The following is a 56,560-nucleotide window of genomic DNA, read 5'->3' on the forward strand; positions in this document are numbered from 1 at the left end:
TCTCCCTTCAAAAGTGAGACAAGCTTTTCGTCATTAAACAACTCGCGCATGGCGTGGGCGATGAAGATCAATCGGTTTCGGGTGGCGTCGGCCTTCCGGATCAGGAGACGTTTTCGGTCAGTGTCTTCACGGTAGGCTCGAACGAGAGACCGGGAGGAAAGCTTTTGTGCCGTTTTAGAGGAGCCGGTCTCGAACTTTCTACCTCGGCGACGCCGACTTTCGACGATCCGCCTGACAATCATCAGTTTGCGACCGCGTAACAGATTGCTCTCATAAGCATTATGCAAGGCCTCTTGCACACCCACATCGTCGGCCTCGGCGATCTCGACTGCGACGCTGACCGGAATATGGCCCGCTTCCATTGCGCGTAAGAGGCGTTGTTCCCCTTGCGCCAGTAATCGGCCGACACCGCGAACGTATTCCTGAGACAGTCCCGTCTTTTTTGCGATTTCAGCGTCGGAATATCCTCGCTGCTTCATCCCACCGATGTCGTGGAGCAAGTCGATGGCACGATGCTGTCGCCGCGCACAGTTTTCGACCAAGCTCTTGACCATGCAATCCTCGGGATCTGCTTGGATAATGAGCGCTGGAATTTCGGTTTCGCCAAGCTCCATGTACGCTTCCAGTCGACCTTGCCCACAAACAAGGTCATAAGACGAACCGTCGGGCTCTTCCCGACGTGTGACCGTGATCGGCTTTTTGAGGCCCAATGCCGCGATGTTTTCGACGAGCTCTCTGAAGGTTTTTTTGTTGCGGATTCTGGGGTTGACGACGGTGATCCGAGAAACTGTTATCAAATGAACAAAGTTAGCGTCATCGAGCTGCTTCATGCGACCTCCGAGAGTGATACGCGCTCCGCCATTTCAAAGAGCGGGTCTAGAGAATCAAAAAGATAGGCATCGAGCGAAAGTCCGTTATGTTCGCCGAGGCGTAAGACCTGCCTGTCCATGTCGAAGCTTGGTAAAATCAGATAGTCACGGGCAACAATGTTGGAGCGGTCCATACGCACCGCAACCGTGAGATCCGGGAACAAGCCCCGATCCAGACGGACAGACCAGCGCAGCGACCCGCCACGGGTCTCCAAGCAACGGACGACCACGACGGAGACCGAGAACTCTTCGTTAACAGTCAAAAGATCGTTTTCGGGATTGCGTATAACGTGGGCACCGGCACGCTCAATGCCTGTGACCACATCGGAAACGATCTCCGGATAAAGACGCCGCAAGCCTTGGTTGATTTCGACGTACCGATAGTCTCGTTCCGGGGTATATCCCACGAGTTCGTATGCCCGGAGAAGATTGCCGAATCGACCCTGATAAGCGCTGCTAGAAGGGCAGTTTTCGGCTTCGTCGATGATCAGTCCGGAGAGCGATCCTGAATGCGCCAACAATCTTCGAAGGGCTTCCAACATCTCTTCGTCCGTCAAACGCAGTGATCTTGCGCGTATGATCTCTGCTGCAGCTTCAAAAAGCGCTCGGTCGACGACGGCCTCAAACACACCGTCTGCGCGTACCCATAGTGCAGGTTCGTTTTGCACACGGCGCCGCTTTAACTTGAAGGACCGCCTGTTCCAGACGTTGTTGCCGATGTATTTCTCGTTGATGAGGAGCTGATGGACCGTGCCTTTGGTCCAGGAATGTCCGAGGTCGGTGAAAATTCCCTGCTCGTTGAGCCCTGCCGCAATCTCGGACTCGGTGCGCCCATCAGCGACGAAGCTATGGTAGACGCTCCTGACAATATCGGTTTCCGCTTCTGGCCCCGGCACGAGAACGACACGGTCGGTTTGAATACTCTTATGTTGTTTGCGGTGCAGTTCGCCTTTGGAGTTGCCACTTTCATCCATCAACTGCCGACGTAAGCCGAAGCCCGGCGGACCGCCTTGACGGAAACCCTTTCTGATCAGGTTGCATTGGCCTGCGTGCACCTTAATTGACAGGTCGCGGCTGTACTCAGCAGCCATCCGCCTTTTAACAACCTTCTGGACGTCGGATCCGATACTTCCGTCGTTCTCGAACTGCTCAGCACAGTAAGCGACGTGGACACCGGCCGCCCGGCATCGATACTCGTATGAAGCAGCCTCATCTGAATCTTGAAAACGCCCCCAGCGGCTAATGTCGTAGACAACGACGACTGAGAAGTCGGCGCTCCCGCCTTCCACATCGGCCAGCAAGGACTGCAAACCTACGCGACCTTCAATATTCAGCCCGCTACGCCCCTCGTCGGCATAAGTGCGAACGATCGTTAATCCACGTTGGCTCGCATAATGCCTGATCGTTTCTGATTGGAGATCCGTGGAATACTTCTGATGCTCGGTAGACATCCGAACATATTCGGCAGCGCGTACGAGCGCCATTGGCGGACCCTGCCGGCCGGGATCGGTCGCGTGATTCTTTACGGGATCGCTCTGTCTCAAGGGATTTCCCAACCATTTTCACCGAAAGGTTTCGTTGGCCGAAAGTTATTTGCCGTCAATCTTCCGCTCTCCGCATCTAATTGGAAGGGATGGGCAGAATGTTGCCTAAAAGGGGCAGAATTTTCCGCAATGGCAGCGGCGAAAACACGCCACGTCTCGTTTACGCGAGGGCAATCCGACAAGCACTGAGAAGCGAGCTCGGGCCAACACATCAAGCCAACAAAAGGGTGCGGCAGTGGACCGGCGCGAGCGAACGAACGATCAAGAATTGGCTAAACGGATCGTCCGGCCCTCGGGGCGAGCACCTGCTCTTGCTGGCCTGTCATTCCGAGAATGTTTTTGACGTGATTCTTACCTTGACCGAGCGCGACAATGCTGTTTCAGGCGTAAAATTGCATAAGATTTGCGATGAAATGTCGCGATCACTTCGAAAATTTAAAGAGCTGATGGAAGATAAACGGTGAAAGAGATTGCGTAAAATATTGCCTCGTTTGTCAGATCGCTGTCTCTACGCGATGTCACATGCTGTTTTCCCATCGCTGTGAACACTCGGTCAAACCTGCTATCCGGTCAGCTCAGATAGCCGGCTGACGAGGCAGCGTATCTAAGCTGAAGGTTGGATGTTCGGATCTGATTGCGATCAGCCTGATTGGAGCTATCCGCTTCGCTCATACGGTAAGCACTGAAATGTCTGGCCTGGCATGCATTTAGGTAAGAGACCCCTAACAGCAACGATGCCGGAATTTTACTCGCCACCATGAAACGCGTTTTTATAGTACGCCGTATGTATTCGATCGACTTTCGCTGCGTTATTTGTCGGAGAATTGAGAAGTCGAACCCATGGGTCGACTTCCCTGAAGAGCATTGAGATCTGATTGAAATGCTTCGGCCGTCATCAGACCGTAAGCGAGCCGATCGCACGAAATTGCGCGACCTGCTGCCGCCACCACGCACGGCGCGCTGGCGATAGATCGAGCAGCGGCCCCGCGATGGTAATGACGTCGGCATCTAGTCCAGCTCGAGGGGGCACGATCACGGCGGGCTCGGTAGGCACGTCATTCCATTCGTAGCGGACCTCGATCTCAGTCACGCCTCGATCATTGTATAGCAGAGCCTCGAGCAGAGTGCGCCAGATGAGATCGGGCAACTGAGCACGCACGAGGTTTACACCCGACCAATCATCCCCGGTGAGATCCAGTTCTAGAAGCGTGTTCGGAGAATCCGTGACGATCTCTTCGATCAATCGCGCGAGGCCAGTGCTCAGCGTTGCACAATGAAAGCGCTTTAACTGACCGATCCAGGCGGCCAGACTGCCGAGATTCTGGCGAGCGAGATTATCGCGATGGACAAGATCATCTTGCCAGATCGCTTCGTCTTCCAGGCCAATACCACCTGCCATCATGGAAATGACGTCAGCACGGGCTGTGACAGGTGCTCGCCTGATATCGATCGGACAGACGTCGTTGCGGCGACCCCGAAGTCCGTCCACCAGCTTGGCGAACTCGATCTGGTCGTCCTGAGATTTAGTTCGCTGCTCTGGATCGCCATCTGCAACTCGGGCCCGCTGGCTGAGTACGTAGCTGCGACGTTCACGTCCCTTCCAATCGGTTGCCTGGACACGCAGAATGGCCACGGTCTGAAGCGCCCACAGCAAAGCGCCCTCTGGATCAAAGTCTGGATTCGGGTGAGCAAGCCATGAACGAATCTCTTTGAGCACGCGTCGGCGAATTGCAATCCGACTATCACTTGTCCAAAGGCTATAAAGTTCGCGCCCACTTTTCGATATCGTGCTGACTGTTGTCGGCTCCGCCGGATAAGCGATGACTGCCTGTCTGTTGGCTCTTGGCAACGCCAAGATAGCCCGTGGACCAACCAATAGTTTTCCATGGCTGCAAAGCACGGTCGGGGCGATTTTCGGTTTACCTTTAGCGAACTTTCCGACGATTGGCGCGAGAGCGCTGACAACGGGATTCTTGAAGACGAGGTCCAAACCGTACTGATCGTGGCATTTATGAATGGCGTCGGCTATGGCCTCAGCAAAGGACGCGTTTACCAAGAACGCGTCCCAAGCCAACTGGCTTGCGGGCGAACGCTTGGGCGCCTTGCCGCCCTTGAAGGTCGGAGGCTCTAGCTCGGCGACATAACCGTCTCGAACAAATTTTTCGGTTTGAAGCGAACTGTAGACCACCATGCGCCCGTGCAAACTTGCCGGATGCACGGCCTCAGGCCGCCACAATGGCTGACCTGGAAAGGCGTCACGCACCTGTCCCAACAGTCTGTCGGGAAACGTTTCGAATCGGCTGGGATCGTAGAAAACCGAGTGGACGTAGTTCACGTCGCCGGGGCGCGCCTCGGGAGGCTCCTGCAGTTCCGGGGGGATTTCCCTTTCGTCATATGTATCAATCTCGTCCGAAATACTGGCGGCTTTACGCAGCGAAGACAGCGGCATTGCGATGATTAATCCCGGTATGATTGCGAGGATCTCGAAGGTCGAAGAATTGCCGCGAAGGCGACCTCCTCCCTATGGACCAGACAAATTCAGATAGCGTGAAATCGATCTGTCAAATTATCGCTATTCGTCAAAGCTGTCCGCCGATCACGATTTTAATGTATTACACGCGTCCATTCGCCGGTTTTCATCATGCTTCATGCGATAAGTAGCACAGTGTCCGACACCGAATTTGCAATGCATCTTGTTTTATTGAATGTCATTGTTCGGAAGCGTTAAGCCGATCGCACAACACGGCATTCCGCCCTGCTGATAACCGAAAGGCCACGACATGCCCGTGCACCCCGCGATCATGGCAGTCTCCCACTCGCTCGAAGATGAGCTCCAGCGCATGGCAATGCCGTGCAAAACGCCCAACGCCATGCAGGTGGACTGGGCCCGGCAGTTCGCGACCAAGGTCACGATGGACGCGTTCGACGACAACATCCCGCACGACTTCGGTGCGACCCACGTCACTCCCGAAGAGTTGGCAATCCTGCTGACGGAGTTCGAGGGCGCCTTGAAGATCGTGACGGCCTTGAGGCTGGCCGGCGTGATTTATCCGCCGCGCACGCTCTTCGAGCGGATCGCAGTGGCCTTCCAGACCACGAAGGTCGGTTAACAAACAGCAGGTCGGACTAAGGCCCGACCTGCCTTCAATTGCACCTCAGATGTTTCCGGAGAGCTGGTAATAGACGTAGCGTTCCTTCTCGCCGTAAATCAGTCGCGCTGGGGCGGGTGTTCGGTTCTGTTGTGATCGAGGACGAAGGCGCGGATTTCCGAAGATAGATTACTGGAGGTGCGACGGGCGTCGATTTGAGCTATCAAGACCCTGATGGATAAGCCTTTGACCGCTGCAATCTCATCGAGACAATCCCGAGAATTCATTCTCGAGGACAACACCTGTCCTGTGGTCGCTAACAGCAACCGAACGCTTTTTTACAGCAGATTTCATATCGAATTCCGCTTATCACATTCCATAACGTCGGCGTATCGACAGACCGACGGCTGATTGGCCTTATCGTCGGCGCTCCAGTCCGCTCGGTGCTGTTTGGCCAGCCCATCTCCGCATGCCACATTCCAGATTGTCAACGCAAGTCCCGTAGGGGGGCGGCCCGCGCATGCGCTTCCACACGGATCGAGTGCGACTGACGGCAGGTCCGTTCCGGTCAAGACCGACTTCGGCTGTGCGGTCGAATGAGCTTTCCCGCGTCGGTTCCGCTTGGGTGAGTTCTCGGATGATGGACGGTATCGCCGACAGGTCGGGCTTTGCCCTCGATCGTATCCCTGCAACGGCGGCGCTCGACCTTTTTCCCCGCCGCGCTTTGCTTGGCTCCTCGCGCGAGACAAAAAGGTCAGCTTCCGCCATCCTCCGCGTTGCTTCGGCCTCAAGGTGCAGGTCGATCGCCTGTCGTCGTCAGGGCCGTCATCGAGAACGCAATTAGGCGGCACTCGAAAACGAACGGGAAATCGATCATGACGACCATCGGCACCTTTACGAAGACCAATAACCGCTTCATCGGCAACCTCAAGACGCTGTCGCTGTCGATCGGTGCAGAATTTTTGGCCCTGCCACGCACCGACAAAGGACCCGACTTCCGCATCCTCAGTGGAGACATCGAGCTTGGTGCAGCCTGGAAGAAGGCCCGCAAGGACGGGCGCGAATATTTCTTTGTCCGCCTCGATGATCCGACTTTTGCAAACCCGATCTTCGCCAGCCTCGTTGAAGGCCGAGACGGTGAACATGCACTGATCTGGTCACGCCGCAACGCTGACTAAGAGCTTCGGCGCGGCCATCTCGGCCGCGCCATTTCTTTGCTCTGAGCGCTGTGCGGATAAAGTCGACGGGATCAAGACCGGCGATCAAATTTGCATTGCATTTTTCAGGCCTGCCATTCCGCGCTTCGCCGCGTTAAGAGCTTCGACATGCATCGGATGTCCACAAATAACATGCGGATTGACGATCGCTAGTACGAGGCCGCGCAGCATCGGAGCGCGAAGCGAAGGGATGCTGCAGATGTGGAGTTTAGAATGTTTCGCATGATATGGAATTTGGGCGTTGTCGTCCTGACTGTGTTGAGTATCATCCTCTTCGGATATCCATTGGCCATGATGGCTCAACATGGTGCCGACCCGGCAGCGTGGCCGCCGAGCGCCATTCAGCCCAGGATCTGGATCGACCATGTCTTGACGTTCAAAGTCGGCGAGGTGGTTTCGCCATACTGGTCGATGCTTACCAGGCGATCCGAGGACTTCGCAGGCGGCGGTCTTCTCTATCTCGGTGTCACAGTGGGCGCATTTTGCGTTCTCGCTTTGCTGATGATCCGGACCAAGAAGTCCGCACTCAAGCGCGATCCGATCGGCATCCATGGGGCGGCGCGATGGGCGACGCCGGCTGAGGTCGGCAAGATGACCACCGGCCTAGAATTGGGCATCAGCAAGACCAGTGGTCACGCCGTGCGCGTCTCGATCGAAGGCAATCTGCTGACGATCGCGCCACCGCGAAAGGGCAAATCGTCGGGGCTGTTGATCCCGAACCTGGCCTACCCAGAAATCGAGGCATGGCTCGGACCGGCAGTTGTGATCGATCCTAAAGGCGACGCCTATCGCGCAGTGGCAGAGCGCCGGCGGAAACTGGGACGCACTGTGCGGTGCCTCGATCCGCTGGGACTTGTGGGTGGCACAGATAGCTGGAACCCGCTCGCCCATGTCGACCCGAAGGACGTCCTCTACTTGCAGCATATCGCGAGAATTCTTCTGCCCGAACTCACCGGCGGCGGTGATGCTGCCGCTACCTATTTCAACAATCGCGCTGTCGATCTCATTGTCGGCGTCATGATTGTCGCCCTGCATTCGAAGTCGCCAAATGTCCCGGAAGTGTTGCGGTTGTTGAACGCGCACGAAGATCTGCTCGATGGCCTCAAGCAACACAAGGCGATGCCCGCAGCACAAGCCGCTCTGATGATCATGGAGAGCGAACCCAAGGGGCGCGACACCATCGTCTCGACGGCTGCACAGGCATTTTCGTGGCTGAACGATGAACGGCCCGCCAAAATGGTCACGAGCAATTCGTTCGAACTGTCCGATCTCGCGCGCGGCGATATCGATCTGTTCGTGGCTATCCCCAGCCGGGACAATGTGGCGCTGGCCCCCTTCGTACGCTGGCTGCTCGGAGATATCTTCGATACGGTCCGTGAACATCATCCCGCGGAGCGCATAGTGATCTTCATCGACGAGGCCAGCACTCTCGGCCGTTTCGATGCGATCCTCAAAGCCAGTGGCGAACTCCCCGGGCATGGTGCCAGCCTGTGGACGATCTGGCAGGACCGCGCACAGATGGTCACAACTTACGGCGAATCCGGCGCGCGCACGCTCATGAGCACCGCCGACATCGTCGTCCTGTTCGACGTGCCCGCCACCGATCCCGAGGAAAGTGATCGCTGGTCGCGAGCACTGGGGAGTTTTTCGGCGCTCGTTGAGTCCAAATCAATGGGGGTGGGCCAAAACGGTGCAGCGACGACGTCGACTGCCACGCAAGAAGCCCGGCTGATGACGAAGGAAGAGCTTACGACGCTCGACACCAAGGAGCTCATCGTCTTCCCGAACAGTCCGTTCTACGCCCGCCATCCCGTGCGGCTTTGGAAAACCGTGGCCCATAATGACCCGCGCTTCGAGAACTTGATCATCAAAGTCCCGCCCGTGGGGCGGATCTAAAGGCATAGCGCATGGTAAGTTAAGACAAGGGCGGTCGACGCCCTTGTCAGGACACGTGCGATCAAAATTCGAATACGGTACATCCGTAGAATGTCCAAGGCCGGCGTCATCAGCCAGCGGCCATCTGCCTAGATTTGCAGCGGCCTTTGCGCGACTGAACAATCCGCTGGCGCTCGCGACCGGTAGTACTGTCGCGGACGACCAGTTCGCCGGTCCTGCTACCGGCTTGCCCGAACCCTCGGCGATTTCGTCATAGAGGCTCGCCCGGTCGTGGCCGGGGCGTGGCAAAGCGGTCTTGCTGGACATCGGGGATCTCCGCGACGGGCGCCGGAGGCCTCTGTCCAGCTTTCAACCCGTCACGGAAACCCGGTCCGCACTCTCTCTAGGGGGGCGTTGCGGGGATCTCCCCGCAGAAGGGGGTGTGTCGGCGACGCCGGCGTCGACCAGGGGGGAAAGCTTTCCCCTCCAGGGCTTCCAGATCGCGGTCCATAACTTCCAATTAGCGGACCATTGACTCCCAATCAGCCGCCTCCGATAGTTCCAATCTTCCGGATTCGGAGATGGCATGTTCGGACGGTTTGTGGAGCGACGGGCAGAGGAAGCCCTTTCTGATACGCCGGTGGTCCTGATCGTGGGCCCGCGCCGTGCCGGCAAGACCACGCTCGTCCGCAAAATGGGAGAAGCCGGGCGGACCTATATCACACTCGATGATCAAACGGTCCTTGAGGCCGCCCAGTCCGATCCCGCCGGCTTCATCCGCGGCCTCGATCGGGCCATTATCGACGAAATCCAGCGCGCGCCCGACCTGCTGTTGGCAATCAAGAAGACGGTTGATGAGGACTATCGGCCGGGTCGCTTCCTGCTCACTGGCTCGGCGAATGTCCTAACTTTGCCGCGGGTCGCCGACAGCCTGGCCGGCCGGATGGAGACCATACAGATGCTGCCGCTCGCAAGGGCGGAGATCGAAGGCCGGACGCCGACTTTCCTAGAGCACCTCTTCGCAGGAAATCTCCGGAGCCAGCGGGACGCAATCCTGGGCGACGACCTTGTCCAGCTTGTCCTGCTTGGCGGTTTCCCCGAAGCGATCAGTCGCGACAGCGAGCGCCGGCGGCAGGATTGGTCGAGATCCTATCTCACATCGGTGCTGACGCGCGATCTGCGGGATATCGCTGACGTCGAGAAGCTGACGGAACTTCCGAAATTCGTGAGGCTGCTGGCCGAGCACTCCGGCCAGTTGGTCAACTATTCGCAGTTCGGCGCTGGCATCAACGTCAGCCACAAGACGGGGCAGCGTTATGTAGGGCTGCTTGAGCAGGTCTTCCTGATCGCGACAGTGCAGCCGTGGTTCACCAATGCGCTCAAGCGGATCGTGAAGACACCAAAGCTGCACTTTCTCGATTCCGGTCTACTGGCGACCGTGCGGGGGCTCTCCTTCGACAGGGTCAAGGCGGATCGCAGCACGTTCGGCGCGTTGCTGGAGAGCTTCGTATTCTCCGAAGTGCTGAAGCTGATGACGGCCTCAGACCTGCGGTTGACGGCGCACCATTTCCGGGATCGGGACATGCGGGAGGTCGACATCGTGCTGGAGCGCGATGACGGGATGATCGCAGGCATCGAGGTCAAGGCGAGCGCGACGGTCAAAGCCGGTGATTTCAGCGGACTGCGGGCCTTGGCCGAGGCGTGCGGAGATCGCTTCGCCTTCGGCGTCGTCCTTTACGACAGCGCGAACATCGTGCCGTTCGGCGACAAGTTGGCGGCGGTGCCGTTGTCGAGCCTCTGGGATGGAAAGGCCCCGACGAACAAGGCAGGCAAGGGAGCGTCGCGTGGGGCTATATAAAAAGTGGTGCGAAGCCACGAAAGAAAAGGACAAGCGGAAGCGCTATTGGACGTATGTCGAAAAGGACGGCGGTCGCGATGAGATTCGCGATGACCTCGCCGCGACCATCCGATCGCATTACGACCGACTCGAACGCATTGCCGAAGACGTGGACCGGCTCGGATACAAGGTCGCAGCCGCGATTCTCAGTGAAGCGATGCCGCAAACCACCAAAGGACGGTCCGGCGATCTCGGCGAGATTCTCGCGACGGAGCTAGTCGAGGAAGAGATCGGTCTGCACGTCCCCGTGCGCCGTCTCCGCTATAAGGACGGCCGCAACATGGCCATGCGCGGCGATGACTTCATCGGCGCCGGCTACGATGGGGCCGGCGAGAAGCTCTGGCTTCTGAAAGGCGAAGCCAAGAGCAACAAGGCACTCGGCAAAGCCACTGTCACGAGCGCTCGCAAGGTGCTGAACCGCGACAGCGGCCGTTGCACGCCCGACTCCCTGCTGTTCGTCGCCAACCGCCTCTTGGAGAGCGCCGATCCGGACGACAACGCGCTGGGCCGCAGCCTCCGTGACGAGGTGGGCCTGAAATCCCTTCGCGCCGATCGCATCGACCACATGCTCTTCACCGTGTCGGGCAACGGCCCCCACGCTTCACTGAAGGAGGACCTCGACGGCACGGGGACCAATCGGGACCACTACGTCGTGAACATCCACGTTGAGGATCACCAGGACTTCATCGCGGCCATGTACCAGGAGGCGGAAGACCTTGGAGACGATTGACGAACTGACTGCATTTCTGGCGACTGCGACCGTCGACGGTATCCTTGGGCGCCTCCTCTATCGCGGCGCGGCTTGGTCGCTGATGCGCGAGGAGGGCGTCCTGCCGCCGAATGCGCCGCCTCTCGGCGCGACAATCGAAACCGATCTCGCCGAACATGGCTTCGCCCTACTGCGGGGCGCGATGGCCCTGCGTGCTCAAGCTGGCGCTTCGGATCTGACCAGCAAGGCGTTCGAGCGCGCTGCTAACGCCTTCGAAGCCCTGGTGCGCAATGGTGATCCAGAATCGCCTGATCGCGGCTTCCGTCGTACCATCGCTGCCGCCGCCTATCACCTCGCCGGCTTCTCGGCCGTCGCCTATTCGCTCTTCAACGAGACTGCGGACGACCTCAATGCCTCGCCGGGCGAAGCGGCGATTCGACACCTGATCCTGCGCGATCTCGGCCAGTTGCGTGGCTTCGTTCGCGATTGGTTGGACGATGGGGCTCATGGTGATGAGCAGGTCGCCGAGGCGCTAAGGGGCGAAGAACCAGACATCGACGAGGTGCTATCGACCATCCTCAACACGACGATCTGCCGGGCCCTGGCGCATTTTGACTTCGCGCTCGAGACAGGCGAGCCCGAGCCGATCGATAGCGCACGCGCGCTGCTCACCACAGCGGTCAGCCTGGCGGACAATGCGGAGAATGTACCGCTGTGGTGGATGTCGAATCTCTGCCGGCACCTGATCGACGACCTCTGGCAGCATTCGCTGCACCAGACCCTGCCGACGGAGCCGCCAGGGGGGGCAGAGGAAAAATACCCGGACCTGCGCCGGCTCTTCATCTCGTCGCTCTACACGCGAAAAACTTCCGAGGTGGAGCTATGGCCATCGCAGCGCGAAGCGGCCCAACGTTCCACGGACGTCACTGACGATCTGGTCGTCGCTTTGCCGACCAGCGCGGGCAAGACGCGGGTGGCCGAGATCGCCGCGCTGATGACGCTGTCGTCGGAGCGCAGGGTGCTGATTGTGACGCCGCTGCGCGCGCTGTCGGCCCAGACCGAGCGGTCCTTCAGAAAGACCTTCGCGCCCCTCGGATTCAGCGTCTCGTCCCTTTACGGCGCCAGCGGTCTTTCAGCTGGCGACGAAGACGCCTTGCGCACCCGCGAGATCATCATCGCGACACCCGAGAAGCTCGACTTCGCGCTGCGAAGCGATCCGTCGCTGATCGATGATGTCGGCCTGATCGTCCTCGACGAAGGCCACATGATCGGCCCGAGCGAGCGCGAAATCCGTTACGAGACGCTCGTGCAGCGCCTACTTCGGCGCCCCGACGCGAGCGAACGCCGCATCGTCTGCCTCTCCGCCATCCTGCCGAGCGGCGATGAGCTGGATGATCTCACCGCCTGGATACGGTCTGACGAACCGGGCGAGCCGGTGCGCTCCGACTGGCGCCCGACACGGCAGCGGTTCGGCGCGCTCTCCTGGCGAGGCAAGGACGCATTGCTCCGGCTCGACCTCGACGACGACGGGCCCTTCCTCGACAAATTCGTCGTGCAGAAACCAGCGCGCGGGAAGGAAAAGAAGCCCTATCCGCGCAAGAACTCGCACCTCGCCTTGTTCGCGGCGTGGGAATTCGCAGGCCAGGGCAAGCGGACCCTGATCTTCTCCACCCAGGCGAATTGGGTCGAGAGCTACGGCAAGCAGGTCGTGGACCTCTGCAAGCGTGGCTATCTGGATTCGCTGCTGGAAGACGAGGCGTCGATCGCGCGCGCCATGGAGGTGGGCAAGGAATGGTTGGGCGAGGACCATCCCGCTGTCGCTTGCCTGAAGGCGGGCGTCGCCATCCACCATGGCCGGCTGCCAAACCCGTTCTTGCGAGAACTGGAAGCCCTTCTGTCCGACGGTGTCTTGAAGGTCATCGTCGCATCGCCGACGCTGTCTCAGGGCCTCAATCTCAACGCCGCCGTCCTGTTGGTGCCAGCGCTGTATCGGGCGTCCGAGAAGATCAAAGGCGAGGAGTTCGCGAACGTCGCTGGCCGCGCCGGCCGCGCCTTCGTGGACGTCGAAGGCCTCATCGTCCATGTCATGTTCGATAAGATCGATTGGCGAAAGAAGGAATGGCGAAAGCTGGTAGCCTCCGCCAAGGCCCGCACACTAAAGAGTGGCCTTATCCAGATCGTCGCCGTGATCCTTGAGCGCCTGTCCCGCGAAGGTGTCCTGGATCGCGATGATGCCTGGGAATATCTCGCCAATGCTCGTGAAGCCTGGAGATCTCCCGAGGAGGAAGCCGAGGTCGCCGAGCGCCTGACGGCAGGCGCGGAATACGACACCGATGGCGATGACGATGGAGACGGCGGCGACGATGAGGAAGAGACCATTGACGAGGAGCCGCTTTCGCAAATCGTCGAGCGTCTCGATGCGACCGTGTTCGGCCTGATCGAAGCACTCGACTCTGATCGCGCCGAGCTACCGAAGCTCTTGGACGAGGCGCTCAAGGGATCGCTCTGGGCCCGCCAGATCGCCCGCGAAGACGCGGACGTCGCCCCGTTGCATAAGAAAGTGTTTGAGGCGCGCGCCGATCTCATCTGGAAGACCACCACGGCGCAGGCGCGGCGCGGACATTTCGCCATGGGCGTCGGGCTTGAAGCTGGCCTCACCATCGACGCCATGGCCGACGAGCTGGCCGAACTCCTCGACCGGGCTGACGGAGCGGCGCTGAGCGGAGATATCGACAAACTCGTCGATGCACTTGGCAGCCTCGGGGAGCGCCTGCTGTTTATGCGGCCCTTCATCCCCGACAAGGCGAACACGCTGCCGGCGAATTGGAAAGCCATTCTGCGCAGTTGGGTCTCGGGCGAGGACGTCGCCAAGATCGGGCCGCAGAACATGCGGGCGGTTGAAGACGCCTTCACCTATCGTTTGGTCTGGGCGTTGGAAGCTGTCCGTACACGCCGCATGTCCCTCGGCTGGTCGCCGCAGATGGTGGCGGGCGGCGCCGCAGCGGCGGTCGAAACCGGCGTCCCGCAATTCATGATGTCAATGCTGATCCGTGCGGGCCTTCCGTCGCGGCGGGCGGCCATGGCGGCGATCGAAGATGCCAAGCCTGTTTTCGTCACGCCCGCTGAGATGCGGGCCTGGCTCGAATCCGACGAGATCACGGCCTACACCGACGCTGGCGACTGGCCCACACCCGACACTGCCGCACTATGGGCTCGCTTCCGCACCGAAGCCCTCAGCGGCGGCATCCAGAAGTGGTCGGTCGAACACTATAAGCGCCTGCTCGACATCGCGGCCGACCCGCCTGCCGGCCTCTATCGAATCGTCACCGACGAAGGTGACGGGCGGACCTGGCTGGCGACGCCCGACTACCAGCGGGTCGCCGCATTCAAGAAGTCGGCTGTCGATCCCAAGCCCAGCCTCTTCTCGGGTAGATTGGCCGGCAACACCAGGCTGGTGGAAGCCTTGCGCGTCGGCCGCGGAAAGCTGCGCTGGCCGCAGGCTGATGCGTAACGGAGAGCGGTAGCCATGCTCTATACTCAGCTTGTTGCAAGCCTAGGCCGCGTTGGTCTCAACTCGATGGCAGCGATTATAGGACTTTGGACGCGGTTTCGCCTCGCTTGGCTTTCGTATTGGTTTTGACCATCGCAAGTATGCTATTTATGCGAACGGGGTGACAGATCCTTCTGTGCCGACGCGCGTAACATCTCATCGCAATCCGTTAGGTGTTGAGGAGGCCCGTCACGAATAGGTCTTGGATTAACAGACGACGATCGGTCAGTCCCCATTTCGTGATGGTAGCGCAGGCGCTATGCTCATCAGGCCCGCGCATTTTCAGTTGCTCTTGGCTCTTAGCCGGCCGGCGTCCGAACGACCTCTCGATAACCGTTGGGCCAGCGCGCGGATCAAATCCGCAGAGAGTCCTCCGAAAGGATCGATAGTACCTGACGATCAGAGCGCCTGTTTGACGATCGAAGCCGGTATGCCGAATTCCTGATATCCGGCTGGCGGCACCCAGCTTCGGATAATCGCCTGATCCCCCTCAGTGCGGATGAGCGACCACGGAATGCCAGGGTCCAAGAAACCTAAAACCCATCCGCGGTCGGGGTACCATAACGACACTTGAACCGTCTTCGTCACCGTCACCTTTGTCGGTGTACGGGACCAGACAAAGGCCGCGTATGCGGTGGTCATAACAACCAATGCAATCATTGCCGGCGAAATAAGGAAGCGGAAATTTAGACGGCGCCCCCACCGTCTGAGCTTCGACAAAACCGGCTGATGGATTTTCGGTGTCGTCGCCGTGCGCAACGACTGCGTCAACGCCAATACGTCGGCAGGCGTCAGCAGAGGGTCCTGCAGATGGTCGAACCTTTCTTGACGCGATAGAGCGAGGAGCGCCGACAGCTTCTTCTTGCTGGCCTGCGCGACGGCCTCGGCCGAGGCTGTCGCTACCGCCTCGGCCTTCTCATAGCTCGCATTCAGCATCTTCGAGGGCTTTGCCATTTGAGTCACCCCACCAGCCACTCAGCCGCGGGTTTGACCGCGCGCATCGCTTCCAGCCGGAACTTTGCGAGATCACGCCGAATGCGAAGACCAGGCCCGATCCCGTGCGCTTCGCGCAGTTTATTCGGGTTCAGCTGATCCACGATCGCGAGTCCGCCAGCCTGGAGATAGCCCTCCGCGCCGGCCTCCAGCGACTGGGCCTCCAGCGAACTCACGGTGGCGTCGCCCGCCTTGGCCTTGAGCCATTTTGGGTCGACATTGCCATGAAGCCGGTTCTCCACAACGAACCGCGCCGCAGTCCAGGGCTTCGCAAGAGCGAGGAGTCGGGGCGTCTCGACCATAGCACCGGGCTCATTGGTCACGACCACGCACACCGCTAATTCGGCGGCGAGTTCGGGCGCGACATCGGCCAACATCGTGAACAACGAGACCGAGGTATTGGCGCCCACATCCACGATCGTCGGCAGCGTCGCTTTCGACAGAGCCTCAAGCACGGCATCGAACTCGGCACGGGCGGCACGGCCGCCGGTTCGCTCGATTGCCTCGCGGTCGGCACGCATCTGAAAGAAGCTGACCCGCGCCTCGAGTTCGAGAAGCCGGTGGCTGGCATCGATTTCAATGATGGGCGCGCCCTCGACTGCTTCGGCGAGTGCGCGGACGATGAGGGTCTTGCCGACTCCGCCCTTCTCCTGGCTGCTAAAAAGGATACGCGGCATGGTACTAGTCTTTCTCTGTCATCCGTTGAACGCGCTCAAAGGCAAGACGCCGGATCTCGTCTTCGCTCTGAGACGGCCGCTCATCGGCCGCACGCGTATCTGCCTTCAAATCGGGTGACAGGGATAGATGCCTAATTTGCAATGCATTTTTGCGTGGCCGTGCCATCGAGCCCTTCTTGTTCAATTGCTTGGCTTGCCGTTTCTCAGCCTGATGTTCGATCTGACGAACAAGCGCCGTCAGCCGGTTCGTGGTCAGCGGAGTCCGGTCCTTGCCCTGGACGACGCCTTGGGCAGCCAAGGCAGCCGCGATGACGGACCACTCAGTTTTTTGATCGCGCAGCTTGTAGATTTCCGGAAGAGCAGCGCGTATCGCCTTGGTGGTCCCGGTCGTCTCGCGCATGGATACGCGCGTCGATTGCGTGGTCTGTAATTTTGCGGCGTCGGCACGAAGCCGCTTGAGATCCAAGGTCATGACGCAAGACCTAGGCATCAAAACCCGAACTAGCCAGAACTAGAGTAACTAGTGGTTACTAGTCAGCTTACTATTAAAATACTAGTATAATTTGGGGCACACCTGTGCATCTGACCGAGAGATACAGAAATATTTGTGAAAGGGGCGACACAGCAACGGCACGCATTGGTAGGCGAGATGACGGCCGCGAACGCGAAAGCGACCGCCTAGCAACGTTGGAATCATGAGCGCTATCTGCATATCGCGGCATGTCTTTTCAAAATGCACCAGAGCTAATTGCGTGTGCACACGACACAGCCGCCATGTCGCAAGATAATCGGGAAGCAAGCGTTACGGGCGATTTCGAAAGCGGTTCACGCACACAAAGAAGACGCTCCTTCGGATTCGACCATTATGGAGGGATGAACGGTATGGCGCGTTCTAGAATGCTATTAGATGTGAGGGGAAAAAGCTTTCGATGATGCCACGCAGCTTCAAAGTTGGGCCAGGCTCGACCGCGTCCAGTCAAACGGCGGATTTCGCGGACGAGCGTCGCCGGTTCCGGAATGTTTTCTTTACGTGGCTTGAGCAGCAAGTCGGCGGCGATGCGACCGATGCCGCGATGCTTGGTCTTGCGCATGATGCGTGCTGTTTACCCCAGCCGAAGATGCACTCGATCATCGCCCGGCGTGATTGCGACACGCCAAATCCCGGGAGTCGTGTGGTGCGATCGTCAATGGCGATGTTGCGGGTCCTGCCGTTTTTGGTGATGGCATCGTATTGCGTCACCTACGGCGTAACGTCGATGACGCGGAGCTTGGCCACATCATCGGCGGTGTCCGAGGCCTTGTCCTCACCGGCCGTGATGCGGCGGCGGGCCGCCTTGTGCGTGGCCTTCAACATGATCTCTGAATCACGGCGCTCGGCCGACCGTCGGCGTGCCGGCGAACGCAAGATCATGTCGGTTCTCCATGGTCGCATGGCCCATAGCAAAGCCTGGCCTTTCGCCCGGCCGCCTTGCGATAAAGGCTGCTGGCGGGTCGCTGGTGCTGGCGTGGGTGTCGTTCTTGCGCTTCTGGCTATGGGAATTCGCGCCACCGTCATCGTCGCCACCGCCGTCCTTGGGACGAGAGCCGTTCTGCGAAGCCCAGGCTTCGATCAGCGTTCCATTTGAAACGTCGGTTGAGAAGGGGGCGGGCTCTGGCAAGCCACGACGCCCGCGAGGCAAGCCACCTGCGCTGGATTGACGTTGTCCCGATCACCACGGCGTGCGGCATAGGCCGCAATCACAAGCGATTGATTGAGCATTGCTGCATGTCGCTTGACATACGCAGATACATCGCTGCGCTAAGGTTCAAAGGCGTGCCCATGCGCCAGTTAAGCGCGCGAGGGATGACCGGTACGTTTGGCGTTCGCGCCGATTGCGACTCAAAGATGGGGCAGGTTTTTGATCAATTGGAAACATTTAGGGAGCTTTGTGGCGGGTAATGCGAAAGCAGAACGGGATTCGCCTGCAATCCTTTGGTTGGCGTTAAATTAAACTTTTGCGCTGGGCTGTGAGACAGCAAAATCCATAACGATCGAAAGAGAGAGAATCTATTTTGTGTATTTGTGTTCACAAAGCACAGCCAAAGGTGTCCGTACAGCGCGTGCGCCATCGTAGATTGTTTGGGGAGATAACGACACTAAAGCTGCTGGATTTTGGTCTACACACTCCCGGGCCCATGCCATTATGGCATGGGCCCGCTTTCGGTCGAAAGTTCGACGCTACGTCGCGTCGATCTGGCCACCTCATTCCAATGGACTGAAAAGTAGCCTTGCCGCTCAACTTTCCATAGAGAAGGGTTTGCTGAGTTCGAGCACGCGCTCCGCAGCGTCGTACCAGCCCTGCGGAGCGTAGCTGTCGTCATGCAGATAGCAGCGCACGCGAACTAGATTGCTTCCGACCGTGAAGGTAAAATGCCGGCTCATCGGCGGGCAGGTGACGAAGGAATGATACTTCGACAGTTGCGCACAGTTGACGAAGCTCGCGCCCCATTTGCGCTCGACGTGGCTGCGCCCGCCCTTCAGGTCGTCAGGATAGGTGTGCGTGTGCCCCCCCAACCAGACGTCCACCGCCGACGGATGCTCCGACAGATATTCCTCGAATTTCTGGGCCTTCGGCTGATCGTCGACGAAGTAGAGATACGAGGCGCCTTCCGGCACACCGTCCACGCCGTGATAGCGGCCGTGACGGTAAGAGCCATCAGGATATTTCGAGACGCCCTCGAAATCGCCGGATGCAACAGTCGTCTCGCGCAGCATGTGATGGTGGCAACTCACCACGATCTCGTCCTTCGCCTCCTCGACATGCTTCTTCCACCACGCCCAGGTCTCACTGGTAACAGCTCCAGCCGGCGAACCGCCACCGGTCTCGCGGCGGCCGACGGGAAAAGGAAGATCGTTGCGGTCGCTCATCATCAGAAAGCGAATGTTTCCGACCTTGAAGGAGTAGCGCTCCCAAGTGCCCTCGATCGGATATGGACGCCGCAATGCATCGACACCGGACGTTACCGTATTTTCACCAACCGGATCGACCCATTTGCGAAACCACCAGTTTGCCGGCTTCCCCGCGCTCGAAGCCGAATCGCCGGGCGACGCATCGTGGTTTCCGGCGAGCGAATAGATGCTTTCGCGCTGATGCTTTTTCAGCGCGCCGAACTGACGCGCGACTTCCTGACCCTGCTCGTCGTCCGGCATATCCCACAAGCCAGCATTGTCGCCAAGATCGAGCGCAATGTCCCAACGAAAGGCGGGACCACCAAGATCGCCACCTTCTTCCGATTGGCGCAAGGCGCTGGCGAGACTCTCCGGGTAACCGGCGGGCGGCATGAAAGCCAGCCCATTACGGATCGCCGCGGAGACGGCCTTGTCCGTCGCAAGATGTGCATCGGAAAAAACCCAGAGATGAAATGTTTCCGCTTGAGCGGGCGGCGATGTGGTCTTGGTCATGTCGATCCTTTGCAGATGTCTTTCGCTGAGGGCCGCACTTTGAAAGCGCACCACGCGCGGCAAAAGTAAAAAGCGACCGCGCGGTATAACTAGTTGCCTTCATTCCGATCGGGCGGCGTACCGCGTTGCGTCTGCTTCGAATAGTCACTTGGCCTATAAAAAAATATGCTCACGGAATGATCAAGTGCGCCTCTCTTGTGGGCGCGGCCTGCATTAAAACAATGCGCGCAATTTCTGCTGATTGCGTAATTGCAATTTATTGTCGTCGCTTACAAGATATCGCTTGCTGGCAATGTGACGCAATGAAAGCGTTAGGCATTCCACTTGCGAGCGGTCCAACATGCAAACGGCGCCTCATGAAATTCTCCATTCTCGAACCACGGTCGCCACACAACCGGCGCACACGCTGCCGGCTCGAATCGCAGGCGACGGACGCATCGAGGCGCGCGATCTCTCGATGCGCTTTGCTACGAAGAGCGGCGAAAACATAGCCCTCGACAATCTCGACCTCGACGTCAAGCCCGGCGAATTTCTTGCTTTGCTCGGACCCTCCGGCTGCGGAAAATCGACGCTGCTCAATGTGATTGCCGGCATTCTGAAGCCGAGCAGCGGATCGCTTCTAATTGATGACGCTCCGGTTAAGGGACCAAACTCGGGCTGCGGGATCGTCTTCCAGCAACACTCGCTATTCCCATGGATGTCGGTCTTGGAAAATGTCGCGTTTGGCCCGCGCATGCTAGGTCGCGCCGATCCTGTCGGCACGGCGCGGGCATTTCTTGCGCTGGTCGGACTTGAGAAACACGCCTCAGCGTGGCCGTCTAGCCTATCGGGCGGCATGCAACAGCGTGTCGGTATCGCGCGCGCGCTCGCAACCTATCCGCCCGTCCTCTTAATGGACGAGCCGTTTGGTGCGCTCGACGCACAGACGCGGTCGATTATGCAGGAAGAGCTTCTGAAGCTGTGGGCGCAGTTCAAGCCTACGGTTGTTTTCGTAACGCACGATATCGAAGAGGCGATCTTCCTCGCCGATCGTGTCGTCGTCATGAAGACGCTGCCAGGTGGCATCAAACGCGACGTTGCTATTGATCTACCGCGCCCGCGCGATCCCGGTCTAATCAAGTCGGAAGCGTTCAACGCCTATCGTGGCGAGATACTCGAACTCATTCGCGAGGAGACGTTGAAGGTCTTCAACCGATCCAACAGCGAGCATTGAGAAATGACCGGATTCATGATGCGATTTGATTCCGGGGTGACCCGCGCCGGGTGGTCGGTTGCGGGAGTCGCGCTGTTTCTTGCAATCTGGACGATCGCATCGCGCTATCTCGGCAACTCCGTGCTGCTGCCCGATCCTTTTTCCGTGCTTTTAGGTTTCTTCGAGTTGCTCCGTGATGGCAGCCTGCTCGGCGACGTTGCCGCGAGCATGAAACGCGTAATTGGCGGGTTTCTGATCGCATCTGCATTAGCGGTGCCGCTTGCCCTGCTGATGTCTTTCTACAGGCCGATCGATCTGCTCTTGTCGCCCATCGTGACGTTCCTTCGGCCGATCCCCCCGATCGCCTGGATTCCAATTGCAATCCTTTGGTTCGGCATCGGTGATCCGCCAAGCTTCTTCATCACCGCGCTCGCGGCTTTCTTTCCGATCTTCATTAACAGTTACGCGGGGGGCAAGGCGGTTCGTCCTGAGCATATCCACGCGGCGCGCTCGTTGGGCGCGGGACCATCAGCGCTGTTCCTCCGCATCTATCTTCCGTCTGCGATGCCCATGATCGCGGCGGGGCTGCGCATCGGTCTCGGACAATCCTGGATGGCCGTCGTCACAGCCGAACTCGTCGCTGCGCGTTCAGGGCTTGGCTACATGATTCAGGCCAATCGTCTCGCACTGGAGACGGCTCTTGTCCTCGTCGGGATGTGCGTGATCGGTCTGCTCGGCGCCGCAATGTCGTCGGTCCTAGTCTATATTGAGCGCCACGTCCTCGTCCCTTGGAAGTAATTTGTCCATCAGACTTCAGTTGGAGATTATCATGTTAAGGAATTTAGTTCGTCGCGCACTGGTGTCGCGCGCTGCTTTGATTGCCGCAGTGTGTATTGGCACGATTGCGCCGGCGGCCGCACAAATGGTTCCCGTTCGCATCGCGTTTCCTAGCGGCATGAACGGTCAAGTTGTGGTCATTATGGAGAAGGCTGGAATCGCTCAAAAAGTCGGCATGAAGGCCGAGTATTCGTCTTTTCAGTACGGTCCGCCGATGATGGAAGCACTGGCGGCCGGATCAATCGATGCCGTTGTGACGAGTCTGATGCCGGTGACCTCCTACGCGTCAAAACTGCCGGGCGATGTGAAAATTGTGTCCCTTATCGGAAACTCCAGCCATTCGTTGATGGTGGCCAAAGACAGCCTGACTCAAAATCCTGACGAGCTGGCCGGAAAGACCATCGGCGTTTCCTACGGTTCCGACTCGCATCTCGATACGCTTAGCTGGCTGAAAAGCTCTGGCCTGTCGGAGAAGGTTCTTCTGACCAACATTGATCCGGGCGAATTGGTCACGGCGCTATCGAACAAATCGGTCGATGCAATAGTCATTCGGCAACCGCAGGTGCAGCGCTTGCAGCAGCAATCTGGAGCGCGCATCCTGCATACGTGGCCATTCCACTTCGTTTCGATCATGAAATCGAAATTTATCGCGGAGCATCCCGCCGAGGCCAGGAAATTCATTGAAGCGCTTCGGCAGTCGGTATTCTTTATCTCGCAAAATCAGGATCAGGCAGCGATCTGGTTTGGGGCTTATCTGAAGATGAGCCCGCAGCTCGTCAAAGACGCGTCGAAGATCGATCCGAATTACAACGTCTCGGACATTAATCAGATCGATCTTTCCGTTACGCCTGCATCGCGCGAGTTTATTAAGAACTGGGTCGATCGTGCCTTCAAGGAAAAAATTATTAAGCAAAAGGTCGATTTGTCGCTCCTCGTTCCTTGAGCGGATGCGGCGCAAGACTCCGACTCGCGTCGGAAAGCGAACGGAACGGTCGCGGATCGGCCTTCTTTCGTGGCATAGAACTTGCTCCAATTCGATGTCCTCTCGAAGGAGTAATCTGTCATGTTCCAGTCTAATGCGAACCACGATGCCCGATCGCCCGTTCTGATCCTGTCAGGCTTGGAAAGATTGGGCAGACACCGGCCGCTGGTCTTCGATCGTCTGAACAAATCTGAACATGACCTCGTCATGAAAAGCTGCACGCCGCAGCTGGCCACACGACACTCCCGGATATTTCGGCAGGGTGAGATCCAGCGCGGCATCTACTTCATTCAGTCTGGAGGCGTGCGAGTGTTCTACACTGCGCCCTCGGGCCGCGAGATCACGCGCGCCTACTGGTTCGCGAGCAATTTCATCGGTGGCCCCGATGTATTCGGCGAGTCGCCGAATATGTGGTCGGCAATCGCGGTGCGCGACACGCGCCTTCTGATGCTGCCGAGCTCTGCGCTTCTCGCACTTTGCAATAAAATCCCCAATCTTGCGGTAGGGCTCATCGAGGCCATGGCCTTCAAGGGCCGTTGTTATTCGGCAATGGCGCAGATGCTCGGCACGCGATCGGCCGGCCAACGCATGAATCAGGTGATTCTTCACCTCATTGAAATGTACGGGGAGGAGTGCAATGGGGACATCGTGATCAAGGCGCCGATCACCCATGTGGAGATTGCGCACATGGTCGGTGCCAGCCGCCAATGGGTCACCATCGGTCTGCGCCGTCTACAGACAAAAGGAATTCTTGATGTCAGTCGCGGCAAATTGGTGATTCATGACGTCGCCTCGCTGTCAAAGGCGGCATGATCCCTGCTGGCGTTTCGTTGTGAATCCGATCTGTTGATCGGTTTCTGGAGCCAGGTGTTCAGTCCCGAGGTCAAGTGTACTGGATCGAGTCTGAAGCGATCTGGCTCGTTCGCCCTTGCTTTACAGATGGGTTCGTAGGGAGTGAGCCCGCGTAGAGTCTTCAGCCGTCTAGAAGTTATAGCCGTCAAGAACCGCGGAGAGGTGATCTTCGAGTTGGCGGTGGGTCTCGTAGTGATATCACCGTACGGTCGCTTCCTTCAAAGTTCGGTTCATCCTTTCGATCTGACCGTTGGTCCAGGGATGGTTGGGCTTGGTGAGGCGATGCTCGATGCAGTGGCTTCAGCAGATTCGGTCGAAGGGATGGCCGCGCCACATGGCGGTGGACCCGGCCCGGTTCTTGGGCAAATCAGCAAATTGGATGCCGTTGTCGATAAGCACGGTGCGAATTTTGTAGAAGACGGCTTCGACCAGTTCGTCTAGGAGGCCCTGGCGGTGGCGTTGGTTGCCCTCTTCATCAGTCTAGCGAACGTGTACTTCTCGATTCGGTCCACGGCTAAGAAGAGGTAGAGCTTGCCCTCTTCGGTCTGAACCTCGGCGATGTCGATATGGAAGTATCCGATGGGGCATGCCTTGAACGGCTGTTTGCTGGCTTGTCGCCGGCGACGTTGGGCAGGCGGCTGTTTCGTGTCGCTGTAGGCAACGGTGCAAGGATGACTGCGCCAGGCGCGGTATTGTCGCCTGCAAGGCATAAAGGCAGTCATGAAGCGGCAAAAGTAAGCACCTGCGGAAGACGACGACCGTCGCCTCCTGCTCGCCCGTCTATACCATCGAGCGAACGGGCTTCGGGCCCATCGGCGCGTAATGGACAAATGTCCGCTTGCGCCACTTGGCAACTGTGTTCTGGTTCAGGCCGTGCTGCGCGGCTAATTCTTTGAGCGGAGCCTTCGATCGGTGTATCGCCGCTCGGATGGCATGCGTGGTTGTGGCGCTGCCATGGATTATCTGTCCCATAAATCCCTCCCGGAATGGAGGGTCAGTTTAACTGATTCCCCCACACTGAGGGACCAGACACCCAACCCATCGCAAGGATGCGTAGTCGAACGGACGATCGCCGCGGCATTCCACCCAGCTCCCATCAAAGCCCCGCTTGCGCTTGCTCAGTACGTAAGCAGCCCGGTTTTCTCGGCAAACGAATTGCCGCAATTGAAGCGAGTTCGATTTCAAGCCGGCCCTTTTGCGTTAAAAATGCAAGTGCAACGGCGGCTCATCCAACAGGTGATCGCCTCACGTTCGCAGCTTGTGATTGCGCGCCGCAAAGCGCCGCACGCGCACCTGAACCGACGAAGAGACGCGAAACGCGTCACAGCTTGGAGTACAAAATGGCTAAAACACCGAACATCCTCTTCTTCCACGTCGACAACCTCGGCATGGGCGAACTCGGTTGCTACGGCGGCGGTAAACTGCGCGGCGCGGACACCAAGCGCATGGACACGTTCGCCAAGGAAGGCGCAAAGCTGACGCACTACGTTGTCGAGCCGCAGTGCACGCCGACGCGGTCGGCGCTCATGACCGGCCGGTTCCCCATTCGCTCGGGCAACCACACGATTGCGCTCGGAGGCAACGGCGGCGGCCTCGTGCAATGGGAGCGGACGATCGCGTCCATCCTGGCCGAGGCCGGATACACCTCGTCGATCTACGGCAAATGGCATATCGGCGCCGAGGACGGCCGCTTCCCGACCGACCACGGCTTCGATGAGTGGTATGGACCGCTCCGCACCTACGACGAATGCATGTGGCTGGAAGACCCGCACTACGTTCCGGAACGCGACGGCTTTTCGCATATGCATGAAGGAGTGAAGGGCAAGGGTGCATGGCCCGTGCTGGACCAGCAACTCACCATGGAAACTAAGAAAACGTGCGATCTAGAATACCAAAACCGCGCGCTTAAATTCATGGAGAAGGCGGTCAAGGACGATAAGCCATTCTACTGCTACTTCAACCACTCGCTGATGCACTTTCCGATGAGCCCACGCGACGAATTCGTCGGTAAGAGCGACAATGGCGAATGGGGGGACTGCCTGCTGATGCTCGATCATGACTTCGGCGTTCTGCTCGACAAGCTCGACGAGCTTGGCGTGCGCGACAACACGATCGTTGTGATGTGCGGCGACAACGGCGCCGAGGATCATCTCGCCGGCCGCGGCACCGGCGGCTTTTTCGACGGCTCTTACTTCAGTTCGGCCGAAGGTGGCATCCGCACGCCACTGCTGATCCGCTGGCCGGGTCACATCGCAGCAGGTACCGAGAGCAACGAAATGGTGCATGTCACCGACATGTTCACGACGCTGCTGAAGTTCGTCGGCTGCGAACCGCCGAAAGACCGTCTGATCGATGGCGTCGATCAAACGCCGTTCTTCCTGGGCAAGCAGGAGACCTCTAATCGCGAGTCCTGCATCGTCTGGCTCAAGGACGAACTGCATGCGGTGAAGTGGAAGGACTTCAAGATCAACTTCAAGCGTCAGCAGCACTTTCACGACCCCGAGCTGCCGCTCGGCTTCGCCCGCATCACGCATTTGAAGGAAGACCCGAAGGAACGTGAAGCAGTCAACCAGCGCTATGTGCGCTGGTGGGTGATGCAGCATGCGCATCGCATCGTCCGCGCTTTTGATGACAGCGTGAAGAAGGAAGAGTTAATTCCGCCGGGGTCCGATCTCGACTTCGTGCCGAAGCAATACCACACGATCTGAAAAGAGAGACGACCATGACGAACGCCGACATCGCCTGCTGCGCGAAACCTTCATCTGCGCGTGCAGACGGCCGGGTGGCGGCGGTTCGCCCAATGCAAGACCACCGGGACGGCATGGCCTGGATTCCCGGTGGCGTTTTTCTAATGGGATCGGAAGCGTTCTATCGCGAAGAGCGGCCGGTGCATTCCGAAGCCGTCGAAGCGTTCTGGATGGATACCTCGCCCGTTACCAATGCAGCGTTTCTTCGTTTCGTCGATGCGACGGGCTACGTCACGTTTTCCGAACGGCCGCCGTCGCCTGAAATGTATCCCGATGCAGCCGCCGAATGCCTGGTCCCGGGCTCGCTGGTTTTCGTCAAGCCGCAACGCCCGGTGAGCCTGCGCGACAATCGCGTGTGGTGGGAGTATCGGCCTGGCGCGAACTGGCGGCAACCTTCCGGTCCCGGCAGTTCCATTGAGGGCAAAGCCTCGCATCCCGTCGTGCACGTAACCTATGAAGACGCCCGCGCCTACGCGACTTGGGCCAAAAAGGATTTGCCGACCGAAGCCGAGTGGGAATTCGCCGCGCGCGGCGGCCTCGACGGGGCAACCTATCCGTGGGGCAACGAGTCAAATCCCGGCGGAATGTTCATGGCGAACACCTGGCAGGGGCACTTCCCCTATGACGATTCAGCAGAAGACGGCTATGAGGGCACTTCGCCCGTCAGCTCGTTCCCTGCCAATGGATACGGCCTTTACGATGTCGTTGGGAACGTCTGGGAGTGGACCGCTTCTCCCTACGCCGCGAGGCGCGATGCTGAAATATCGTGCTGCCATCGCAACGACCCCGAGCCGCAGGGCGTGCCGCGCGTTGTGAAAGGCGGTTCGCATCTGTGTGCGCCGAATTATTGCCTGCGCTTTCGACCCGCCGCGCGACAGGGCGAAACCGCTGACACGTCCACCTGCCACATCGGATTTCGTTGCGTGGTGCGCGCACCTCGCGATGCAGCCTGACATGACGACCGCAACCCACGCATCCGTCCAAGTAGCACTGGAAGACTCACCCTCGCTGACATCCGTGCTGCGTTCGCCTCAACAGGCGGCACGCGAAACGCTTGCCGGCGTCGTCACCGCTCTGGCGCTAATTCCGGAGGTGATCTCGTTTTCTTTCATTTCGGGCGTCGATCCGAAAGCCGCGCTCATCGCGTCGATCGTGCTGGGCCTTGTGATGTCCGTGATCGGCGGACGGCCGGGCATGGTGACGGCCGCGGCGGGGTCGATTGCGCTCGTCATCGGACCGATGGTGAAACTGCACGGCGTCGGCTACATCCTTCCGACGGTTCTGCTCGCAGGAATGGTCCAAATCGCCTTCGGGGCCTTCGGGCTCGCGCGGCTGACCCGCTTCATTCCACGGTCGGTCATGATCGGCTTCGTCAATGCGCTCGGCATCCTGATTTTTTTCGCGCAGGTACCGCATATCATCAACGTACCATGGATGGTTTATCCACTATTCGCGGCGACGGTCGCGATCGTTCTTCTGTTCCCAAGAATTAACACAAGGATCACCACCACGATTCCCTCCGCGCTGGTGGCGATCGTAGTGGTTACCACCATCGTCATTGTAGGGCATCTTGCGGTGCCGACGGTCGCTGGCCAAGGCGCGATGGCGCCGGGCCTGCCGGGATTGACGCAATTCCTGGTGCCGCTCAATTTTGCAACGCTGGACATCATCTGGCCGACCGCGCTGAGCGTCGCATTCGTCGGTCTGCTCGAAACGTTGCTGACAGCGAAACTCGCCGATGGTCTGACCGATACGCGCTCCGACAAGAGCCGTGAATCCTGGGCGCTTGGCATCGCCAATATCGCAGCGGGATTCTATGGCGGCATCGCCGGTTGCGCGATGATCGGGCAGACCGTCGTCAACGTCAGGATCGGTGGCGGCAGAACGCGGCTGTCTACTGCGGCTGCTGCCGTCGTGCTGCTTTTGCTGGTGACGATTCTAAGCGATCTGATGGCGCAGATTCCGATGGTCGCTCTTGCGGCCGTCATGATGATCGTCGCCGTCAAGACGTTCGACTGGCGCAGCATGAGCCTGCCCACGTTGAAGCGGATGCCGCTCCCGGAGACGATGGTCCTGCTGCTCACGGTGATCATCACCGTCGCGACCGGAAATCTCGCGCTGGGCGTCGCCGGCGGCGTATTGCTTGCGATGGCGTTGTTTGCCCGCCGCATCGCCTACGTCATTCGCATCGAGCGCACACCGAGCAAGGATGGCACCGCGGTTTGTTACGATGTCCGCGGCCCGCTGTTCTTCGGCAGCAGCCACGATCTCGTCGAACAGTTTTCCTATGCGAGCGATCCTGAAACGATCGTCGTCGATCTCACGCATTCCCAAATTTGGGACGCGTCGAGCGTCGCCGCACTGGATGCAATCGAGACGAAATACAGGACGCATGGCCGCGCGATCACGCTGCGCGGGCTCGATGATCGCAGCGAAGCCTTCCACCGCAATCTGACCGGCAAGTTGTAGAGGGGCGACGCGTTGGCTCCCATCTCAGACCTGTCGAATCTGGCCGGACGTATCCGTGGGTTTGTTCGTGGACATGAAATTTTCCTGTTACCGCTCGCGCTGGTGATCGGATGCGCCGGCGGCGTGCTGGTGTCGGCGATGAGCTGGGCCGCGCAGCTCGCCCATGTGGTCATCTACGGCATTCCGATCGATGTGCGGCTAAGCGCGCATTCGGCCGTCAGTCCCGTTGCCGCGATCGCGGCGCCGGTGGCTGGCGGCTTGCTGCTGGCCGCGATGGAATGGTCGCGGCGTCGGTGGAAGCTGTCCAATGCCGCCGATCCTGTGGAGGCCAATGCCCTGCGCGGCGGTCATCTCTCATTGCGCGACAGTTTCGTCGTGAGCTGCCAAACTCTCATATCGAATGGATCTGGCGCGTCTGTCGGCCTTGAGGCCGGCTACACGCAGATCGGCGCAGGCGTCGCATCCTGGATCGGGCGGGCTTTCAAGCTGCGCCGCAACGACATGCGCACAATGGTGGGATGCGGCGCCGCTGCCGCGATTGCAGCGGCGTTCAATGCGCCGTTGACTGGTGTGTTCTATGCGTGCGAGCTTGTCGTAGGGTCCTATTCCGTCAGCAACGCGGCGCCTTTCCTCATTGCCGCCCTTTCGGGGGCACTGGTGTCCGGCCAATTCGGACAGCATCCTTACTCGTTCGATCTCGTCGCGGCCGGCACAGGAGACTTCGGCCAATCGACCGGGCTGGCTGTTCTGGGGTTGATCTGCGGCGTGGCCGGCATCGGCGTGATGTATGCAGCCGCATATGCCGAGCGACTGTTCAACCAGAAATGGATTCCCTTTTGGCTGAAGCCCGCGCTTGGCGGGGTTTGTGTCGGCGCGATGGCGATCTACACACCGCAGGTTCTCGCCGCTGGGCATGGCGCGATGGCGCTCGATCTCGACGCGCGCATGACGATGCTGACGATCGCGACGATTGCCGGCCTAAAGATCCTGGCCTGCGTGATTTCACTCGCGTCCGGCTTTCGCGGTGGCCTGTTCTTCGCTTCGCTTTTTGTCGGCTGTCTGATCGGGAAATTCTACCAACTGGCACTGGCCTCATTCGGGTTCGGCATCAGTCTCGATCCAATCACCAGCGCCTTGACCGGAATGGCGACGCTTGGCGTCGCCATCGTCGGCGGGCCGTTGACGATGGCGTTTCTTGTTTTGGAGATGACACGAAATTTTGAGTTAACGGCTGCGGTGCTGCTGGCCTGTATCGTCAGCAGCGTCCTGGTGCGCAGCACGTTCGGCCATTCATTTTCAACATGGCGGCTGCATCTGCGGGGCGAGACCATCCGCGGTGCGGACGATATCGGCTGGCATCGCGGCCTGACGGTGAAATCTATGATGCGGACCGACGTTCCCACGATGCCGGCTACGGCCACCATCGCGGTGTGCAGACTTGAGTTTCGTTTAGGGTCGCATCAAGCCATCTTTGTCTCGAACGCCTCGGGAAAATACGTCGGAACGGCCATGCTTTCCGACATTTTTGCGGGTGATATCGACGCCGCTGCCGGCCACCAGACCGTCGGCACGCTGATGCATAATTCCGAAACCGTGCTGTTGCCCGATATGAACATCAAGGACGCGCTCCACGCATTTGAACAGGCGGAGGCGGACGTTCTGCCGGTCTTGAAGGCTTATACAAACCGGGAAATCATCGGTTTTCTGAGCGAAAGCTACGCGTATCGCAGATACATTCAGGAATCAGAACTTGCTGCCGGACATCGGACTCCGCGCGCTGTTTAAGCGGCCAACCGCTTCCAAATGTTTACTGTTCAACCGGCGGATGTTGGTGGTGCCGCCGTCGGGCTTCTTCCGCAGCAACTCCTTGAAGTCGACGGGCTTGGACGCGCTGTTTGACCGCAGCCACATCACATTCGATACCGACGTATTCATCCGCATCAGCTGGTTCGTGCCTGTGATCTATTCGAGTCCCTGCAACTTATATTACATCAGCCAGTTATGAGAAAAAATCATATAATTATTTCAATAACATACGAGTTCGTAGTTTTGTTCTGAATGGCGCACCATTTGCGCTTCGGCGCCATACCTCTCAGTCGCAACAGTCAGTCGCAGCCTTGGTGCCTCACGCGGCCGTGGCTGGCATTTCCAGATCGGCCCAGATCGCGGCGAAATAGGCCTGGAAGGCAGCGTCGGTGCGCAGCGCCACAGGATCGCGGCCTGCCTTGGGCAGATCGATGACGTGGAGCGCGCGCACGGTCGCCGGACGGGCGCTGAGCACCAGAACCCGGTCGGCCATGGCGATGGCTTCGCCGATGTCATGGGTCACCAGAATGGCGCTCTTGCCGTTTTCGGCGATGATGCGTGACACGTCGGCCTGCAGCAGCAACCGGGTCTGGAAGTCCAGCGCCGAGAACGGCTCATCCAGCAGGATGACCTGCGGATCGAACGCCAGCGTGCGCATGATTGCCACGCGCTGCCGCATGCCGCCTGACAAGGTTGCGGGCTTGGCGTTCTCGAAACCGGCGAGGCCGTAGGCGCGGATCAGTTTCATGGCGATCTCGCGCGAGGTCTGTCGCGGGGCCCCGCGCACCTCCAGCCCGAGCATCACATTGTCGATGACGGAACGCCACGGCAGCAGCAGGTCCTTCTGAAGCATGTAGCCGACATGTCCTGCGGCATCGTCGACGCGGATGCCTGCGACCTCCACATGGCCGCGCGTCGGCTTCAGCAAGCCGGCAATGACATTGAACAATGTGGACTTGCCGCAGCCGGACGGGCCGACAATGGCGAGCGTTTCGCCCTGCCGGAGTTCGAAGCTGACGTTGCGGATGGCCTCGACAAACTGCTTGCCGCTTCCGAACGATGCGCCGACCTGCTCGGCCTTGAGTACAGCGGACGTGGACGACGACGTTGCGATTTGCGTCATGACGTTCATGCATCCACCTCGCTGCAGAAGCCGAGCAGCATGTTGTTGAAAACATCGGGGGTTACGGCGGTGAAGGCATGGGCGCCCCATTCCACCTCGCGAACACGTGCGCCGGGAATGGCGGCAGCCAGTTGTTGTGTCAGATAGGCCGGCACCAGGCTGTCGTCCCGCGACGAGGCCAGCAGTGTGGGTGTTGCAATGGTCGCGAGAGCGTCGCCGGGGTCGAAGGCGAGAAACATATCGATGCGCGCATTCATCGTGGCCGCCGCCGGGAAGTGCGCGAGGATGCGCTCTTCTTCCGCGTCGAGCTGCGCGGCGTTTTCTGAAATCCATTGCGGCGGATAGAGAAACAGCGGCTGCGCCCGCACATAGGCTTTCGGACCCGACTGATTCAGGATCTGCTTGCGGACCTCGAAGCAGCGCCGCAGGAACGGATCGGCGCGGCCCCAGCCGTTCACCACCACCAGGCTGCGCAGGCGCGCGGGATCGCGCAGCGCAAGCTCAATTCCGACGATGCCGCCGATGGCATGGCCCACCACATGCGCATTGCTGACACCGGCGTGGTCGAGCACATGCACGATGTCATCGGCCATGCCGGCGATCGATCGCGGTGGTGCGTTGCTACTCGCGCTGCGACCGGTACCGACATGGTCGTAGAGAATGACCTGGTGGTGCTGCGCGAGCGCTGCGACCTGCGGCGTCCAGAACGACCCGCTGCCGCCCATGCCCGCCGACATGAGGATCGCCGTTCCGTGTCCATGAGTTTCGTAAAAGATGTCGGCGTCACCGCCGCTTGCATAGGGCATGGCTTGTCTTGCAGGTTCGAGCGATGAAAAGTCAGAAGCGCAGTCGGCGTTCGAGAAGGTCGATCGCGCCGTACATCAGCAGCGCCACAGCCATGAGCGCGGCGATGCCGACCCAGACGGCGTTCAAATCGTAGAGCACGCCGGCGTAGTAGATCATGTAGCCGAGGCCCTCTTTCGAGGCGATGTATTCGCCGACCACCGCACCGATCAGCGCGAAGCCGACATTGAGACGGAAGGCGGACACGATCCACGGCATGGCGCCCGGAATGACGACGGTTCGCCATGTCTTCCAGCGGCTGGCGCCGAGCGAGCGCATCAATTTAATCAGGTCGCTATCGACCTCCTTGGCGCCCTGCTGTGCGGTGATCACGGCGACGATGAAGGTGATGATGGCGGCGATGGCGATCTTCGACGAGATGCCGATTCCGAACCACACGATAATCAAGGGAGCGAGTGCAATCTTCGGCAAGCCGTTGAGCGCGATGAGATAGGGACGCAGCACCGCTGCGCTGGTCGGAAACAGCCAGAGCAACAGGCCAACTGCACTGCCGGCGATGGTGCCGATCAGGAAGCCGGCGATGGCTTCCCAGGCGGTCAGTGCGGCGTCGCGCAGGAGCTCTCCGTTGGCGATCAGAATCGAAGCCTTGGCGAAGATTCCGCTGGGCCGTCCGTAGAGATAGACGGCGATCCATTTGAAGCTGATCGCAATTTCCCAGGCTGCAAGCAGTACGGCCAGCAGTGCCACTTGCAGGAGTGCGATCCGCAGCACCGGCGGCATCAGCCGCCGCTCGACATTGGCCGGGGTGGCTTCGATGGTCGTCACATCAAGCTCGCTTGTGCGCGATCGACGCGATCTCGACGAGGCAATCCGGCTTTACCAATCCGCACTGGATGCAGTAGCGGGCCGGCTTCTCGCCGGGGAAGTATTCGGCATAGACCTTGTTGACGGCGCCGTAATTGGCCCAGTCGGTCACGAAGATGGAGTTGAAGGTGATGTCGGCCATCGTCGCGCCGGCTGCGGTCAGCACGCTCTTGATGGTCTCGAGGATGTGCCGGGTCTGCGCTGCCGCATCGCCGACATGAACGACGTCGTTATTCTTGTCGAAGGCCAGCGTGCCGGACACATAGATCACGCCATCGGCCATCATGCCGGGCGAGTAAGGTGCGAGCGGCGGATGAGTGCCGGGCGGAATGATCGCGCGATCTGTCATGGGATCCTCAGGCTTTGGTGGAGGGTTCAGTCTGCGCAAATGCGCGGCGGAAATCGGCGGTGCTCGACACCCAGCCGAAAAAGGTTTCGATATTGAAGACGGTAGCTTTCTGGACGTAGTCAGGCCCCGCCTGATGCGTGGCGTCTTCGAGCATCACGCCGAAATATTCGAGATGGAAGCCGTCGCGCAGTGTCGACTCAACGCAGACATTGGTGGCGATGCCGCAGAACACCAGATTGCGGATGCCCCGCGCGCGCAGGATGCTGTCGAACTGGCTGTTGAAGAAGCCGCTATAGCGCGGCTTCGGCACAACGATGTCGCCCGGCCGCGGTTTGAGGTCGTCGACCAGCGCATAATCCCAACCACCCTTGGCAAGCAGGCTGCCGTGCAATTCCGGGCGTGCGCGCATGGTCTTGAGTGCGTTCGACTTGTGCCAGTTCGGGGATCCCGGACCGCCGGCTTCGACATAGTCCGCGTCCCAGCCGTTCTGGAAGTAGATCACGGTGACGCCGGCCTCGCGTGCGACGTCCACTGTGTCCTTGATTGCGACAATCGCTGCCTTGGCGCCGGAAATATCGAAGCCGGCCAGATCGAGATAGCCGTTCGGTGATGCGTAGGCGTTCTGCATGTCGACCACGACGACTGCAGTCTCCTCGACCGCGAGCCGCAACGGTTCGGGGCGTGCGGGCAAGGTGACGTAGCGTCGTTCCGGCGGAAAGCTGGTGGAGACCGACATCACGCGAGTCCGAATTCCTTGGTCGCTTTCTCGGCGAAGCGATTGTCGACCATCTGCGTATAGGGCAACGTCGTAGAGACGGCGCCGCCGCCCTGTTCGAGCAACATCGCGCGATCCCATTCCTCGGCGGAAATGGTCGGGTTTTTCGGGATCGCCGTCTTGCTGCCGAAGAAATTCTTCGTCGCATTTGCGACCACCGAGGGCGCGACTTTCGGGAAGTACTTCGCTGCCACCTCGGTGAAGACGGCGTTGTTCTCGTGCATCATCTTCTGCGCTTCGGCGATGGCGTTACAGAAGCCCTGCACCGCCTCCGGATTGGAGGCGATCACGTCTTCGGTGGCCATGGCCGTGGTAAAACACAGCGGCCCAAGCAGATCGGCGAATGACAGCGAGGGCACGAGGCCGAACTGTTCGGCGCCGATGCTGATGTCCCATTCGAATGCGGTGGCGATGTCGGCGCGGCCATCCTTGACGGCTGCGGCCTGGGCTCCGGGGGGCAATTCCAGGAAGGTGACGCCGGCTTCCTTGGGATCGAACTTGCCGACCGTCTTCATCGCATAGGTCGGAACCTGGATCGTCGAGGACGGGAATTTCAGCGTCGCGATGGTCTTGCCGCGCAGATCGTCGATGGTGGTGATCTTGGTGTCCGGGCGGGTCATTCCCCACATCGACACGCCGCCGACGATCTTGGCGATATTCTTGATCTTGCCGCCTTCGCGCGTGGCGTTGACCGACATGCCAGGGCTGGTGACGCCGATCTGGCCGCGGCCGGACAGCAGGATCGGCACCGGCAGGGCGATGCCGCCGGCGGTCGAGAGATCCGTGTCGAGGCCATGTTTGGCGAACAGGCCCTTGTCGGCAGCGACATAGAGCGAGGCATACATGCCAAGCCGGATGGCTTCGGACACCAGCACCTTGCGGCCGGCGGCAAAGGCCGCTCCGCCCAGACCAGCGAACGGGGCGACTGCGGCGCCGATGAGCGAATATTTGAGTAGGTTGCGCCTGTCGATCATGCCTCTGTCCCTCGCCGCCATTGCCGATGTCAGATGATGCGCTGCATAATTTTTAGCCGCAGCGGTATTTCGCATAAAATTCTTGCACCCGTCAATTTCATTAACAAGTCGGGAAAAATAGATATATTTATTTGTAATGCTTATGAATGTGGATCTTCGGCAGCTCCGCGCCTTTGTCGAGGTGGTTCAGGCTGGCAGTTTCAGCCGGGCCGCGCGGAAACTTGGCGTCTCCCAATCTGCCCTCAGCCAGGCTGTTCGCCAGCTTGAGGATGAGTTGCAGGTCCGGCTGCTGGACCGGACAACGCGCAGCGTTCAGCTCAGCAAGGTCGGTGTCGAATTCCTGCCCGGCATCCAGCGCCTGCTGGCGGATCTCGATCACCAGCTTCAGGATTTGCGAGACCTGCGCGAGCATCGCCGCGGCCATGTGACGGTGGCTTGTGTGCCGTCGGTGGCATTGCGCCTGATGCCGGTGGTGCTGGCGAACTTCCAGCGCGAATATCCCATGGTGAGCGTGACGCTCAAGGAGGTGTCACGGCATCAGATCATTGCCGGGCTGCGCAGCGGCGATGCCGAGCTCGGTATCGCCAATGTCCCGGGCGAAGATGCCGATCTCGACGCGACGAAACTCGTGACCGACCGGTTTGCGCTGGTGATGCGACGGGATCACGCGCTGGCGTCACAAGACGCCGTCAACTGGGTAGACGGCGTCGCCGCAGGCATGATCGCGATGGCGACCGGCACCGGCATCCGGCTGGAAATGGAACGCGGCCTGCAGGAACTCGGCCGCAGCAGCCCGCTGCATGAGGCCGAACACCCGGCGACCTTGCTTGCCATGGTCGAGGCCGGTGTCGGCGTGGCGCCGTTGCCGGGTCTGGCGTTGCCCGCGACCGACCATCCTGTGCTGACCTTCCGCAGGCTGCTCGATCCGGTGATCGAGCGCGACCTGTATCTGATCCGGCGTGTCGGGCGTGACCTGTCGCCGGCCGGTCGGGCGCTTTACCGCGGCATCCAGCTCGTGGCGCAATCGATCCGCGAGCGCACCGCCGCCGGGTGATGGCGAACACGCTTTGACCTTGCTCCCCGGAGTCCCTATTTTGGGATGGATAGTCCTATTTTGGTAGTTTGAGCCCCCTTATGACCGCCTCGCTGAAAGCCATCGACGGATCGGCTGATTTGCCCGTCCTGATGAACGACCTCGCCCGGAGCGCCCGTGCGGCTGCGCGTGCGTTGGCGGTGGCCCCGGCGGAGCAGAAGAATCAGGCCCTTGCGGCCATGGAACGCGCGATCCGCGCCGGCGCGCCGGCGATTCTGGCGGCCAATGCCGAGGATGTCGCCGAAGTGCGCGCCAATGGCGCCACATCGGCCTTTATCGACCGGCTGACCCTGACCGAGGCGCGCGTGCATGCGATGGCGGATGGCATCCGTGTCATTCATGACATCGCCGATCCCGTCGGCGCCGTGACCGAAAGCTGGCAGCGGCCGAATGGCATGACCATCGAACGCGTGCGCGTGCCGCTCGGCGTCGTCGCAGTGATTTTCGAGAGCCGTCCGAATGTTGCGGCGGATGCCGGCGTGCTCTGCCTGAAATCCGGCAATGCCGTGATCCTGCGCGGCGGCTCGGACAGTTTCCGGTCGTGCCGAGCGATTCACGAATGTCTGGTGCAGGGCCTGCGTGAAGCCGGTCTGCCGGAAGCCGCGATTACGCTGGTCCCGACGCGCGATCGTGCGGCGGTCGGATTGCTGCTCACCGGCCTCAATGGCGGCGTCGATGTGATCGTGCCGCGCGGCGGCAAGAGCCTGGTCGCGCGCGTCGAGGCCGAAGCGCGCGTGCCGGTGTTCGCCCATCTCGAAGGCGTCAATCACGTCTATGTCGATCGCGCCGCCAGGCTCGATATGGCGAAGTCGATCGTGTTGAATGCGAAGATGCGCCGTCCCGGTGTCTGCGGCGCGACGGAAACGCTGCTGATCGACCGCGCGGTGGCAGGCACGCATCTCAAGCCGCTGGTGGAAATGCTGATCGACGCCGGCTGCGAGGTGCGCGGCGACGCCGCCGTGCAGCAGGCCGATGCGCGCGTCAAGCCTGCAACGGACGAGGATTGGGACACCGAATACGAAGATGCGATCATCTCGGCGAGGGTCGTCGACGGTGTGGACGATGCGCTCGCGCATATTCGCGATCACGGCTCGCACCATACCGATGCGATCGTCACCGAGGACGTCGCCGTGGCCACGAAGTTTCTCAACGAAGTGGATTCGGCGATCGTGCTGCATAACGCGTCGACGCAGTTCGCCGATGGCGGCGAATTCGGCTTCGGCGCGGAAATCGGAATCGCCACCGGCAAATTCCATGCGCGCGGCCCGGTCGGCGCCCAGCAGCTCACCAGTTTCAAGTATCGCATTCACGGCACCGGACAGACCCGGCCGTGATAATGTGCGCGTGGGCGCGTGGAGACTGAATTGGAGTCGCATTCAGTCCCGCCGGCGCAGGGCATACCGCCGCATAGTCCCGGCATGCGGATCGGCCTGCTCGGCGGATCGTTCAATCCGCCGCACGCCGCGCATCGGGCCATCAGCCTGTTCGCGATGAAGCGGCTGCGGCTCGATCGCGTCTGGTGGCTGGTGTCGCCGGGCAATCCGCTCAAGGATCAGCGCAATCTGCACGATCTCGCCGCGCGCGCGGCTGCAGCGCGGGCGATGGCTGATCATCCGCGCATCGATGTCACCTGTCTCGAGAGTGTCATCGGTACGCGCTATACTGTCGACACCATCAGCTACCTCCGACGTCGATGTTCGCAAGCACGATTTGTCTGGATCATGGGTGCCGACAATCTCGCCCAGTTTCACCGTTGGGAGAGCTGGCAGGTAATTGCCGGAGAGGTGCCCTTTGCGGTCATCGACCGGCCGCCGCAGAGCTTCCAGGGACTGGCATCGACCGCCGCCCAGGCCCTCGGCCGTTACCGGATACCGGAGCAGGATGCTGGGTCATTGGCCGACCTGAAGCCCCCCGCATGGGTATTTCTGACCGGTTTGAAGCTAAATCTGTCCTCCACCCGGCTGCGGAACCCGGATGGCAGCTGGAAGACGTAATTCCACAACACTCGCCCGATAAGTGCTATAGGGCGGGCGCTGGAATATTGAATCCGGCATTCCCACATGCATACTTGATTTCACCGGGCGTCGGATTCGGCGTCCCAATACAGTGAAAGGAATGGTCCTCTGGCCACTTCTGTATTGTCCAAGACGGGCGCCAAGAAAACCTCGTCCAAGGTTGTCCCACCCAAGAAGTCCGCTTCGGTAAAGAAGGCTGCCGCGCCCAAAAAGGCTGCCGCAACCAAAACCGCAAAGCCGAAGGGTGCAGCCAAGACACCTGCTGCTGCAAAAGCTGCACCGAAGGCTGTCATTCCGAAGAAGGTTGCTTCGCCCAAGGCGAAGAAATCAACTACGGCGATGCGCGACACCGCGACCGAAACGCTCAATCTCGTTCTCTCCCGCCTTGACGACATGAAGGCCGAGGAAACGGTGACCATCGATCTGCGCGGTAAGTCGGCTTTCTCCGATTACATGGTCGTGACCACCGGCCGGTCGAACCGCCATGTCGGCGCGGTGGCCGAGAATGTCGCCAAGGGTCTCAAGGAAGCCGGTCAGAAAAAGCTGCATGTCGAAGGCCTGTCCAATTGCGATTGGGTGCTGATCGATACCGGCGAAGTCATCCTGCACGTCTTCCGGCCTGAAGTTCGCGAATTCTACAATCTGGAACGTTTGTGGACGCAGAGCCCGTCGGATGAACCGCGGATCGATCTGAAGGCTGTTTGAGCCAGCAGGCATTCGGCAACGGCGCGGCGCGTGCTAGTCTGCGCCGATGCATCTGGTTGTGATCTCCATCGGCAAGCTTAAGCAGGGTCCGGAACGCGAGCTCGCGGAACGGTACCGTGATCGCTTCGACGATATCGGCCGCAAGCTCGGCTTTCGCGGTTTGGCGATTCATGAAATTTCGGAAAGCCGCGCGCGCGATGCGGCGACCCGGATCCATGAGGAAGCAGCGGCGATTTCGGCACTGATTCCGGAAAAGGCTGTGTTAGTCGCGCTCGACGAACGTGGCAGTAGCGTCGATAGCGCCAGTTTCGCCCGCCATATCGGGAAGTGGCGGGACGAATCGGTGCCATATAATGTTTTTGTCATTGGCGGGGCGGACGGACTTTCGCCCGAATTGCGGAGCAAAGCCAAACTCAGCATTGCCTTCGGCTCGGCGACCTGGCCGCATCAAATGGTTCGCGTCATGCTTCTGGAACAGATTTACCGGGCCGCCACTATTCTGGCTGGCCACCCGTATCACCGCGTTTAGCTCGCTATATTGAGCCTATCGCGTTTGAAAGAAGGCGCTGTCGAAACCACGATGCTGTCACCGCGGTCCATTCCCTCTGAACACGCCGCCGTTCGCCGCGGGATGTCGAGCTCATCGTCGTTGTCCATGATGCTGGTATCAGCCGCCCTTGCAGGTTTGATGACGACTTCGGTCGAGGCGCAAACGGCTGCGCCGATCCAGCAGGCCAATGCGCCATCGCCGGATATCATTCGCCAGCGCGAGCAGGAGCTCGAAGCGATCCGCGCGCAGCAGAAGAGCGCCGCGGAGCTGCAGGCAAAACTGAAAGCCGATATTGCGGCGATCGGACAGGACCGCGGCAAGCTCAGTCAGCAGCTCATCGATATTGCCGCCCGCGTCCGCGGTGTCGAAACCCGCATCGACGATGCCGAAGTGCGATTGCGTCCGCTGGATGCGCGCGAGCAGAAGATCCGCGGTACGCTGGAATCGCGCCGTGGCGAAATCGTCGAAGTGCTGTCGGCGTTGCAGCGCGCCGGCCGCCGCGCGCCGCCGGCTTTGCTGGTGCGACCCGAAGATGCGCTGAAGTCGCTGCGCACCGCGATGCTGCTCGGCTCCGTTGTGCCCGAGATGCGCGCGCGCGCCGAGCAACTGGTGGCCGACCTCAGCGAACTCGTGAATTTGCGCAAGGCGATCTCGACCGAGCGCGATCAGCTTGCCGGCGACCGCGACAAGCTGAAGGAAGAACAGACGCGCCTCGCGTCCTTCACTGATGAGCGCCAGAAGCAGCAGTTGGCTGCCGAAAAGGATATGGAAGCGGAGGCGGCGCGTGCGCTGACCCTGTCTCGTCAAGTCGACAGTCTGCAGGGCCTGATAGCGAAGATGGAACAGGACTCCAAGGCAGCGGCAAAGGCAGCAGCCACGGCCAGTCTGCAGGGCACGCCGGCGACGCTCAGCAATGGCAAGCCGGATATCGGCGCCTTCAAAGACCCCGGCCGGCTTAGCCCGGCGATCGCCTTTGCCTCGGCGAAGGGCATGTTCGCACTTCCGGTCAACGGGGTTAAAATTCGTAATTTCGGCGGTTCCGATGGTGTCGGGGGCGTCGAAAAAGGCATCTCACTGGCCGCACGGGCCGGTGCGCAGGTCACAACACCGTGTGACGGCTGGGTTGTTTATTCCGGTCCGTTCCGTAGCTATGGACAACTCTTGATCCTCAACGCTGGGGGCGGGTATCATGTCTTGATCGCCGGGATGGAGCGCATTTCGGTGAACATTGGTCAGTTCGTCCTTACCGGGGAACCGATCGCTGTCATGGGATCAACATCCCGGGTAGCATCCGTCCTTGCGGCCAATGCCAGCCAGCCTGTGCTTTATATCGAGTTCCGTAAGGACGGGACTCCCATTGATCCAGGCCCATGGTGGGCCGCTAACGAAGGCGAAAAGGTTCGCGGATGATGCGCAAGACTTCCATAATTCTGCTGAGTGCTGCCACTGGCGCCGCCTTGACGCTCTTCGTGACCCAACCACGCGCCGTGTTCATGGGCACCAGTGCCCGCGCTGCGACCTCGGATACCTACCGCCAGCTCAACCTGTTCGGCGACGTGTTTGAGCGCGTCCGCAGCGACTATGTCGAGAAGCCCGACGACAGCAAGCTGGTCGAATCGGCGATCTCCGGCATGCTCGCCGGCCTCGATCCGCATTCCAGCTACATGGATGCCAAGAGCTTCCGCGACATGCAGGTGCAGACCCGTGGTGAGTTCGGCGGCCTCGGCATTGAAGTCACCATGGAAGATGGCCTGATCAAGGTGGTGTCGCCGATCGACGATACCCCGGCGTCGAAGGCCGGCATCATGGCCAATGACATTATCACCAGCCTCGACGACGAAGCGGTGCAGGGTCTCACCCTGAACCAGGCCGTCGAGAAGATGCGCGGTCCGGTCAACACCAAGATCAAGCTGAAGATCATCCGCAAGGGTCAGGACAATCCACTCGACGTCACTCTCGTGCGCGACAATATCCGTGTCCGCTCGGTGCGTGCCCGCGTTGAAAGCGATGATATCGCTTACATCCGTATCACCACCTTCAACGAGCAGACGACTGAAGGCCTGAAGCGCGAGATCGCGGCGCAGACTGCGGCCATCGGTGCGGACAAGGTCAAGGGCTACATCATCGACCTCCGCAACAATCCGGGTGGCCTTCTTGAAGAAGCCGTCACCGTTTCCGACGCGTTCCTCGAGCGCGGTGAGATCGTCTCGACCCGCGGTCGCAACGCGGAAGAAACCCAGCGTCGCACCGCACATGCGGGTGATCTGACCAAGGGCAAGCCCGTGGTCGTGCTGATCAATGGCGGTTCGGCTTCGGCATCAGAGATCGTCGCCGGCGCGCTGCAGGACCACAAGCGTGCGACCACCATCGGTACGCGCTCGTTCGGCAAGGGCTCGGTGCAGACCATCATCCCGCTGGGCTCCGGCAATGGCGCGCTGCGTCTGACCACGGCGCGTTACTTCACGCCGTCGGGCAAGTCGATCCAGGCCAAGGGCATCGTCCCGGACATCGAGATCGTGCAGGACGTGCCGGATGAACTGAAGTCGCGCGACATCAAGGGCGAAGCCTCGCTCCGTGGCCATCTCAAGAACGATGGCGACGAGAAGACCGGTTCGCAGTCCTACGTGCCGCCGGATGCCAAGAATGACAAGGCGCTCAAGGCTGCTACCGACCTGCTCCATGGCATCAAGGTGACGTCGAATGCGGTCATCACACCGCCGCCGGCAGCCGCCGCCGCTGCGGACAAGCCGGCAGACGACAAGGCGGCCGCCAAGCCGAACTGATCGACAAGCGCATATCAATTCTGCGGAACGGGCGGCCTTCGGGTCGCCCTTTTTGTTGCAATCCTTCCAGGTGATCCCGCGCCTTCCGGGTGCGGTGGCCACAACCGGGCGTGTTATTGTCCGGTCTGCTGATTCGGGAGATCCATGGCAGTGTCGGCGGACGATCTGAGCGCCCCGCTTGGACAAAAATTGACGCGCAAGCGGCGATTCCGGCTGCCTTTTTCCGGAACGCAGGCGCTTGCCACGATACTCGCGCTGCTGTTGCTCGGCTTTCTCGGCGTTGCCATCTTCAATAATAACCCGATGGGCGGCGAGCCGGTTGCGCGTGTCGCGATCAAGGCGCCCGCCGTGACCGAGGACAAGACTGCTGCGAAGCCTCCGGTCGAGGTCAAGCACGGCACGCCGGAGACGGCCAAGACGCCCGAGGCCCCCGGCCAGAAGACCATCACCATCATCGATGGCTCCAGCGGCGCCCGTAAGGATGTCGTGGTGTCGAGCGATGGCACGGACAGCACTGCGGCCGATGCGCCGCCGCCGGTCATGACGGGGATCGATCAGAAACTGCTGGAGAAAACCCGCCACGGCATGGTGCCCATCGCCATCGGCGCGCTGAAGCCGGTCACGGCCTATGCCGCCGGCTCCGACGCCGAGCGCGCCAAAGCGATGAAGACGCCGAGCATTTCCATCGTCATCGGCGGCCTCGGCGTCGGTGCAGCCAAGACCACCGATGCCATCATGAAGCTGCCGCCGGCGGTGACTCTCGGCTTCACGCCCTATGGTTCGGATCCCGGTAAACTGGTCGAACGCGCCCGTGCGCAGCGCCACGAGGTGCTGCTGCAACTGCCGATGGAACCGTTCGATTATCCCGACAACGATCCCGGCCCGCAGACCCTGTTGGCCTCGGCTACGGCCGAGCAGAATCTCGATCGCATGATGTGGCATATGAGCCGTTTCCAGGGCTATGTCGGCGTCGCCAATTTCATGGGCGCGCGCTTCATCGCCACGGACACGGCGATGCAACCCATTGCGCGGGAAGCCAGCAAGCGCGGGCTCGCATTGTTCGACGACGGCTCCACGCCGCGCAGCGTCGCGGCTGCCGCCGCCGAAGGGCAGGGCATGCCCTTCGCACGCTCCGATGTCGCCATCGACGCGGTACCGACCTCTGCAGATATCGATAAGGCGCTGGCGCGGCTCGAGGGGCTGGCCAAGGAACGTGGTGTGGCTGTCGGCGTCGCCTCGGCGCTGCCGATCTCGATCGAGCGTATCAGCGCCTGGGCCAAAACCCTCGAAGGCCGCGGGGTCATGCTCGTGCCATTGACAACCGCGATGCTGAAATCAAAATCAAGCTAGCGTCGTCTTTGGGCTAGGGTGAATTCGGCACCGCCGAATCGTTGGGATTCAGCGAAGCCGAATTGCTGCGTAAAGAGTGCTCGAACGGACGCGAGAGGCATTGACGGAATGGCGCGCTACGAAGACCTGCCCTATCGAACTTGCGTCGGAATGATGCTGATCAACCCGCAAGGGCTCGTCTTTATCGGCCGCCGCGCCGGCGGTATCGAGCACGTCGATGACATGCATGTCTGGCAGATGCCGCAGGGCGGCGTCGATCCCGGTGAGGACACCTGGGAGGCCGCCAAGCGCGAGCTCTATGAAGAAACCGGCGTCCAATCGGTCGAGAAGCTTGGCGAAGTGCCGGACTGGTTGATCTATGACATTCCCCGCACGGTAGCCGGGCGGGCCTGGAAGGGGCGGTATCGCGGCCAGCGGCAGAAATGGTTCGCCGTGCGCTTCACCGGTGATGACAAGGAAATCAACGTCACGCATCCGCCGGGCGGCCACAAGGCCGAGTTCGTCAATTGGCGCTGGGAGCCGATGAAGAACCTTCCGGAGCTGATCGTGCCGTTCAAGCGCCCGGTCTATGAGCGGGTGGTGAAGGAATTCGCCGGTCTGGCGGACGGCTAGTGCCGCAATGACAGACAACCGGCCCTATCGCCCCAATGTGGGCGTCGCACTGTTCAATGCGGACGGCAAGGTTCTGATCGGCCGCCGCTTCAAGGATGACGGGCCGGAGATCGTCCTTCCGGGCCTGGAGTGGCAGATGCCGCAGGGGGGCATCGATCCCGATGAAGATCCTCGCATCGCCGTGATGCGGGAATTGTGGGAAGAGACTGGCGTCATCCATGCCGATTATCTCGGCGAAACCGGCTGGATGACCTACGACTTCATCCCGTTCGAGGATCCCAGCCATCGCTTTGCGCAATTTCGCGGGCAGCGGCAGAAGTGGTTCGCGCTGAGATTCACCGGGGACGATGCCGAGGTCGACCCGCTGACGCCGCGCAACGGTCAGCCGGCAGAATTCGATGCCTGGCGCTGGGAGCGACTGGATCGTGTTGCCGATCTCGTGGTGCCGTTCCGGCGCGATGTCTATCGCGCGGTGGCGGAGCAGTTCGCCAAATTTGTCTGAAGCGAAGCCCTAACGAAACGAAGCGCTACCCGGGCTATAGCGCCTAGTGCATCGCCGTCGAGGTGACGTGCTGCTGGATGACCTTGAAGTGGTCGAGGCGCTCGATGGCTCGGTCCAGAGCGGAGCCTTCCTTCTCGGCCAGCTTCTCTTCCATCTCGGCGATGTCTTTGGCGAAAGCTTCGCGATCGAGTTCAGCGATCGACGTCGCCACGTCGGCGAGCACCGTGAGACCCTTGTCGGAGACTTCAGCGAGACCGCCGAGCACAATGATCTTCTGGGTCGAACCACCCGACGTGATGGTCATGATGCCAGGACGCAGCGCAGCGACCAGCGGGGCGGCGCCGGCGAGCACACCGAGATCACCCTCGGCGCCCGGGATATCGACCTGATCGACTTCGCCCGAGAAAGCGAGCTTTTCCGGGGAAACGAGATCAAAGTGGAAGGTGGCCATCGTGAACCTGCGAATAGTGACTAGTGAATAGTAATAGCGGAAGCGAAGCGAGTGGCGGAAGCTGCTAGCTACTCACCACTCACTATTCGCTATTCGCCCCTTAAGCGGCTTCAGCAGCCAGCTTCTTGCCCTTTTCGACGGCTTCTTCGATCGCGCCGACCATGTAGAAGGCGGCTTCCGGAAGGTGATCGTACTTGCCTTCGCAGATCGCGCGGAAACCCTTGATGGTGTCGGCGAGCTCGACGAACTTGCCCGGCGAACCCGTGAAGATTTCAGCGACGAAGAACGGCTGCGACAGGAAGCGCTCGATCTTGCGGGCGCGGGCCACGGCCAGCTTGTCCTCTTCCGACAGTTCGTCCATGCCGAGAATGGCGATGATGTCCTGCAGCGACTTGTACTTCTGCAGCACCTGCTGGACCATACGCGCGGTCTCGTAGTGCTCCTGGCCGACGATCAGCGGGGACAGCATGCGCGAGGTGGAGTCGAGCGGGTCCACTGCGGGGTAGATGCCCTTTTCCGAAATCGCGCGGTTGAGCACGGTCGTCGCGTCCAAGTGGGCGAACGACGTAGCAGGCGCCGGGTCGGTCAAGTCGTCGGCCGGAACGTAGATGGCCTGCACCGAGGTGATCGAACCCTTATGCGTGGTGGTGATGCGCTCCTGCAGCGCGCCCATGTCGGTCGCCAGTGTCGGCTGATAACCCACCGCCGAAGGAATGCGGCCGAGCAGAGCGGACACTTCCGAACCTGCCTGGGTGAAGCGGAAGATGTTGTCGATGAAGAACAGCACGTCCTGGCCCTGATCGCGGAAGTGCTCGGCGACGGTCAGACCGGACAGAGCGACGCGCATGCGGGCACCCGGAGGCTCGTTCATCTGGCCGAACACGAGAGCGCACTTCGACTTCACGGCCGGATCCGGATTGTGCGGATCTGCGTTCACCTTGGACTCGATGAATTCGTGATAGAGATCGTTACCTTCGCGGGTACGCTCACCAACGCCGGCGAACACCGAGTTGCCGCCGTGCGCCTTCGCGACGTTGTTGATCAGTTCCTGAATGAGAACGGTCTTGCCGACGCCGGCGCCGCCGAACAGGCCGATCTTGCCGCCCTTGGCGTAAGGCGCGAGCAGATCGACGACCTTGATGCCGGTGACGAGAATTTCAGCCTCGGTGGACTGCTCGGTATACATCGGCGCTTCCTGATGGATAGCGCGGTTGCCTTCCGAAGCGATCGGACCGCCTTCATCGATCGGCTCTCCGATCACGTTCATGATGCGGCCGAGGGTGCCGACGCCAACGGGAACCTGGATCGGCGAGCCGGTGTCGGTGACTTCCTGACCGCGGACCAGACCTTCGGTGGTGTCCATCGCGATGGTGCGGACGGTCGATTCGCCGAGATGCTGGGCGACTTCGAGAACCAGGCGGTTGCCACCGTTCTTGGTTTCGATCGCGTTCAGAATCGCGGGCAGGTAGCCTTCGAACTGCACGTCGACGACGGCGCCGATGACCTGGGTGATACGTCCGGTCTGGTTGGCGGATGTAGCCATGAAAACTTCTCCTTGAAGTCCGAAACTTGAACGGCGGTCCTGAGGACCGGAAGGTTGTTGTTAGATCGCCTCGGCGCCGGAGATGATTTCGATCAGCTCCTTCGTAATCATCGCCTGGCGGGTGCGGTTATAGATCAATGTCTGCTTGCGGATCATATCGCCGGCATTGCGCGTGGCGTTGTCCATCGAGCTCATCTGCGCGCCGTAGAACGAAGCGTTGTTCTCGAGCAGAGCGCGGAAGATCTGCACCGCGAGATTGCGCGGTAGCAGGCCGTCGAGGATCTCATCCTCGGCGGGCTCGTAGTCGTAGCTCGGCGTCGGGCCGGCATCGGCGGCAGGCGCTTCGACCACCAGCGGGATGATCTGCTGGGCGGTCGGGATTTGCGCGATCACCGATTTGAAGCGCGAATAGAACAGCGTGCAGACGTCGAAGTCGCCAGCGTTGAAGAGTTCGAGAACCTTCTTGGCGATGTCGTTGGCATTGACGAAGCCGAGCTGACGCACCGAACGCAGTTCGAGATGACCGACGATCTGCTTCTCGAAGTTACGGCGCAGTTGCTCGTAGCCCTTGCGGCCGACGCAGAAGATCTTGACCGTCTTGCCCTGATTCATCAGCGCCAATGCGCGCTCGCGCGCCAGACGGACGATCGAGGAATTGAAAGCGCCGCATAGGCCGCGCTCGCCGGTGCAGACCAGCAGCAGATGAACCTGATCCTTGCCGGTGCCGGCCAGCAGCGCCGGACCGGAGCCAGCGGTGGTCGCGCCGGCGATGCTTGCGATCACGGCATCCATCTTCTCGGCATAGGGACGTGCAGCTTCAGCAGCGGTCTGCGCACGGCGCAGCTTCGATGCTGCGACCATCTGCATCGCCTTGGTAATCTTCTGCGTCGCCTTGGTCGAGGCGATGCGGACGCGCATGTCTTTAAGTGAGGCCATTCTCAGTCCACCCCGGCGATCTAGCCAATAGGCTGATCGCGAACCTCTCGTTCGAAACGCCCGACCTCGTGCCGGACATCAACGCGAATGGCCGGCGGAAGCCGGCCATTCATTGGCAATATTAAGCAGCGTAGGTCTTTGCAAAGCCTTCGACGACGGCCTTGAGCTGGGCGGCTACGTCGTCCTTGAGATCGCGGCTGTCGCGGATCGCGTTGAGGATCTCGACGTTCTTGCCGCGCAGCAGTGACAGCAGACCGTCTTCGAAGCCACGAACCTTGGCGATCGGCAGGGCGTCGAGATAGCCGTTGGTGCCGGCCCAGATCACGCAAACCTGCTCTTCCATCTTCAACGGCGAGAATTGCGGCTGCTTCAGGAGTTCGGTGAGACGTGCGCCGCGGTTCAGCAGGCGCTGGGTCGACGCGTCGAGGTCGGAGCCGAACTGCGCGAAGGCCGCCATTTCGCGGTACTGTGCGAGCTCACCCTTGATCTTGCCGGCGACTTTCTTCATCGCCTTGGTCTGCGCGGCGGAGCCGACGCGCGACACGGACAGACCGACGTTCACGGCAGGGCGGATGCCCTGGAAGAACAGGTCGGTTTCCAGGAAGATCTGACCGTCGGTAATCGAAATCACGTTGGTCGGGATGTAGGCCGACACGTCGTTGGCCTGGGTTTCGATGACCGGCAGCGCTGTGAGCGAACCATTGCCCTGGGAATCGTTGAGCTTCGCAGCGCGCTCAAGCAGACGCGAGTGAAGATAGAACACGTCGCCCGGATAGGCTTCGCGGCCCGGCGGACGACGCAGCAGCAGCGACATCTGGCGGTAAGCAACGGCCTGCTTCGAGAGATCGTCATAGATGATGACGGCGTGCATGCCGTTGTCGCGGAAGAATTCGCCGATCGTGCAGCCCGTGAACGGCGCGATGTACTGCATCGGAGCCGGATCGGAAGCGGTCGCGGCGACGACGACGGAGTATTCCATCGCGCCCTGCTCTTCGAGCACCTTCACGAACTGGGCGACGGTCGAACGCTTCTGGCCGACGGCGACATAAACGCAGTACAGTTTCTGGCTCTCGGGAGCGCCGGCAACGTTCAGCGACTTCTGGTTCAGAATGGTGTCGAGCGCGATCGCGGTCTTGCCGGTCTGACGGTCACCGATGATCAGCTCGCGCTGGCCGCGGCCGACCGGGATCAGAGCGTCGACCGACTTCAGGCCGGTTGCCATCGGCTCGTTGACCGACTTGCGCGGAATGATGCCCGGCGCCTTGACGTCGACGCGCATACGCTTGTCGGCCTGGATCGGACCCTTGCCATCGATCGGATTGCCCAGCGCGTCGACGACGCGGCCGAGCAGACCCTTGCCAACCGGCGCGTCCACGATCGAACGGGTGCGCTTGACGGTCTGGCCTTCCTTAATTTCACGGTCAGCGCCGAAAATAACGACACCGACGTTATCGGTTTCGAGGTTCAGCGCCATACCACGGGTGCCGTTCTCGAATTCGACCATTTCACCGGCCTGAACATTGTCGAGGCCGTAGACGCGGGCAATGCCGTCGCCGACGGACAACACCTGTCCGACTTCGGAAACTTCAGCTTCCTGGCCGAAATTCTTGATCTGGTCTTTGAGGATCGCGGAAATTTCTGCGGCGCGGATGTCCATCAGCCTGCCTCTTTCATCGAGTGCTTGATCGAGTTGAGTTTGGTGCGAAGCGAGCTGTCCACCATGCGGCTGCCGAGCTTGACGACAAGCCCGCCGATGATGGACGGATCGACTTTCACGTTGAGCGCGACGTCCTTGCCCGTCACTGACTTCAGCGCGGTCTTGAGAGCGTCGAGATTCTTGTCACTGAGCGGCTCGGCGACGGTGACGTCGGCCGTTGCTTCGCCCTTGAACTTGGCGACCAGCGCGCGGAAGCCGCGGATCACGTCATTCACCGCGAACAAACGACGGTTTGCGGTCAGGACACGGAGGAAATTGGCGGTGATGCCGGTAATTCCGGCCTTCTCCAGCACCGAGGTCAGAGCCTTGCTCTGAACATCTGCAGCGAATACCGGGCTGCGAACCAGTCGCGCGAGATCGGCGCTATCGGCCAGCATCGCTGCGAATTTGTCGAGATCGGCCTTCACCGCATCGACGGACTTTTCGTCACGCGCCAGCTCAAACAGAGCTGTTGCGTAACGACCGGACATTCCCGAAACCGACGGATCTTCTGCTGCCACGAATTGCGCTCTTCAGGCTGTCAAACTCGCAAGGGAATAACTATCGCCCGAATGCGGCGCCTAGCGATCCAAGTCCTTGGAATTCAAGCGGGACTTCGATTTTTAGGTCACAACAAAATGTCGTGACCCGTTCAAATCGCGGCTTTGCTAACATAGCGCGCGCGCGGGTGCAACGCGACGAAAGCGTTTGATGATGCCTTGTCGCAGGCCCTCGCAAAGAATCATTTCAGGGAGATGCGGCGCGCCAATCGGGTCGCGGGCGGCGTATTTCATCGTTCGTCTCCGAGGCGGAATTTCTAATTCCGCGTGACGGTACGGGTGCCGCTTTTCGAAACACGCAGCGTCGATCGCGGCAGGTCTGCAATTGAAATCGCGGCAGGCAGCGTGGCGTGTGGCGCCTCATGTCGCCGTTCCCGGCTGCTTAACATTTACTTACCGAATGCTATCCATGCGCGACGATCACTTCGCTATTCAGTATAGTTATGTAATATGCAGTATATTAAGTAGTTAAAAATCTGTTAAAGCGGCTCATTAGCCATGTTCTGTTCCATCACAAGATATTTCATCTGGTCATGGAACGATTGTGTTGCCCATTTTACGCCTCATTACGTCGTCAAACGCTCAGCCAGTGAAATTGGGACGGGGGTCCACTTACCACGTTCGTGGTAATACTGTCTGAGGGACAACAACTTATGCTGCGTTACGGAAAATCGACGCTGGGTGCCATCGCCCGGCCGCGTACGGCAATCGCTTTTATGACTGCCGCTCTTGTTCTCGGGGGAACGGTTTCAGAAGCTTCGGCCAAGTCCCGTCACCATCGTCATCATCACAGGCACCATCACGCCGCCCAGGCTTCGACGTCGCTGTTCGATGCCAATGCGTCGATCGCGCCGACCACCGGCGGCCGTAGCTTCTCGGGCGTTGCGTCCTATTACGGCAGCGAGTCGGGCAGCCGCACCGCGTCGGGTCAGCGCTTCAATCAGAATGCGATGACCGCCGCGCATCGTTCGCTGCCCTTCGGCACCAAGCTCCGCGTCACCCACGGCGGCCGCAGCGTTGTCGTCACCGTCAATGATCGTGGCCCGTTCATCCGTGGCCGCGTGCTCGACCTGTCCAAGGGCGCAGCGAGCGCGATCGGTCTGACCAGCCGTGGTGTTGGCCGTGTCGTTGCGGAAGTCATGTAAGCGCAGAGACGCACTGCGATACTGATCTCTCAAGTTTAGTAAGCGTTGCGTTGTGTCTGTGTTCAGTAAAAGCCTGCCGTCAGCAATGACGGCAGGCTTTTCTTTGATCTGTCACATGGGCGTTGCTTACAGAAAGCTCTGCGGGTCGACATCAACTTCAAGCTTGAGATTCCCCGTCGTCTTCGGCCCATGCGCCAGCCAGTCGCGCAGGTAGTGCGATAAATCGACGTTACGCGCTGACTTCACCAACAAGCGAAAACGATAGCGCCCCTTGATCACGGCGAGCGGTGCTTCGGCCGGGCCGAGCACCATGATGCGCTCGTCGATCGGCGCCATGGCGGCGAGCTTGCGTGCATAGCCTTCGGTGGTCGGCCGGTCGCCGCCTGAAATGATCAGGCTCGCCAGCCGGCCGAACGGTGGATAGCCGGCGCGCTCGCGCGCTTCGATCTCGCTGGCGTAAAAGGCTTCGCGGTCGCTGGCGATCAGCGCCTTCATCACCGGATGTTCCGGCTGATGGGTCTGCAGATAGCCGACGCCGCGGCCCTGTTCACGCCCGGCGCGGCCGATCACCTGATTGAGCATCTGATAGGTGCGCTCCGCCGCGCGTGGATCGCCATTGCCGAGGCCCAGATCTGCGTCGATGACTCCGACGAGATTGAGCCGCGGGAAATTATGGCCCTTGGCCACGAGTTGCGTGCCGATGATGACATCGACACGGCCTTCGGCGATTTCGGCCAGCTCGGTCCGCATCGCATCGATCGAGGTGATGAGATCGCTCGACAGCACCATGGTGCGCGCGTCCGGGAACAGGTTCGCCGCTTCCTCCTGCAGCCGCTCGACGCCCGGACCCACGGCGACCAGCGATTCCTCGGCCTGGCAATGCGGGCATTGATGCGGGCGATGCATCGAGAAGCCGCAGTGATGGCACACCAGCCGTTGCCGAAAGCGATGATCGACCAGCCACGCATCGCAGATCGTGCAGGCGAACCGGTGCCCGCAGCCGCGGCAGAGCGTCAGTGGCGCGTAGCCGCGGCGATTGAGGAACAGCAGCGCCTGTTCCTTGCGCTCGATGGCGATCCGGATTTTCTCGGCGAGGCGCGGTGCGATGAAGCGGCCGCGCATCGGCCCTTCGCGGCGCAGGTCGATGGCCTCGATATGCGGCATGTGCTGGCCGCCGAAGCGCGATGGCAGCGCGATGCGCTGATAGCGTCCCTTGCGCGCATTGACCTCGGACTCGACCGATGGCGTCGCCGAGGCCAGCACAATGGGAATTTTGGCGATCGACGCCCGCACCACGGCCATGTCGCGGGCATGATAATGCGCGCCTTCGTCCTGCTTGTAGGCCTGGTCATGTTCTTCATCGACGATGATCAGACCAAGCTTCGCATAGGGCAGAAACAGCGCCGAACGCGCGCCGACGATGACATGCGCCTCGCCATTGGCGATGGACGCCCAGTTGCGTGCGCGGGTACGTGGTGTCAGCTCGGAGTGCCATTCCAGCGGCCGGACGCCAAAGCGCTTTGAGAAGCGCTCCAGGAATTGCCCGGTCAGAGCGATCTCCGGCATCAGGATCAGCACCTGTTCGCCGCGCCTGATGATCTCGGCAACCGCCTCGAAATAGACCTCGGTCTTGCCGGAGCCAGTGACGCCGTCGAGCAGGGCGGCGTGGAAATCCCCCTTGGCGGCGAAGGTCCGCATCGCCTCGGCCGCAACGGCCTGATCGTCTGAAAAGTCCGGCTCGGCAAAAGTGGGGTCAGGTGCCGGCGGCGGCAGCGCGCGGGGCATGGCTTCAATCGCAAGCGTGCCCTCATCGACGAGGCCGTCGATCACGCCTGCGCTGACGCCGGCCTCCTTGGCGGCTTCGGATTTCGCGTGCAGCAACCCGTCCGACAGGATCTCGATCAGCCGTGCACGTGCAGGCGTCATGCGTTTCGGCGCTTCGCCGACCAGGCGGACGCCCATGCGCGCCCGTTCCGGGCCGAGATGTTCGCCCATGCGCAAAGTCATCTTCATGACCATGCCGCGTGCGGACAGAGTGTAATTCGCTACCCAGTCGACCAGGCTGCGCAATTCCTGCTTCAGCGGCGGGACGTCGAACTTTTCGCTGACTTCCTTGAGCCGGTTATGCAGCCGCGGATCGGGATTGGCATTTTCCGCCCAAACCACGCCGATCACCTCGCGGGCGCCGAGCGGCACGCTGACGACATCGCCCGGCTGCAGGTCGACGCCGCGGGGCACGCGATAGGAATAGGCCTGGTTCAGCGCGACCGGCACCAGCACGTCGACGACGCCCGAAGATATCCTGGTACGTGCAGCTTCATCCATCGGGGGAATTCAGACTCGAATTGAGGTATCCGCTAACTTAAGCTCGCGGTGCGGTCCGGACCAGTGCCGGTCGGATGGCCGGTCTTATGACCGATCGTCCGCCACGACAATGAAACAAGAACAAGACCCGCAGGGAGAAACATCATGCGTCACAAGCTCGCCGGGACTCTGGCCTCACTTGTCATGCTGTCGGTTACCGCCGGTCCCGCAGGGGCGCAGGACCGGATGCCGCCGATCCCGGCCGACAAATACACCGACGCACAGAAGAAAGCCGCCGATGAATTCGCCGGCGGGCGTGGCTATGAGGTCCGGGGCCCCTTCGTGCCGCTGATTCGCAGCCCGGAAGTGATGCTCCGCGCCAAGGCGATGGGCGATCATCTCAGGTTCAAGAGCGCGCTGGCGCCGCGGCTCAGTGAAATGGTCATCCTGATCACTGCGCGCGAATGGACGCAGCAATATGAGTGGGTTGCCCATCATGACATCGCCATCAAGGCCGGTCTGCGGAAGGAGATCGCTGACGCGATCGCCGACGGGCGACGACCCGTGGGGATGGCCGATGACGAAGAAGCTGCTTACGACATGTCGACCGAGATCCAGCGTTCCAGGCGTGTCAGCGATGCGACCTGGAACAGGGCCGTCGCCAAATTCGGCGAGCAGGGCGTCATCGATCTGCTCGGGATCAACGGCTATTACACGTTCCTGGCCATGACCATGAACGCGGCTCGAACGGGCTTGCCCCCCGGGGTGGTGGAGCCCTTGAAGCGGTTTCCGGATTGACGATGCCGGCGGTTCACCAAAGTGAAACGAGCAGGGTGTGATAATCCCCTCCCGTTCGCGCATGACGAACCGCAAGGCATCCCGATGGCCAAGCTTTCCGAGAAGAAACCAGGCGCACCCGCACCGATCGACCTCATTTGCGCCGACGCTGATGTTTCGCTTCAAATGACGCACTGGCTGTCGCATTTGCGCGCCGAGCGACGGCTGTCACCGAAGACGCTTGAAGCCTATGCGCGCGATGTCCGGCAGTTTCTGACATTTCTCGCCGAACACTGGGGCGCGCTCGTCTCGTTGCCGCGTTTTGCCAAGCTGGAGACCAGCGATGTCCGAGCCTTCATGGCGGCACGGCGCGGCGATGACATCGGCGGTCGCTCATTGATGCGCGCGCTGGCCGGTCTGCGCTCGTTCGGACGATTTCTGGAGCGTGAAGGCAAAGGTAGCGTCGGTGCACTGTCGGCGATTCGCGCGCCAAAAATCGGCAAGAGCCTGCCGAAGCCGCTGCAGATGGCCTCGGCCAAGCGCCTGGCTGATGCGGATGAACGGGCGGGCGAAAACCGCGATCCGTGGATCTGGGCGCGCGACGCCGCGGTCATGGGATTGTTGTATGGTTCGGGCTTGCGTATCTCCGAAGCCCTTGGCCTGAAGCGCCGCGACGTGCCGGCCCCGGGCGCTGGTGACGTGCTGATCGTCAACGGCAAAGGCAACAAGACCCGCATGGTGCCGGTGCTGCAGAACGTGCTGGAATTGATCTCCGACTATGCCGCCCAGTGTCCGCACCCGTTACCCGCTGAAGGCCCGATGTTCGTCGGCGCGCGTGGCGGGCCGCTCAGCCCACGGATCATCCAGCTCACCATGGAGCGGATGCGCGGTGCGCTTGGGCTGCCCGACAGCGCCACGCCGCACGCCTTGCGCCATTCCTTTGCGACGCATCTTCTGACCCGTGGCGGCGATCTGCGCGCGATCCAGGAATTACTCGGCCACGCCTCGCTGTCGACCACTCAGATCTATACCGGCATCGATACCGAGCGACTGTTCGAGGTCTACAAGACCGCACACCCGCGAGCGTAAGGCCGGGCAAGACCCAGCTGTAGTGGAAGTGTCATTGAGCTGCCCCTTGCGAAGTCGGTGCGGTTCGGTCAAATCGAGAGATCGACCAACCGGAGGGATCACGATGAGCGCCCACGAAAGCATGGAGCACGCCGAGCATGCCGAGCATGCGTCTGGCTCGAATAAAAAGATCGCATTGCTGATTGCGGTGATCGCGCTGTTCCTGGCGCTGTCCGAGACCCTCGGCAAGGGCGCGCAGACCGAATCGATCAGCAAGAACGTCGAAGCGTCGAACCTCTGGGCGTTCTTTCAGGCCAAGAGCATCCGCCGCACCGTCGTTCAGGCGACGTCGGACCAGGCCAGACTCAGCCTCGGCCTGATGGGTGACGATGCCGCCAAGACGGCGCTGTCCAAGCAGATCGACGACTGGAAGAAGACCGCAGATCGCTATCGTTCCGAACCGGAAACGGGTGAGGGCTCCGAGCAGCTCGCCGCCCGGGCCAAGGAAGCCGAGCACGCGCGCGACCTCTCGATGGCGCGGTATCATCACTATGAAGTGGCGTCCGCCGCGTTCCAGATTGGCATTGTGCTGGCATCGGCCACCATCATCACCGGCATGATTGCACTAGCCTGGGTGTCAGGTGCACTGGCGCTGGCCGGCATCGCTTTCACCGCCATCGGCCTGTTCGCGCCACATGCAGTGCATCTCATGTAATGACTTACGTCGAAGCGGTCCGGCATAGTTGCAGGACCGCTTCGGCAAATTCCCTGGGTGCTTCCTGCGGCACGTTGTGGCCGACGCCCGGGATCACACGGCGCTCATAGTCCGCCGTA

Annotated in this window: 54 protein-coding genes and 4 pseudogenes (1 of these 58 cut by a window edge); 30 read left to right on the top strand and 28 right to left on the bottom strand. The window is 60.5% G+C overall.

Translation table 11 applies throughout. The features are described 5' to 3' along the window. Both AC1RLZ_RS09125 and AC1RLZ_RS09130 read right to left on the bottom strand, forming a co-directional pair. Positions 1-830 (bottom strand): plasmid partitioning protein RepB C-terminal domain-containing protein (locus AC1RLZ_RS09125; RefSeq protein ID WP_493188398.1); only part of this gene is annotated, 830 nt, incomplete at its 3' end. Next, entirely contained in the window at positions 827-2,353 is a 1,527-nt protein-coding gene (locus AC1RLZ_RS09130; RefSeq protein WP_371420449.1) for a recombinase family protein, read from the bottom strand. The genes AC1RLZ_RS09130 and AC1RLZ_RS09125, both read right to left, overlap by 4 nt. A 158-nt stretch (positions 2,354-2,511) precedes the next feature. Between AC1RLZ_RS09130 and AC1RLZ_RS09135 the strand changes: the two genes are divergently transcribed. Beyond that, positions 2,512-2,877: a hypothetical protein gene (locus AC1RLZ_RS09135; protein ID WP_371420450.1), complete on the top strand. Its 366-nt coding sequence runs from the start codon at positions 2,512-2,514 to the stop codon at positions 2,875-2,877. A 431-nt stretch (positions 2,878-3,308) separates the two neighbouring features. Here the strand turns inward: AC1RLZ_RS09135 and AC1RLZ_RS09140 are convergent, their stop codons facing one another. Next, on the bottom strand, positions 3,309-4,862 hold the full coding sequence (locus AC1RLZ_RS09140; protein WP_493188399.1) for a hypothetical protein: 1,554 nt from the start codon (positions 4,860-4,862) through the stop codon (positions 3,309-3,311). 331 nt (positions 4,863-5,193) lie between these two features. On the opposite strand from AC1RLZ_RS09140, the gene AC1RLZ_RS09145 reads away from it, so the two are divergent. Next, complete coding sequence (locus tag AC1RLZ_RS09145) at positions 5,194-5,523, top strand: hypothetical protein (protein ID WP_371420452.1); 330 nt, start codon at positions 5,194-5,196, stop codon at positions 5,521-5,523. A gap of 98 nt (positions 5,524-5,621) precedes the next feature. Here the strand turns inward: AC1RLZ_RS09145 and AC1RLZ_RS09150 are convergent, their stop codons facing one another. Continuing rightward, positions 5,622-5,789, bottom strand: coding sequence for a ribbon-helix-helix domain-containing protein (locus AC1RLZ_RS09150; RefSeq protein WP_371420453.1), 168 nt, complete (start codon positions 5,787-5,789; stop codon positions 5,622-5,624). A 588-nt stretch (positions 5,790-6,377) separates the two neighbouring features. On the opposite strand from AC1RLZ_RS09150, the gene AC1RLZ_RS09155 reads away from it, so the two are divergent. Next, positions 6,378-6,680, top strand: coding sequence for a DUF736 domain-containing protein (locus AC1RLZ_RS09155; RefSeq protein ID WP_371420454.1), 303 nt, complete (start codon positions 6,378-6,380; stop codon positions 6,678-6,680). 84 nt (positions 6,681-6,764) lie between these two features. Here AC1RLZ_RS09155 and AC1RLZ_RS09160 read toward each other — a convergent pair whose 3' ends face one another. Continuing rightward, complete coding sequence (locus tag AC1RLZ_RS09160; RefSeq protein ID WP_493188400.1) at positions 6,765-7,271, bottom strand: hypothetical protein; 507 nt, start codon at positions 7,269-7,271, stop codon at positions 6,765-6,767. Positions 7,272-7,328: 57 nt separating this feature from the next. Between AC1RLZ_RS09160 and AC1RLZ_RS09165 the strand changes: the two genes are divergently transcribed. The 4 genes from AC1RLZ_RS09165 to AC1RLZ_RS09180 all read left to right on the top strand — a co-directional run bounded on the left by AC1RLZ_RS09165 (position 7,329) and on the right by AC1RLZ_RS09180 (position 14,711). Next, positions 7,329-8,615, top strand: coding sequence for a type IV secretory system conjugative DNA transfer family protein (locus AC1RLZ_RS09165; protein ID WP_493188401.1), 1,287 nt, complete (start codon positions 7,329-7,331; stop codon positions 8,613-8,615). Between the two features lie 565 nt (positions 8,616-9,180). After that, positions 9,181-10,452 carry an ATP-binding protein gene (locus AC1RLZ_RS09170; protein ID WP_493188402.1) on the top strand — a complete coding sequence of 424 codons (1,272 nt, stop codon included), beginning with the start codon at positions 9,181-9,183 and terminating at the stop codon, positions 10,450-10,452. Next, a complete protein-coding gene (locus tag AC1RLZ_RS09175) occupies positions 10,439-11,221 on the top strand; it encodes a HamA C-terminal domain-containing protein (protein ID WP_493188677.1) in 783 nt (260 codons plus the stop codon). Before AC1RLZ_RS09170 ends, AC1RLZ_RS09175 begins: the two co-directional genes overlap by 14 nt. Continuing rightward, on the top strand, positions 11,208-14,711 hold the full coding sequence (locus AC1RLZ_RS09180; RefSeq protein ID WP_493188403.1) for a DEAD/DEAH box helicase: 3,504 nt from the start codon (positions 11,208-11,210) through the stop codon (positions 14,709-14,711). The genes AC1RLZ_RS09175 and AC1RLZ_RS09180 overlap by 14 nt, the downstream gene beginning before the upstream one ends. Before the next feature lie 438 nt (positions 14,712-15,149). On the opposite strand, the gene AC1RLZ_RS09185 is transcribed toward AC1RLZ_RS09180, so the two are convergent. The 6 genes from AC1RLZ_RS09185 to AC1RLZ_RS09210 all read right to left on the bottom strand — a co-directional run bounded on the left by AC1RLZ_RS09185 (position 15,150) and on the right by AC1RLZ_RS09210 (position 19,862). Continuing rightward, positions 15,150-15,704 (bottom strand): hypothetical protein, encoded by a 555-nt coding sequence (locus AC1RLZ_RS09185; protein ID WP_493188404.1) that lies wholly within the window; start codon positions 15,702-15,704, stop codon positions 15,150-15,152. A 5-nt stretch (positions 15,705-15,709) separates the two neighbouring features. Next, positions 15,710-16,420, bottom strand: coding sequence for a P-loop NTPase family protein (locus AC1RLZ_RS09190; RefSeq protein WP_493188405.1), 711 nt, complete (start codon positions 16,418-16,420; stop codon positions 15,710-15,712). Positions 16,421-16,424: 4 nt separating this feature from the next. Beyond that, on the bottom strand, positions 16,425-16,892 hold the full coding sequence (locus AC1RLZ_RS09195) for a hypothetical protein (RefSeq protein ID WP_493188406.1): 468 nt from the start codon (positions 16,890-16,892) through the stop codon (positions 16,425-16,427). Between the two features lie 391 nt (positions 16,893-17,283). Further along, positions 17,284-17,511: a hypothetical protein gene (locus tag AC1RLZ_RS09200; RefSeq protein ID WP_493188407.1), complete on the bottom strand. Its 228-nt coding sequence runs from the start codon at positions 17,509-17,511 to the stop codon at positions 17,284-17,286. Positions 17,512-17,660: 149 nt separating this feature from the next. Then, the gene (locus tag AC1RLZ_RS09205) at positions 17,661-17,831 is read right to left on the bottom strand and encodes a hypothetical protein (protein ID WP_493188408.1); all 171 of its coding nucleotides are present in this window, start codon (positions 17,829-17,831) and stop codon (positions 17,661-17,663) included. Between the two features lie 864 nt (positions 17,832-18,695). After that, entirely contained in the window at positions 18,696-19,862 is a 1,167-nt protein-coding gene (locus AC1RLZ_RS09210) for a metallophosphoesterase (protein WP_493188409.1), read from the bottom strand. 457 nt (positions 19,863-20,319) lie between these two features. Here AC1RLZ_RS09210 and AC1RLZ_RS09215 point away from each other — a divergent pair, with 457 nt between their 5' ends. The 4 genes from AC1RLZ_RS09215 (at position 20,320) to AC1RLZ_RS09230 (ending at position 23,686) form a co-directional block, all read left to right on the top strand. After that, positions 20,320-21,075, top strand: a complete 756-nt coding sequence (locus AC1RLZ_RS09215; RefSeq protein ID WP_493188410.1) for an ABC transporter ATP-binding protein — start codon at positions 20,320-20,322, stop codon at positions 21,073-21,075. A gap of 3 nt (positions 21,076-21,078) precedes the next feature. Further along, complete coding sequence (locus AC1RLZ_RS09220) at positions 21,079-21,852, top strand: ABC transporter permease (protein WP_493188411.1); 774 nt, start codon at positions 21,079-21,081, stop codon at positions 21,850-21,852. A 31-nt stretch (positions 21,853-21,883) separates the two neighbouring features. Continuing rightward, positions 21,884-22,834: an ABC transporter substrate-binding protein gene (locus tag AC1RLZ_RS09225; RefSeq protein ID WP_493188412.1), complete on the top strand. Its 951-nt coding sequence runs from the start codon at positions 21,884-21,886 to the stop codon at positions 22,832-22,834. Positions 22,835-22,954: 120 nt separating this feature from the next. Then, positions 22,955-23,686 carry a Crp/Fnr family transcriptional regulator gene (locus AC1RLZ_RS09230; RefSeq protein WP_493188413.1) on the top strand — a complete coding sequence of 244 codons (732 nt, stop codon included), beginning with the start codon at positions 22,955-22,957 and terminating at the stop codon, positions 23,684-23,686. Here AC1RLZ_RS09230 and AC1RLZ_RS09235 read toward each other — a convergent pair. After that, positions 23,653-24,697: pseudogene (locus AC1RLZ_RS09235) on the bottom strand (integrase core domain-containing protein). The gene AC1RLZ_RS09230 and the pseudogene AC1RLZ_RS09235 overlap by 34 nt on opposite strands. 77 nt (positions 24,698-24,774) lie before the next feature. Here AC1RLZ_RS09235 and AC1RLZ_RS09240 point away from each other — a divergent pair. The 4 genes from AC1RLZ_RS09240 to AC1RLZ_RS09255 all read left to right on the top strand — a co-directional run bounded on the left by AC1RLZ_RS09240 (position 24,775) and on the right by AC1RLZ_RS09255 (position 30,726). Next, positions 24,775-26,433: an arylsulfatase gene (locus AC1RLZ_RS09240; RefSeq protein ID WP_493188414.1), complete on the top strand. Its 1,659-nt coding sequence runs from the start codon at positions 24,775-24,777 to the stop codon at positions 26,431-26,433. A 92-nt stretch (positions 26,434-26,525) separates the two neighbouring features. Further along, positions 26,526-27,425 carry a formylglycine-generating enzyme family protein gene (locus AC1RLZ_RS09245; RefSeq protein WP_493188415.1) on the top strand — a complete coding sequence of 300 codons (900 nt, stop codon included), beginning with the start codon at positions 26,526-26,528 and terminating at the stop codon, positions 27,423-27,425. Position 27,426: 1 nt separating this feature from the next. Then, positions 27,427-28,941, top strand: a complete 1,515-nt coding sequence (locus tag AC1RLZ_RS09250) for a SulP family inorganic anion transporter (protein WP_493188416.1) — start codon at positions 27,427-27,429, stop codon at positions 28,939-28,941. Between the two features lie 12 nt (positions 28,942-28,953). Further along, positions 28,954-30,726 carry a chloride channel protein gene (locus tag AC1RLZ_RS09255; protein ID WP_493188417.1) on the top strand — a complete coding sequence of 591 codons (1,773 nt, stop codon included), beginning with the start codon at positions 28,954-28,956 and terminating at the stop codon, positions 30,724-30,726. Positions 30,727-30,744: 18 nt separating this feature from the next. On the opposite strand, the pseudogene AC1RLZ_RS09260 reads toward AC1RLZ_RS09255, so the two are convergent. The 7 genes and pseudogenes from AC1RLZ_RS09260 to AC1RLZ_RS09290 form a co-directional block, all read right to left on the bottom strand. Then, a pseudogene (locus AC1RLZ_RS09260) lies at positions 30,745-30,825 on the bottom strand (SOS response-associated peptidase); the annotation flags it as partial. 241 nt (positions 30,826-31,066) lie between these two features. Further along, entirely contained in the window at positions 31,067-31,870 is an 804-nt protein-coding gene (locus AC1RLZ_RS09265; protein ID WP_371425131.1) for an ABC transporter ATP-binding protein, read from the bottom strand. Positions 31,871-31,875: 5 nt separating this feature from the next. Then, positions 31,876-32,676: a pyrimidine utilization protein D gene (gene rutD / locus AC1RLZ_RS09270; RefSeq protein WP_371425130.1), complete on the bottom strand. Its 801-nt coding sequence runs from the start codon at positions 32,674-32,676 to the stop codon at positions 31,876-31,878. 31 nt (positions 32,677-32,707) lie between these two features. Further along, the gene (locus AC1RLZ_RS09275) at positions 32,708-33,499 is read right to left on the bottom strand and encodes an ABC transporter permease (RefSeq protein ID WP_371425129.1); all 792 of its coding nucleotides are present in this window, start codon (positions 33,497-33,499) and stop codon (positions 32,708-32,710) included. A gap of 1 nt (position 33,500) precedes the next feature. Beyond that, positions 33,501-33,887, bottom strand: a complete 387-nt coding sequence (rutC, locus tag AC1RLZ_RS09280; RefSeq protein ID WP_371425128.1) for a pyrimidine utilization protein C — start codon at positions 33,885-33,887, stop codon at positions 33,501-33,503. 7 nt (positions 33,888-33,894) lie between these two features. Beyond that, positions 33,895-34,623 (bottom strand): pyrimidine utilization protein B, encoded by a 729-nt coding sequence (gene rutB, locus AC1RLZ_RS09285; protein ID WP_493188418.1) that lies wholly within the window; start codon positions 34,621-34,623, stop codon positions 33,895-33,897. After that, positions 34,623-35,636, bottom strand: coding sequence for an ABC transporter substrate-binding protein (locus tag AC1RLZ_RS09290; RefSeq protein ID WP_493188419.1), 1,014 nt, complete (start codon positions 35,634-35,636; stop codon positions 34,623-34,625). The genes rutB and AC1RLZ_RS09290 overlap by 1 nt, the downstream gene beginning before the upstream one ends. A 142-nt stretch (positions 35,637-35,778) precedes the next feature. Between AC1RLZ_RS09290 and AC1RLZ_RS09295 the strand changes: the two are divergent. The 4 genes and pseudogenes from AC1RLZ_RS09295 to AC1RLZ_RS09310 form a co-directional block, all read left to right on the top strand. Beyond that, positions 35,779-35,907: pseudogene (locus AC1RLZ_RS09295) on the top strand (LysR family transcriptional regulator); the annotation flags it as partial. Positions 35,908-36,075: 168 nt separating this feature from the next. Then, the gene (locus AC1RLZ_RS09300) at positions 36,076-36,690 is read left to right on the top strand and encodes a LysR substrate-binding domain-containing protein (protein WP_493188678.1); all 615 of its coding nucleotides are present in this window, start codon (positions 36,076-36,078) and stop codon (positions 36,688-36,690) included. A gap of 80 nt (positions 36,691-36,770) precedes the next feature. Beyond that, entirely contained in the window at positions 36,771-38,063 is a 1,293-nt protein-coding gene (locus AC1RLZ_RS09305) for a glutamate-5-semialdehyde dehydrogenase (RefSeq protein ID WP_493188420.1), read from the top strand. A gap of 30 nt (positions 38,064-38,093) precedes the next feature. Beyond that, positions 38,094-38,723: a nicotinate-nucleotide adenylyltransferase gene (locus AC1RLZ_RS09310; protein WP_493188421.1), complete on the top strand. Its 630-nt coding sequence runs from the start codon at positions 38,094-38,096 to the stop codon at positions 38,721-38,723. Between the two features lie 80 nt (positions 38,724-38,803). Here AC1RLZ_RS09310 and AC1RLZ_RS09315 read toward each other — a convergent pair whose 3' ends face one another. Next, the gene (locus AC1RLZ_RS09315; protein WP_493188422.1) at positions 38,804-39,112 is read right to left on the bottom strand and encodes a hypothetical protein; all 309 of its coding nucleotides are present in this window, start codon (positions 39,110-39,112) and stop codon (positions 38,804-38,806) included. Here AC1RLZ_RS09315 and rsfS point away from each other — a divergent pair. From rsfS to AC1RLZ_RS09350, 7 genes are all read left to right on the top strand, one after another. Then, entirely contained in the window at positions 39,084-39,449 is a 366-nt protein-coding gene (rsfS, locus tag AC1RLZ_RS09320; protein WP_371422399.1) for a ribosome silencing factor, read from the top strand. The genes AC1RLZ_RS09315 and rsfS overlap by 29 nt on opposite strands. Before the next feature lie 46 nt (positions 39,450-39,495). Then, positions 39,496-39,978, top strand: a complete 483-nt coding sequence (gene rlmH, locus AC1RLZ_RS09325) for a 23S rRNA (pseudouridine(1915)-N(3))-methyltransferase RlmH (RefSeq protein ID WP_371422395.1) — start codon at positions 39,496-39,498, stop codon at positions 39,976-39,978. 126 nt (positions 39,979-40,104) lie between these two features. Then, a complete protein-coding gene (locus AC1RLZ_RS09330) occupies positions 40,105-41,409 on the top strand; it encodes a murein hydrolase activator EnvC family protein (protein WP_493188679.1) in 1,305 nt (434 codons plus the stop codon). Continuing rightward, a complete protein-coding gene (locus tag AC1RLZ_RS09335; protein WP_371422394.1) occupies positions 41,406-42,782 on the top strand; it encodes a S41 family peptidase in 1,377 nt (458 codons plus the stop codon). Before AC1RLZ_RS09330 ends, AC1RLZ_RS09335 begins: the two co-directional genes overlap by 4 nt. Positions 42,783-42,926: 144 nt before the next feature. Further along, on the top strand, positions 42,927-44,132 hold the full coding sequence (locus AC1RLZ_RS09340) for a divergent polysaccharide deacetylase family protein (protein WP_493188423.1): 1,206 nt from the start codon (positions 42,927-42,929) through the stop codon (positions 44,130-44,132). Positions 44,133-44,240: 108 nt separating this feature from the next. Further along, the gene (locus AC1RLZ_RS09345) at positions 44,241-44,744 is read left to right on the top strand and encodes an RNA pyrophosphohydrolase (RefSeq protein ID WP_371422392.1); all 504 of its coding nucleotides are present in this window, start codon (positions 44,241-44,243) and stop codon (positions 44,742-44,744) included. 7 nt (positions 44,745-44,751) lie between these two features. Continuing rightward, a complete protein-coding gene (locus AC1RLZ_RS09350; protein WP_493188424.1) occupies positions 44,752-45,246 on the top strand; it encodes an RNA pyrophosphohydrolase in 495 nt (164 codons plus the stop codon). A gap of 43 nt (positions 45,247-45,289) precedes the next feature. Here the strand turns inward: AC1RLZ_RS09350 and AC1RLZ_RS09355 are convergent, their stop codons facing one another. The 6 genes from AC1RLZ_RS09355 to AC1RLZ_RS09380 all read right to left on the bottom strand — a co-directional run bounded on the left by AC1RLZ_RS09355 (position 45,290) and on the right by AC1RLZ_RS09380 (position 50,666). Beyond that, the gene (locus AC1RLZ_RS09355) at positions 45,290-45,697 is read right to left on the bottom strand and encodes a F0F1 ATP synthase subunit epsilon (RefSeq protein ID WP_371422390.1); all 408 of its coding nucleotides are present in this window, start codon (positions 45,695-45,697) and stop codon (positions 45,290-45,292) included. Between the two features lie 100 nt (positions 45,698-45,797). Next, on the bottom strand, positions 45,798-47,240 hold the full coding sequence (gene atpD / locus AC1RLZ_RS09360; protein ID WP_493188425.1) for a F0F1 ATP synthase subunit beta: 1,443 nt from the start codon (positions 47,238-47,240) through the stop codon (positions 45,798-45,800). A 60-nt stretch (positions 47,241-47,300) separates the two neighbouring features. Then, a complete protein-coding gene (locus AC1RLZ_RS09365; protein ID WP_493188426.1) occupies positions 47,301-48,176 on the bottom strand; it encodes a F0F1 ATP synthase subunit gamma in 876 nt (291 codons plus the stop codon). A gap of 121 nt (positions 48,177-48,297) precedes the next feature. Then, on the bottom strand, positions 48,298-49,833 hold the full coding sequence (atpA, locus tag AC1RLZ_RS09370; protein ID WP_493188427.1) for a F0F1 ATP synthase subunit alpha: 1,536 nt from the start codon (positions 49,831-49,833) through the stop codon (positions 48,298-48,300). Then, positions 49,833-50,393: a F0F1 ATP synthase subunit delta gene (locus AC1RLZ_RS09375; RefSeq protein ID WP_371421477.1), complete on the bottom strand. Its 561-nt coding sequence runs from the start codon at positions 50,391-50,393 to the stop codon at positions 49,833-49,835. The genes atpA and AC1RLZ_RS09375 overlap by 1 nt, the downstream gene beginning before the upstream one ends. A 147-nt stretch (positions 50,394-50,540) precedes the next feature. After that, positions 50,541-50,666, bottom strand: coding sequence for a hypothetical protein (locus tag AC1RLZ_RS09380; RefSeq protein ID WP_493188428.1), 126 nt, complete (start codon positions 50,664-50,666; stop codon positions 50,541-50,543). 419 nt (positions 50,667-51,085) lie between these two features. Between AC1RLZ_RS09380 and AC1RLZ_RS09385 the strand changes: the two genes are divergently transcribed. Next, positions 51,086-51,577 carry a septal ring lytic transglycosylase RlpA family protein gene (locus AC1RLZ_RS09385; RefSeq protein ID WP_493188429.1) on the top strand — a complete coding sequence of 164 codons (492 nt, stop codon included), beginning with the start codon at positions 51,086-51,088 and terminating at the stop codon, positions 51,575-51,577. 126 nt (positions 51,578-51,703) lie between these two features. On the opposite strand, the gene AC1RLZ_RS09390 is transcribed toward AC1RLZ_RS09385, so the two are convergent. Further along, the gene (locus AC1RLZ_RS09390; protein ID WP_493188430.1) at positions 51,704-53,902 is read right to left on the bottom strand and encodes a primosomal protein N'; all 2,199 of its coding nucleotides are present in this window, start codon (positions 53,900-53,902) and stop codon (positions 51,704-51,706) included. 144 nt (positions 53,903-54,046) lie between these two features. Here AC1RLZ_RS09390 and AC1RLZ_RS09395 point away from each other — a divergent pair, with 144 nt between their 5' ends. From AC1RLZ_RS09395 to AC1RLZ_RS09405, 3 genes are all read left to right on the top strand, one after another. Then, positions 54,047-54,679 (top strand): carboxymuconolactone decarboxylase family protein, encoded by a 633-nt coding sequence (locus AC1RLZ_RS09395; RefSeq protein WP_493188431.1) that lies wholly within the window; start codon positions 54,047-54,049, stop codon positions 54,677-54,679. Between the two features lie 84 nt (positions 54,680-54,763). Next, the gene (locus AC1RLZ_RS09400) at positions 54,764-55,747 is read left to right on the top strand and encodes a tyrosine recombinase XerC (RefSeq protein WP_493188432.1); all 984 of its coding nucleotides are present in this window, start codon (positions 54,764-54,766) and stop codon (positions 55,745-55,747) included. 103 nt (positions 55,748-55,850) lie between these two features. Beyond that, positions 55,851-56,441 (top strand): DUF4337 domain-containing protein, encoded by a 591-nt coding sequence (locus AC1RLZ_RS09405; RefSeq protein ID WP_371421472.1) that lies wholly within the window; start codon positions 55,851-55,853, stop codon positions 56,439-56,441. Positions 56,442-56,445: 4 nt separating this feature from the next. Here the strand turns inward: AC1RLZ_RS09405 and AC1RLZ_RS09410 are convergent. Further along, positions 56,446-56,560, bottom strand: a pseudogene (locus AC1RLZ_RS09410) (alpha/beta fold hydrolase) (it continues 771 nt past the right edge of the window).

The sequence above is a fragment of the Tardiphaga sp. GW822-FHT04G09 genome (assembly GCF_058800725.1).

Coding starts and splice junctions, on each gene's coding strand:
- AC1RLZ_RS09390 (WP_493188430.1), bottom strand. CDS start 53,902: ATGGATGAAGCTGCACGTACCAGGATATCTTCGGGCGTCGTCGACGTG.
- AC1RLZ_RS09225 (WP_493188412.1), top strand. CDS start 21,884: ATGTTAAGGAATTTAGTTCGTCGCGCACTGGTGTCGCGCGCTGCTTTG.
- rlmH (WP_371422395.1), top strand. CDS start 39,496: ATGCATCTGGTTGTGATCTCCATCGGCAAGCTTAAGCAGGGTCCGGAA.
- AC1RLZ_RS09195 (WP_493188406.1), bottom strand. CDS start 16,892: ATGACCTTGGATCTCAAGCGGCTTCGTGCCGACGCCGCAAAATTACAG.
- rutC (WP_371425128.1), bottom strand. CDS start 33,887: ATGACAGATCGCGCGATCATTCCGCCCGGCACTCATCCGCCGCTCGCA.
- AC1RLZ_RS09290 (WP_493188419.1), bottom strand. CDS start 35,636: ATGATCGACAGGCGCAACCTACTCAAATATTCGCTCATCGGCGCCGCA.
- AC1RLZ_RS09215 (WP_493188410.1), top strand. CDS start 20,320: ATGCGCTTTGCTACGAAGAGCGGCGAAAACATAGCCCTCGACAATCTC.
- AC1RLZ_RS09145 (WP_371420452.1), top strand. CDS start 5,194: ATGCCCGTGCACCCCGCGATCATGGCAGTCTCCCACTCGCTCGAAGAT.
- AC1RLZ_RS09400 (WP_493188432.1), top strand. CDS start 54,764: ATGGCCAAGCTTTCCGAGAAGAAACCAGGCGCACCCGCACCGATCGAC.
- AC1RLZ_RS09380 (WP_493188428.1), bottom strand. CDS start 50,666: ATGAAATACGCCGCCCGCGACCCGATTGGCGCGCCGCATCTCCCTGAA.
- AC1RLZ_RS09210 (WP_493188409.1), bottom strand. CDS start 19,862: ATGACCAAGACCACATCGCCGCCCGCTCAAGCGGAAACATTTCATCTC.
- AC1RLZ_RS09140 (WP_493188399.1), bottom strand. CDS start 4,862: ATGCCGCTGTCTTCGCTGCGTAAAGCCGCCAGTATTTCGGACGAGATT.
- rutB (WP_493188418.1), bottom strand. CDS start 34,623: ATGTCGGTCTCCACCAGCTTTCCGCCGGAACGACGCTACGTCACCTTG.
- AC1RLZ_RS09355 (WP_371422390.1), bottom strand. CDS start 45,697: ATGGCCACCTTCCACTTTGATCTCGTTTCCCCGGAAAAGCTCGCTTTC.
- AC1RLZ_RS09130 (WP_371420449.1), bottom strand. CDS start 2,353: ATGGCGCTCGTACGCGCTGCCGAATATGTTCGGATGTCTACCGAGCAT.
- AC1RLZ_RS09220 (WP_493188411.1), top strand. CDS start 21,079: ATGACCGGATTCATGATGCGATTTGATTCCGGGGTGACCCGCGCCGGG.
- AC1RLZ_RS09200 (WP_493188407.1), bottom strand. CDS start 17,511: ATGCGCAAGACCAAGCATCGCGGCATCGGTCGCATCGCCGCCGACTTG.
- AC1RLZ_RS09340 (WP_493188423.1), top strand. CDS start 42,927: ATGGCAGTGTCGGCGGACGATCTGAGCGCCCCGCTTGGACAAAAATTG.
- AC1RLZ_RS09185 (WP_493188404.1), bottom strand. CDS start 15,704: ATGGCAAAGCCCTCGAAGATGCTGAATGCGAGCTATGAGAAGGCCGAG.
- rutD (WP_371425130.1), bottom strand. CDS start 32,676: ATGCCCTATGCAAGCGGCGGTGACGCCGACATCTTTTACGAAACTCAT.
- AC1RLZ_RS09405 (WP_371421472.1), top strand. CDS start 55,851: ATGAGCGCCCACGAAAGCATGGAGCACGCCGAGCATGCCGAGCATGCG.
- AC1RLZ_RS09385 (WP_493188429.1), top strand. CDS start 51,086: ATGCTGCGTTACGGAAAATCGACGCTGGGTGCCATCGCCCGGCCGCGT.
- AC1RLZ_RS09250 (WP_493188416.1), top strand. CDS start 27,427: ATGACGACCGCAACCCACGCATCCGTCCAAGTAGCACTGGAAGACTCA.
- AC1RLZ_RS09150 (WP_371420453.1), bottom strand. CDS start 5,789: ATGAATTCTCGGGATTGTCTCGATGAGATTGCAGCGGTCAAAGGCTTA.
- AC1RLZ_RS09305 (WP_493188420.1), top strand. CDS start 36,771: ATGACCGCCTCGCTGAAAGCCATCGACGGATCGGCTGATTTGCCCGTC.
- AC1RLZ_RS09155 (WP_371420454.1), top strand. CDS start 6,378: ATGACGACCATCGGCACCTTTACGAAGACCAATAACCGCTTCATCGGC.
- AC1RLZ_RS09245 (WP_493188415.1), top strand. CDS start 26,526: ATGCAAGACCACCGGGACGGCATGGCCTGGATTCCCGGTGGCGTTTTT.
- AC1RLZ_RS09160 (WP_493188400.1), bottom strand. CDS start 7,271: ATGGATGCCGATCGGATCGCGCTTGAGTGCGGACTTCTTGGTCCGGAT.
- AC1RLZ_RS09395 (WP_493188431.1), top strand. CDS start 54,047: ATGCGTCACAAGCTCGCCGGGACTCTGGCCTCACTTGTCATGCTGTCG.
- AC1RLZ_RS09335 (WP_371422394.1), top strand. CDS start 41,406: ATGATGCGCAAGACTTCCATAATTCTGCTGAGTGCTGCCACTGGCGCC.
- rsfS (WP_371422399.1), top strand. CDS start 39,084: ATGCGCGACACCGCGACCGAAACGCTCAATCTCGTTCTCTCCCGCCTT.
- AC1RLZ_RS09190 (WP_493188405.1), bottom strand. CDS start 16,420: ATGCCGCGTATCCTTTTTAGCAGCCAGGAGAAGGGCGGAGTCGGCAAG.
- AC1RLZ_RS09135 (WP_371420450.1), top strand. CDS start 2,512: ATGTTGCCTAAAAGGGGCAGAATTTTCCGCAATGGCAGCGGCGAAAAC.
- AC1RLZ_RS09365 (WP_493188426.1), bottom strand. CDS start 48,176: ATGGCCTCACTTAAAGACATGCGCGTCCGCATCGCCTCGACCAAGGCG.
- AC1RLZ_RS09345 (WP_371422392.1), top strand. CDS start 44,241: ATGGCGCGCTACGAAGACCTGCCCTATCGAACTTGCGTCGGAATGATG.
- AC1RLZ_RS09330 (WP_493188679.1), top strand. CDS start 40,105: ATGATGCTGGTATCAGCCGCCCTTGCAGGTTTGATGACGACTTCGGTC.
- AC1RLZ_RS09205 (WP_493188408.1), bottom strand. CDS start 17,831: ATGATCTTGCGTTCGCCGGCACGCCGACGGTCGGCCGAGCGCCGTGAT.
- AC1RLZ_RS09265 (WP_371425131.1), bottom strand. CDS start 31,870: ATGACGCAAATCGCAACGTCGTCGTCCACGTCCGCTGTACTCAAGGCC.
- AC1RLZ_RS09240 (WP_493188414.1), top strand. CDS start 24,775: ATGCGTAGTCGAACGGACGATCGCCGCGGCATTCCACCCAGCTCCCAT.
- AC1RLZ_RS09350 (WP_493188424.1), top strand. CDS start 44,752: ATGACAGACAACCGGCCCTATCGCCCCAATGTGGGCGTCGCACTGTTC.
- atpA (WP_493188427.1), bottom strand. CDS start 49,833: ATGGACATCCGCGCCGCAGAAATTTCCGCGATCCTCAAAGACCAGATC.
- AC1RLZ_RS09230 (WP_493188413.1), top strand. CDS start 22,955: ATGTTCCAGTCTAATGCGAACCACGATGCCCGATCGCCCGTTCTGATC.
- AC1RLZ_RS09170 (WP_493188402.1), top strand. CDS start 9,181: ATGTTCGGACGGTTTGTGGAGCGACGGGCAGAGGAAGCCCTTTCTGAT.
- atpD (WP_493188425.1), bottom strand. CDS start 47,240: ATGGCTACATCCGCCAACCAGACCGGACGTATCACCCAGGTCATCGGC.